Source organism: Staphylococcus sp. HMSC14D10 (assembly GCF_001808125.1).
Lineage (GTDB): Bacteria > Bacillota > Bacilli > Staphylococcales > Staphylococcaceae > Staphylococcus > Staphylococcus haemolyticus.
Genome location: NZ_KV792224.1, coordinates 1 through 57,671, shown reverse-complemented (window position 1 = coordinate 57,671; position 57,671 = coordinate 1). Strand labels below are relative to the sequence as shown.

The following is a 57,671-nucleotide window of genomic DNA, read 5'->3' as shown; positions in this document are numbered from 1 at the left end:
CTGCATGTTGACAGCAGTACCAGTCATGAAATTTTTCAAGTACTTTTATTCTAACCGAGGACCTGTAATTGATTATGATAATAGAGAGCTTGTTCACTTTTTCTTTAATGAGTTAACAAAGTATTTAAAACAGCATAATTGTCTTTATGTTCGAGTTGACCCTTATTTACCATACCAATACTTAAATCATGATGGTGAAATTACAGGTAATGCTGGTAATGATTGGTTCTTTGATAAGATGAAGCATCTCGGATTTAAACATGAAGGCTTTAATAAAGGTTTTGATCCGATTAAACAAATCCGATATCATTCTGTTTTAGATTTAAAAAATAAAACATCTAAAGATATATTAAATGGAATGGATAGTCTACGTAAACGTAATACTAAAAAAGTTCAAAAAAATGGTGTGAAAGTTAAGTTCTTATCAGAAGAAGAACTTCCAATCTTCCGTTCATTTATGGAAGATACAACCGAAACGAAAGAATTCCAAGATAGAGATGATAGTTTCTATTATAACCGTTATAGACATTTCAAAGATCGCGTGCTTGTACCGCTAGCTTATATTAAGTTTGATGAGTACATCGAAGAATTACAAAATGAACGTGAAACTTTAAATAAAGATGTTAATAAAGCTTTAAAAGATATTAAAAAACGACCAGACAATAAAAAGGCATTTAATAAAAAAGAAAATCTTGAAAAACAATTAGATGCCAATCAACAAAAATTAGACGAGGCTAAAAAATTACAAGCCAAACATGGTAATGAATTACCAATTTCAGCAGGTTTCTTCTTTATTAATCCATTTGAAGTTGTTTATTATGCAGGTGGAACTTCTAATAAATATAGACATTTTGCAGGCAGTTATGCTGTTCAATGGACAATGATTAACTATGCAATTGATCATGGTATTGATAGATACAATTTCTATGGTATTAGCGGTGATTTCAGTGAAGACGCTGAAGATGTTGGAGTCATTAAATTTAAAAAAGGTTTCAATGCAGACGTAATTGAGTATGTTGGAGACTTTGTGAAACCTATTAACAAACCTATGTATTCAGTGTATAAGACACTCAAAAAGATTAAAAAATAGATTTAATTAAGAGGGGAATAGACGAATATGAAATTTACAGAGTTAACAGTTAAAGAATTCGAAAACTTTGTACAAAACCCATCATTAGAAAGCCATTACTTCCAAATGAAAGAGAATATTCAAACACGTGAAAATGATGGCTTTGAAGTAGTGTTACTAGGTGTAAAAGATGAAAGCAATAAAGTACTAGCTGCTAGTCTTTTCTCTAAAATTCCGACCATGGGAAGCTATGTATATTACTCAAATCGAGGCCCAGTAATGGATTATTCTGATTTAGGCTTAGTTGATTTTTATTTACGTGAATTAGAAAAGTATTTACATCAACACCAATGCTTATACGTTAAAATTGATCCATATTGGATTTATCAAATTTATGATAAAGATATTAATCCACTTGAAGATAGAGAGAAAAATGATGCTGTAGTTAATTTATTTAAATCACATGGATATGAACACCATGGATTCACTACTAAATATGACACATCAAGTCAAGCAAGATGGATGGGTGTTAGCTTTCTAAAAGGTGAAACACCTGCATCATTAAGAAAACAATTTGATAGCCAACGTAAAAGAAATATTAATAAAGCGATAAACTACGGGGTGAAAGTAAGATTCCTTGGTAGAGATGAGTTTCATATATTCTTAGATTTATACCGTGAAACAGAAGCAAGAACAGGTTTCGTATCAAAAACAGACGAATATTTCTATAACTTCTTTGATACTTATGGAGATAAAGTGCTTGTTCCACTCGCATATATTGATTTAGATGAATACATAAAATCATTGCAAGACGCTTTAAATGATAAAGAAAACCGTCGTGATCAAATGATGGCAAAAGAAAATAAAAATGATAAACAACTTAGAAAAATTGCAGAATTAGATAAGCAAATTGAACACGATAAAAAAGAACTCTTACAAGCAAGCGAATTACGTCAGACAGATGGCCAAATCTTGAATTTGGCATCAGGAATTTTCTTTGCAAATTCATATGAAGTGAATTACTTCTCTGGAGGTTCATCTGAAAAATATAATAATTATATGGGACCATATATGATGCATTGGCATATGATGAACTATTGCTTCGAACATGGATATGATCGATATAATTTTTATGGTTTATCTGGTGATTTTACAGAGAACAGTGAAGATTATGGTGTTTATCGCTTTAAAAGAGGATTTAATGTTTACATTGAAGAGCTAATCGGGGACTTCTATAAACCTATAAACAAGGTTAAATATTGGTTGTTTAATACACTTAATACAATTCGCAAAAAAGTAAAAAAATAAATTGATGTTATTAAAGGCTGTGACATGGTGGATGTCACAGCCTTTTTTTATCGTAACTCGTGATAGAGACAAGTTACAATACAGTGTAGGTAAATTCTAAGTTGATTTTCATGTTGCCCCCTACAATTTAATATTACCACACGTCTGATTTTTAGCAATAATATTACAAAACAAATTTATTTTGCTAAATTTAAAATATTTACATTATTATTCTTTAGCAAATTTAGTTAAGACTAACAATTTATATAAATAGATACCAAGATTAATACGAAAAAGTTACGATTCATTCAAATGTAATAACTAAACCTAATATCTAAAATTGAGATTATTACATTTACTTAAGTCTATATAATAAGAGTTCTCGATGACTCGCTTTATGTAGATGATATTAATAACTGTTGTAGTACTTAATTAGTTAACAATTAGCTTTGACAAAGATTAAACACATTTATATAACCATGTGTATTTTTAAGTATTAAATTAATTAGCTTAGAATGAACAAATTATTTAAGCTAAATATTGTAAGATAACAATCAATCATACGTAACAATAATAAAACATGTTCAAAAATCGTCCTGACAACGTATTAATTTAAAGGTTTTATGTAGATAATTATTTGTGCTCCATTTTAGTTTACATAATATATATTATAGGAAGTTATAAATAGTAACTCAGGGGACCTATCTTACTACCTACTATGTCTGATTTTATATATACATTTAATATCTATTCAGCAACAATTCATTTAAATATCTGGTTATATATAGTTATTTATGCTTAACTCTAAATATACTAATATATAAAGGAAATAAATATGAATATCGTGTTGGATATTGATGGAACAATTTGCTTTGATGGTCGTCAAATTGACTGTAAAATTACCGACCAACTTTTTAGTTTACATAATATAGGACATAAAATTATTTTTGCTTCAGCTAGACCAATTCGTGATTTATTACCTGTACTACCTAATAAATTTCATAAATTTGCACTTATTGGTGGTAATGGTTCCATTATCTCTATTAATGGTCGTATAAAGACACTTGCAACTAATCAGTTTGAAACATTTAATGTGATAAAACATGTCATTAATCAATATAACTTGAATTACATTGTTGATGATGAATGGAATTATGCAGCACGTGTTGATGCTACAAATACAATTTATCAACGCCTAGATCCTCAACTATTAACACAAAAATTAACTATTAATGAGATTACTTCACCTATTAAGACGATTTTATTGAACATAGATGAAAAAGACTTTGACGAAGTTGTAACATATATAGCTACCAATGCACCTAGTCTTTCACTAATTAATCATTCAAATGAACTTAATATTTGATATTACAGCTAAATATATTAATAAATTTACTGCTATTGAGCATATACTCGGTAAATATCCTACGTATGTTGCATTCGGTAACGATCATAATGATATTGAAATGTTGCAACATGCTAAAGTTGGTTATTTTGTAAATAATGAATCAATGGATGCATCTATTTTAAAAAATAATAAAAATATCCGTTGTATTTATGCAAATACGGAAGCGCTATGTGTATCTTTAGATGAATTAAGCAAACATTACTAAAATAGCTACATTTATAATGAAATATAAACAACTTCTTATCGAAAATGATTATCAATTGCAAATATAATAATTTCATAGGAGGTTAATTATGAAAAATTCATTTAAATTTATAGCTATACTTTTCACAATAGTTTTATTATTATCTGCGTGCGGTAAGGATTCAACTTCTAAATCGTCGTCATCTTTAAAGGATACGATTACAGTTGAGAATACATATGAGTTTAAAGATAAGAATAATACACATACTAAAGGAAAAATGAAAACTGAGAAAGTTAAGGTACCAGTAAATCCAGATAGAGTGGCTGTAATAGATTATAGTGCATTAGAAATTATGAAACAGATGGGATTGGAAGATAGGATTGTGGCAATTGCGAAAGGTAAAGGTGCTACTTTCTTACCTTCTTCCTTTTCAGAATTTTAAAATGATAAGTATACTAATTTAGGTAACCCTGGACAACCTAATTATGATAATTTAGCTAAAGCTAAACCCGAAGTTATCTTCACATCATTTAGACAAGCACATACTAAAACGCTAGATAAAATAAAAAAAGCTGACCCTAACGCTAAAATGTTATTTGTAAGTCTTGATAATGATCGTTATATTGATTCCATTAAAGATAATAAGACGTTGTTTGGGAAAATATTCAAACAACAAAACAAGGCTAAAATGCTTAATGAGAAACTAAGTAAAAAGTTGCTGAAACTAAAAAAGTTATTAATGACGATACGGTCTTGTTTTTAAATGTGGATGATAAATGGGTTAAAGCATTTGGACCTACTGGTCGTTTCGGAGCATTCTTAAATAAAGATTTAGTAATAAAACATGCTGACACAGCCATGAAAGCCAATTCTGCTGGGAATTCTATTACTTATGAGTATTTAAACAAAGTAAACCCAGATAAACTATTTGTAATTGATTGTACTCAAAAAGGAAATGATAAGTCGTTACCTTCTCATTAAATAACGACCTTATAAAAAATTTAAAAGCTATTAAGAACAAACAAGTATATCAATTTGAATCTAACGCATGGTATTTTTCTGAGGGTGGAATTGAAACTACCATGCGTTAGATTCAAATTGAAAAAGCTTTTAAAAATAATTAGTGAAATGCTTTTAATCCCCTTACTTTAGAAAAAAGCGTTTGAAACATTTTAATATGCAAGTATGCATATATGTTTCAAACGCTTTTTTTATTATCTTCTACGATGACGGATTGTTTCGTCATCATCTTCATATTTACGAATTTCTTTTTCTAGTTGTTTCTTTTTACGTTCACGACGCCAATTTCTAGTGAAATACCATAATAAAAAGCTGATAATTAAACTGATAATGGCTAGAAAAGCAGCATATCCTAGTAATGGTTGAAATGAGATATCATAAAAATTAGGAATAAAAAATGCTAAGATAGCTAACGCAACAAATGTAATTACTGCGGATACAAACCATTTCTTAAGTACTAAAGCACAGAAGACAGTTAAAATTATCGTTGCAACTATTGTAATCCATAAATAGTTGGGCATATCAAAAATAGTCATGTATATCTCCTATCATAATAAAAATCTTTCTTTTAAATACTATACAATAATATGAAATTAAATTATACCCCTTTGCCTATAAGCATAACTCGGTCTTGAGGCTTAATAATGAGTTTGAAAATAATATTGTGTATAATGATTGTGAAATGATTTTTAAGGGAGTGGAATTTATGACGTCAGGTTTACCATTTAGAAAAGATGTTCCAGAACTAGAAAAATGGAATTTAAATGATTTGTTTGATAGTGATGAACAATTTTATGACGCTTTAGATAATGTACTAAATCAATCGAAGTCATTTAATCAACAATATAAAGGGAAAATTTCAGATGCTAAGATGATAAAAAAAGTATTATCAGAATTTGAAAATATTCTTATTCAACTTGATCGTCTTGGTAATTATGCGGAACTAAGACTAAGCGTTGATACTGCTAATACTGATGCACAAACATTAAGCGCAAAGTTATCGACTAATTATGGTAAGATTTCAAGTCAGTTATCCTTTGTAGAATCTGAAATATTAATGTTACCTGAAGAGATTATTAAAGAAGCAATAGAAGAATCTGATGTGCCTCACTACTTAGAGAAATTAATTGAAAGTAAGCCATATCAATTGTCACCTGAAGTGGAACAAGTAATGGCGAGTTTATCGCCTACTTTTCAAAGTGCATATGAATTATACGGCACAACGAAAATGCTTGATATTGCCTTCGAATCATTTGAACATAACAATGTGACATACCCTATGGATTACGCAACATTTGAAAATGAATACGAGGATAATGCTGATCCAGAATTTAGACAAAAAAGTTTTAAAAGCTTTAGTGATGCTCTGAAAAAATATCAACATACTACTGCTGCGACTTACAATCAACATGTGCAACAAGAAAAAATTGAAGCTGACTTAAGAGGATATGATTCTGTCATAGACTATTTATTACACGATCAAGAAGTTACACGAGAAATGTATGACAGACAAATCGACGTAATTATGAGTAATTTAGCACCTGTAATGCAAAAATACGCTAAATTATTACAACATATACACGGTTTAGATAAAATGCGCTTTGAGGATTTAAAGGTTTCTGTTGATCCAAGCTATGAACCTGAAATATCAATCGAAGATTCTAAACAATATATTCATGGTGCTTTAAATGTACTGGGCGAAGATTATATACAAATGGTTGAGCAAGCATATAGTGATCGTTGGATAGATTTTGCACAAAATAAAGGAAAAGACACAGGTGCTTACTGTGCTAGCCCTTATTATACACATTCATATGTATTTATTTCATGGACTGGAAAGATGACTGAAACGTTTGTACTAGCACACGAATTGGGACATGCAGGTCATTTTACATTGGCACAACAACATCAAAATTTATTAGATTCTGAAGCTTCAATGTACTTTGTAGAAGCACCATCTACCATGAATGAAATGTTAATGGCAAATTATCTATTCAGTAACAGTGAAGATCCTAAATTTAAACGTTGGGTAATTGGATCTATTTTATCACGCACATATTATCATAATATGGTAACACACTTGTTAGAAGCTGCTTACCAACGTGAAGTATATCGCAAAGTTGATAATGGTGAGTCACTCACAGCACCTGTGCTTAATAAGATTATGAGAGACGTTTATGAACAATTCTTTGGTGATGCTGTTGAATTAACAGATGGAACTGAATTAACTTGGATGCGTCAACCCCACTACTATATGGGATTATACTCATACACTTACTCTGCTGGATTAACAATTGGTACGGTTGTTTCACAAAAAATTAAACAAGAAGGCCAACCAGCTGTAGATGCATGGCTTGAGACATTAAAAGCGGGTGGAAGTCTATCTCCTATTGAATTAGCAAAAATTGCAGGTGTTGATATCACTACAGATGCACCACTTAAAGCTACTATTAAATATATCTCTGATTTAGTTAATGAAGCTGAACAATTAACAAATGAAATTGACAACAAGGCTAATTAAATTATATATATTTTGATTAATAGTAAAACCCTGATAATAACTGATTTAATCAGTCTTATCAGGGTTTAATTGTTGGATTTTGGGTTATTTAGGATTTGATACTATATTATTTTTCATAATGTTCACCAGTATAGAAATAATAAACGCTCTCTGCAATATTTCTAACATGGTCTCCGACTCTTTCAAGATTTCGTGCAGCTAAATGTGCTTGGCCAGCAACAAAAGGGTCATTATCTATTAAATATGTTGTGTTAACTATATTTGCATAAAGATCATCAATATCTTTATCACGCTCAATAATTTCTTTGATTAACGTTATATCTTCTTGTTTCGTAGCTGTATTAAGATCTTGCAACATTAGCATTGCTAATTTCCCCATCGTTTTTAATCGAGTCAATACATAATGATCTGTAATCTTTACTCGAAGACGAATATGCGCTATATGTGCTGCGTTATCTCCCATGCGTTCAAAGTCTGTGGAAATTTTTAAAGCTGCCATCATCATTCTTAAATCCGTAGCAATTGGCTGTTGCTTTGTAATTAACATAATAACTTTTTCATTAATATCATAATCTAAGTTATTGATTATTTTATCATTCTCAATGACTTGTCTTGCAAAATTTTTATCCTCTTCACTTAACGACACTAATGCATGTTCGAGATTAAAATAAACACGAAGACCAAGGTGACGAATATCCTTAATTAATTCACCTAATTGACCTTCGTATTTATGTCTAATAATGGTCATCATTATAGAATATTAACCAAAACGTCCTGAGATGTAGTCTTCTGTTTGTTTATCAGAAGGATTAGAGAAGATTTTATCAGTGTCGTCGTATTCGTTAACATAACCATTAAGGAAGAATGCTGTTTTATCAGATACACGTGCAGCTTGTTGCATGTTGTGTGTAACCATAATAATAGAGTAATTTTCTTTTAATTCTTGAACAAGTTCTTCAACTCTTAATGTAGAGATTGGGTCTAAAGCTGATGTAGGCTCGTCCATTAAAATAACATCTGGTTCAATAGCTAAACATCTAGCAATACAAACACGTTGTTGTTGCCCACCAGATAAACCGTAAGCGTTTGTGTGTAATCTATCTTTTAATTCATCCCAAATTGCCGCGCCACGTAATGATTTTTCTACGATTTCATCTAATAATTTTTTATCTTTAATACCGTGAGTTTTAGGACCATAAGTGATATTATCGTAAATTGATTTTGGGAATGGGTTTGGTTGTTGGAATACCATACCTACATTTGTTCTTAATTTTTCTTTAGAATAGTTTTCATCAAAAATATTTTGGTCACGGTATAGAATTTTACCAGCAGTTTTTACTGAAGGTACTAATTCTACCATACGATTTAATGTTTTAATATAAGTTGATTTACCACAACCAGATGGTCCAATAATAGCAGTTACATTATTTTCTAAAATATCTAAATTAATGTTTTGTAGCGCATGTGTATCTCCGTACCATAAATCTAAGTTTTGTGTTGAATAAACTACTTTTTTATTGCTATCTGATTCTTTATTGTGTTTAACTTCATTAGATGAAACTACTGTTGAAATTGATTCTTGAGATTGATCAGTATGTTTTGCTAACTCTTTATCTTTAACATTTGTATTTGCCATAATTAAAACTCCTTTATATCTGTAAGATTGAAACGATAGTTATGCTCTATTAAAAACATGATATTATCGATTCAACCTTCACTCCCTAAATTATGTTGTATTTGATTGGATTAATATTTTCTAGAGAACTTGTTACGTAAGAAAATGGCTACTGCGTTCATTAGTAATAAGATTACAAGTAATATAATAATTGCTGCTGATGCAACATTTTGGAATTCAGCTTGAGGCATTTTAGCCCAAGTGTAAATTTGAGTTGGTAATGCTGTGAACATAGACATAATGCTTGTTGGTGTTGCTAATAGAATAGTTGGTATACCAATTAAGATTAATGGTGCTGTTTCTCCTAATGCGCGTGATAGTGATAAGATGAATCCAGTCAAAATACCAGGTAAAGCAGCCGGTAATACGACACGACGAATAGTTTGCCATTTATTTGCACCTAAGCCATAAGAAGCTTCGCGAACAGAATTAGGAACTGCTCTGATTGCCTCCTGACTTGATACGATAATAATCGGTAGAATTAACAATGACATTGTTAAAGCGGCAGCAATAACGCTATTTCCTAATGCTAATGCTTGAATACCGCCACCACGAACGAATAATGTTAATCCAAGTAAACCGAATACGATAGAAGGTACACCAGCTAAGTTAGAAATACTAATTTTAACGAAACTAGTAAAGAAATTGTCTTTAGCGTATTCTTCTAAATAAATCGCTGTACCTACACCAAGAACGATAGAGATTGGAATAATACTTATCATTAACCAAATTGTCCCTGCTAACGCACCTTTAATACCTGCTTGTGAAGGTGTAGAAGAAGAGAAATTTGTAAAGAAATCTGGTGTAAGATAGCCAACACCTTTAACAAATGTTTGTATCAATAATGCTGCAAGTACTAATAAAGCTATTACAATACATGTAAAGAATAACCATTTATTTAATTTATTTGTTTTATCACGACTTGAGATATTTTTTTCTACTTTATTTTGGTCAATTAGTGTTTTAGCTTTAGGATTTGTAGTAGCTGTCATATTAATACTCCTCTCTGAAGCGTTTCGAAATCCAATAAGAAATTAAGTTCATTATCAATGTGAAAATAAATAATGTGAAACCTACTGCATAAATACTGTAGTACATATCAGAACCGAATGTAGCATCTCCAGTTGCAACTTCAACAATATAACCAGTCATAGTTTGAATTGAATTCGTTAAGTTTAATGAAGCTGTTGGTGAACTACCTGCAGCTAATGAAACAATCATAGTTTCACCGATCGCTCTTGAAATACCTAATACGATTGAAGCTACAACACCTGAAGCTGCGGCTGGTAATACTACTTTAGTAGCAACTTCAAATTTTGTTGAACCTAAACCATAAGCACCCTCACGAATTTTGTTTGGAACAGATGCCATTGCATCTTCACTCATACTTGTAATTACTGGAACAATCATGATACCTACTACAATTCCTGGACTGACAGAGTTGAAACTATCAAGTGCTGGAATTATTGTTCTTAATACAGGTGTTACAAAAGTTAAAGCAAAGAAACCAAATACAATTGTTGGAATACCTGCTAAAATTTCAAGAATTGGTTTAATAATACGTCTTGCTTTGTCACTTGCGTATTCACTTAAGTAAATTGCAGCACCTAATCCAATTGGAACTGCGACGATAGTTGCAATTACTGTAATTTTCAACGTACCAATAACTAAAGCCCAAATACCATATTTAGGATCAGAACCAGTTGGGTTCCAGTCTTTAGTGAATAAAAATTCTACAATAGATACGCGTGTGAAGAATGTTATTGTCTCAGTTATCAAAGTGAAAAGAATACCAATTGTAGTTAAAATTGAGATTGCAGCTATAATTCCTAAAATAATAGGTACGATTTTATCACTGAAACCGCCCTTTTTAGCGTTATTTTTAGCTATCAAGTCTCTAACATTAGTTTCCGATGCCATATATAACCCTCTCTTTTTCTCCCAATAAATTTAAAAAAGCGCTAGAAATTATCAGGTAAACAATGAGTTCAAATTAACCTAAAACATTTTAACAATCACCCATATATTCGAGAACAAGGTAGCAGAGTTGCTACCTTGTAATACCCCTTGAATAATTCCCAGCCCTTTGATATTAATAATGATTATTATTTATCTGATTTTTTATCGTATTTTTTTAATTCTTTAAGTTCATCTTTGTAAGTTTTTTCTGGAGAAGCTACATAACCAGCATCTTCTGCAGATTTACCTTTGTCTTCTAATGTGAATTTGATGAATTCTTTCATAACATCATTATCTTTTAATGATTTTTCTTTAACATATAAGAATAATGGTCTACTTAAAGCATATGAACCGTCTTTGATTGTTTTCTTAGTTGGTTCAGTTGTTTTACCTTTATCGTCTTTGATTTTAACTTCTTTTAATTTATCTTTGTTTTGTTCGTAGAAGTTATAACCGAAGTAACCGATACCCTCTTTGTTTTTCTCTACTGATTGAACAATTACGTTAGTGTCTCCGTTTTTCTCTGCTTTGATATCTTCTTTATTCATTACTTCTTCTTCAAAGAAATCATAAGTACCGTGACTTGAGTTTGGAGAGAAAGCTTTGATTTTTTTGTCAGGCCAGCTAGAGTTTACATCTTTCCAAGTTTTAGCTTCGCCGTTGTAGATTTTTTTCAATTGATCTTTAGATAATTCTTTAACAAAGTCGTTGTCTTTGTTAACTGCAACAGTTACACCATCTTGTGCAATTTTTAATTCTTTATATTTAATGTCTTTGTCTGCTAATTTTTGTTTTTCTTCATCTTTAATAGGTCTAGAAGCTTGTGAGAAATCAGTTTCGCCAGCGATGAATTTTTCAAAACCAGCACCAGTACCTGCTTGACCAGATGAAATAGTAGCGTTTGGATGATCTTTAGCCCATTTTTCGTTTAATTTCTCAACGATAGGAGCTACTGTTGATGAACCTTCACCTTTTGCTTCACCTTTAAGGTCTTTGCCATCTCCAGAACCACTTCCACTGCTATCTCCACCGCCACATGCGCCTAATAATACTGAAGCGCCTAAAACAGTTGTACCAACTAATTGCCATTTTTTCATTAAAATATCCTCCTAATAGATAACCCAAAATGTTATATGTATTTCTTACAATGCTTATGATACATACCTTTTATTAATATAAAATAGTTTTAATGTAAAGGTTTTGTTAAGATTGCAGAAAAATCAATATTTTCCATAAAAATTATCTATAAAAAAGACGGGAGTGATACAGAATTCATAATGAAATGCTGTATCACTCCCGTAAAGGTGACTGAAAGCGTAAAATATATTGTTAGTGTTGTATTTTACTTTGAATAAGTAATATGACTTAATATTATTTAATTTTTAACGTTATTATTTTGTACTATTAAAACAACTATTTAAATAGAAGGAAAATGTTTATATTTATGATTATTTATCTTCTACTCGACTCCAACCCTTTTTGGTTAAAGAGATCTTGCCTGTTTCAATATTAATAATTTTATGTTTGTATAAATGACCTATTGCGCGTTTAAAAGAGCCTTTACTCATATTGAACACCTCTTTAATTGCTTCTGGGCTTGATTTATCCCAAAAAGGTAATTCACCTTCATATTCTACTAATAAATCAAATATTACTTGACCATCATCATCAAGACGTTCATGAGCTAAAGGTAAAAATGAACCATTGAGTTCCCCTTTGTCATTATGACCAATAACACGTACTTCTACTTCTTCACCTAATCGGGGTTCTTCTTTACGCTCTGATTCATGCACAAAGATTTTATGGCCTTCCTTCGATAATAAGAAACTACCAATTCTTAATAGTCGATATGGTCTAGCTTTAATCAGTTCATTCTGTTTTTCATCATCATATACAGGTGTAAACATTTTTTCTACAATTGTTTCACTAGCAAGACGAGCAAACATTTGATTTTCTCTATCTATACGTAATGTTACTAATACATAATCTCCAGTTTGTGGCCATAGTGATTTTACTTTTGGTAAATCTTCCCATGGGATTAGCACTTCTCTTGGTAAACCTACATCTACACGTGCACCATCTCGGTCTGTTTTTAACACTTTTGCAAAATCATATTTATCTTTTGTAATGTCAGGCATGTTTTGAGTAGCAAATAATTCGCCTGAGCGATTTGGATATATGAAGAAACTATATTCTTCACCTGTTTCTAATTCATCTTCATCATTGATTTCTGATTGATTTAATTTTACTTGTTCACCATTAGGACCTTTTAAAAGGTATGTAGAACCTTCTAAGCCAATGACTTCTAAAAATTCAATTGAACCAACAATATCTTTATCTAATGCCATAATATTCTCCTTCGAGGGTTTGTATTCTTCATTATTATAACATGCATACTAAAAACTATCATTCACGTGTTTAGATTTGCATTAGGTCGAAACTATATAAAGAATATGATATAATTTTTCCGTTAGATAAACGATAAATAAAGGAGTAAAAGCATGCTACAAGTAACTGATGTAAGTTTACGTTTTGGCGATCGTAAACTATTTGAAGATGTAAATATTAAGTTTACTGAAGGAAATTGTTATGGGCTTATCGGGGCTAATGGTGCTGGTAAATCAACGTTTTTAAAAATTTTATCAGGAGAAATTGATTCTCAAACAGGACATGTTTCAATGGGTAAAGATGAACGTTTAGCTGTTTTGAAACAAGATCACTTCGCCTATGAAGAAGAACGAGTATTAGATGTTGTTATCAAAGGACACGAACGCTTATATGAAGTCATGAAAGAAAAAGATGAAATTTATATGAAACCTGATTTCAGTGATGAGGATGGTATACGTGCCGCTGAACTAGAAGGTGAATTCGCCGAAATGAATGGTTGGAACGCAGAGGCTGACGCTGCTTCTTTACTCTCAGGTTTAGGCATATCTGCTGATTTACATGATAAGCAAATGTCAGAATTGGAAAATAATCAAAAAGTGAAAGTCTTATTAGCTCAAAGTTTATTTGGTGAGCCTGATGTACTTTTACTCGATGAGCCTACCAATGGTTTAGATATTCCTGCCATTAGTTGGTTAGAGGATTTCTTAATTAACTTCGATAATACTGTCATCGTGGTATCTCATGACCGTCACTTTTTAAACAATGTATGTACACATATTGCTGATTTAGATTTCGGTAAGATTAAATTATATGTAGGTAACTATGATTTCTGGTATCAATCTAGTCAATTAGCTCAAAAAATGGCTCAAGAACAAAATAAGAAAAAAGAAGAAAAAATTAAAGAGTTACAAGACTTTATTGCACGTTTCTCAGCTAATGCCTCTAAATCTAAACAGGCAACAAGTCGTAAGAAACAATTAGAAAAAATTGAATTAGATGATATACAACCATCTTCAAGACGTTATCCATATGTTAAATTCACACCAGAACGTGAAATCGGTAATGATTTATTGACTGTTCAAGGACTTTCTAAAACAATTGATGGTGAAAAAGTACTTGATAACATTTCATTCACTATGAATCCTAATGATAAAGCAATTTTGATTGGAGATAGTGAAATTGCAAAAACTACATTATTGAAAATTTTATCTGGTGAAATGGAGCCTGATGAAGGTACATTTAAATGGGGTGTAACGACTTCATTAAGTTACTTCCCTAAAGATAACTCAGAGTTCTTTGAAGGCGTAGACATGAATTTAGTAGATTGGTTACGTCAATATGCACCTGAAGATGAACAAACAGAAACTTTCTTACGTGGTTTCTTAGGACGAATGTTATTTAGTGGTGAAGAAGTTAAAAAGAAAGCTAGTGTACTTTCTGGTGGTGAAAAAGTTCGCTGTATGTTAAGTAAAATGATGCTATCAAGTGCCAATGTTTTACTATTAGACGAACCTACTAACCATCTTGACTTAGAAAGTATTACAGCAGTAAATGATGGATTAGCTTCTTTCAAAGGATCAATCATCTTTACATCTTATGACTTTGAATTTATCAATACTATTGCAAATCGTGTGATTGATCTAAATCAATCAGGTGGTTTATCTAAAGAAGTTCCTTATGAAGAATATTTACAAGAGATTGGCGTATTACAAAAATAATCTATAAATACATACGCACTTCCCTATTACTAAATTGGGGAGTGCGTATTTTACTATCTTATTACCCATTTCATAAACCTTTACTTACATATGGTAAAAGTACTTTCTGATTTTTCAGTCTATTTCAAAAAATCACAATTATCGGTTTACAGACACAATTGCCATATGTATAATATAAAACATAGCAATTGAATAAGAAATTGATGAGGCGCATCAATCATCAGTATATATTAGATAATCTGTCTGCAACAGCTAATATAGAAAGGGTGCGATGCCGAAATGAATCATAATCGCAGCTATGATTTGTTGGACTTTGTGGTTAAGAGCTGAAAGTTTGTCATTATTATTTAATAATGGAGTGCATCACTTGTATATAAATCACGAACAAGTTCGCACTTCCGAACTTGTTCTTTTTTATAGCGTGTGCCTCCCTATATTTTAGGAGGTAAAGTTTTGAAGCGAAGTGTTTTGAAGTTCGGTGGTTCATCCGTCGCTGATTTTATAAAGATAAAAAATATTGCAGAAATGCTTAAGAACCGTGTGGATGACGGTGAACAATTAATTGTAGTTGTTAGTGCTATGGGTAAAACAACAGATCAATTAATGGATAATGTATCAAATCTTACTGCTACACCTAAAGATGAGGAACTCGCCCTACTTTTAACGACCGGTGAACAACAGACGGTATCATATTTATCCATGGTGTTAAATGATATCGGTGTTAATGCTAGAGCAATGACTGGTTATCAAGCAGGTATTAAAACGATTGGCCATCATTTAAAAAGCAGAATTGCTGAAATCAATCCAGAAACATTTGATAAAGCATTCACCGACAAAGATGTGTTAGTCGTTGCTGGTTTCCAAGGTATTAATGATGCATTTGAACTTACAACGTTAGGACGTGGAGGATCAGATACAACGGCAGTTGCAATTGCTGCAAGTAATCAAATTCCATGTGAAATATATACTGACGTTGATGGCGTTTATGCCACTGACCCTCGAATATTAAGTAAGGCAAAACGTTTAGATTATGTTTCTTATGAAGAAATGATGGAAATGAGTGCATTAGGTGCAGGCGTTCTTGAAACTCGAAGCGTAGAACTTGCTAAGAACTATGATATCCCATTGTATCTCGGTAGAACTTTATCAAATGAGAAAGGAACTTGGATTATGTCAAGAACAGACTTATTAGAGAAAAAAGCTGTAACAGGTGTAGCATTAGATAAGCATATGATGCACGTTACAATTAGTTATCCCCTACCTGATAATCGTCTTTTAACGCAATTGTTCACAGCATTAGAAGAAGGTTCAGTAAATGTGGATATGATATCCCAAATAGTTAACGTTGAAGGATTGCAGCTATCATTCTCTATTAAAGATAGTGATGTACAACAAATTTCAACTATTTTGAGTAACCTTTCTTCTTCATTTAACGCATTGGATTATAAAATTAATGAAGAATACGTTAAAATTTCGCTTATTGGTTCGGGTATGAGAGATATATCGGGCGTTGCATCAAAGGCTTTCATTACTTTAATTAATGCAAATATCCCATTCTATCAAACTACAACATCTGAAATTAGTATTTCTTATGTGATAGATGCTGATAATGGGGAAAAAGCGGTTGAAGTATTATACAATGCATTTGATATTTAAATATCAACATGCTACTTATAAATAATTTTTTTAAAATTCAAACAAATGATATTGGAGTGACTTTTATGACAAGATTAGCAGTAGTCGGAGCAACAGGTTTAGTTGGAACAAAAATGTTAGAAACAATTGATCGCAAAAACATCAAGTTCGATGAGTTAGTATTATTCTCATCAGCTAGATCAGCAGGAAAAGAAGTTCAATTTCAAGGCCAAACGTATGTTGTACAAGAATTAACAGAAGAAGCAGCAAGTGAAAAATTTGACTATGTTCTAATGAGTGCCGGTGGTGGCACAAGTGCACAATTCGCCCCAATCTTTGAAAAGGCAGGTGCAATTGTCATCGATAACTCTAGTCAATGGCGCATGACTGAAGATATTGACTTAATTGTACCTGAAGTAAATCAACCTGAATTTAAGCGCGGCATTATTGCTAACCCTAACTGTTCTACAATTCAATCAGTAGTACCATTAAAAATATTACAAGATCAATTTGGTTTAAAACGTGTTGCATATACAACTTATCAAGCTGTTTCAGGTTCAGGTATTAAAGGTAAAAGAGATTTAGCTGAAGGTGCAAATGGTAAAGAACCAGAAGCGTATCCTCACCCTATTTATAATAATGTATTACCACATATTGATGTATTCTTAGAGGATGGATATACAAAAGAAGAACAAAAAATGATTGATGAAACACGCAAGATTTTACATGAGCCTGAATTAAAAGTAACTGCAACATGTGCACGTGTTCCAGTACAAGATAGTCATAGTGTTGAAATTGACGTTACTTTAGATAAGGAAGCAACTGTACAGGAAATTAAAGATTTATTTGATAAAGACGAACGTGTTGTATTAGTTGATAATCCTGAAAAAAATGAATATCCTCAGGCACTTAACTCTACTGGTAGAGATGAAGTATTTGTAGGCCGTATCCGTAGAGATGACTCATTAGATAATACATTCCACGTTTGGTGCACATCTGACAATTTATTGAAAGGTGCAGCATTGAATGCAGTACAAGTATTAGAGCAAGTAATCAATTTAAAAGGAGCTAGATAATATGCCACATTTATTCGAAGGTGTGGGAGTAGCACTTGCTACCCCATTCACAAATAATGAAGTTGATTATAATGCATTAGAGAGACATGTAGATTTCCTATTAAACAATGGTGTAAAAGCAATTATTGTTAATGGAACTACAGCTGAGAGCCCTACTTTAACTGAAGAAGAAAAAGAACAAGTATTGGAGTCAGTTATAAAGCAAGTTAATCATCGTGTGACTATTATTGCAGGTACAGGTACGAATAATACTGCCAAATCAATTCAAGCATCTCAACGCGCTAAAGCACTTGGTGCAGATGCAATTATGTTAATTACCCCCTACTACAATAAAACAAATCAACGTGGCTTAGTTAAACACTTCGAAACGATTGCGAATGAAGTTGAATTGCCAGTTGTACTATATAATGTACCTTCTCGTACAAATATGACAATTGAACCAGAGACAGTTGAAACATTAAGTCATAACCAATATATTGTTGCAATCAAAGATGCCACAAATGACTTTGAATATTATGAAGACGTTAAAAGTCGTATCAATCAAGAAGAATTCGCTTTATATAGTGGTAATGATGATAATGTTGTCGAATTTTATCAAAGAGGTGGCAATGGTGTTATCTCAGTTATTGCAAATGCAATTCCTAAAGAATTCCAAGCTTTATATGATGCTAAACAAAGTGGACAAGATATTTCAAACGATTTCGAACCAATTAGTAAATTATTAGATGCCCTTTCTGTAGATGTTAATCCTATTCCAATTAAAGCGTTAACAAGTCATTTAGGTTTTGGTAATTATGAATTGCGTTTACCACTTCTTCCGTTAGAAGATGCAGATGCCAAAGTCTTAATCAATGCATTTGAACAGTTTAAAGCAGGTGAACTTTAATGAAAATTTTACTTATTGGTTACGGTGCAATGAATCAAAGAGTAGCTCGCTTAGCAGAGGAAAAAGGTCATGAAATTATAGGTGTTATTGAACCTCAAAAAAATGAGACAACACCATATACACACTATGATCACATTGCTGATGCACAAAATGAAGCGGATGTAGCGATTGATTTTTCAAATCCTAATCTATTGTTACCACTTCTTGAAGAAGAGTTTCAATTACCTTTAGTTATAGCTACTACAGGTGAAAAGGAAAAATTAGTTGAAAAGTTAAATGAATTAAGCCATAACATGCCCATATTCTTTAGTGCAAATATGAGTTATGGTGTACATGCTTTAACTAAAATATTAGAAGCAGCTGTACCACTTCTTCAAGATTATGATATCGAGTTGACTGAAGCACATCATAATAAAAAAGTAGATGCTCCTAGTGGTACATTAGTAAAAATATATGATGTTATTAAAGACTTACGCCAAAATATCACACCAGTTTATGATCGACATGAACATACAGAACAACGCACTAAAGATGAAGTTGGCATTCACTCTATTCGTGGTGGGACTATTGTAGGTGAACATGATGTATTATTTGCAGGAACAGATGAAACCATTACAATCTCACATAAAGCACAGTCTAAAGATATTTTTGCAAATGGAGCAATCACTGCTGCTGAAAAATTAATAAACCAATCTAGCGGTTATTACACGTTTGACAACTTATAAGATATAAAATCTAGAAAATATTAAGGAGAGACTTAAATTATGGTACAACATTTATCAGCTGAGGAAATTATTCAATATATTAGTGACGCCAAAAAATCTACACCATTAAAAGTATATGTTAATGGTAATTTTGATGGTGTTACCTTCCCTGATTCTTTTAAAGTATTTGGTTCCGACAATTCTAAAGTAATCTTTTGTGAAGCCGATGATTGGAAACCATTCTATGAATCAAATCAAAATACAATTACTGAGTTAGAAATTGAAATGGATCGTCGTAATTCAGCAATTCCACTTAAAGACTTAACAAACACAAATGCGCGTATTGAACCAGGTGCATTTATACGTGAACAAGCTATTATTGAAGACGGTGCTGTCGTTATGATGGGCGCAACAATCAACATTGGTGCTGTAGTTGGTGAAGGAACTATGATTGATATGAATGCTACATTAGGCGGTCGTGCGACAACTGGTAAGAATGTGCATGTAGGTGCTGGCGCAGTTCTAGCTGGCGTAATTGAGCCTCCTAGTGCTTCACCAGTAGTCATAGATGATAATGTATTAATTGGTGCTAATGCAGTCATTTTAGAAGGTGTTCATGTTGGCGAAGGCGCGATTGTCGCTGCAGGTGCTATTGTTACTCAAGATGTTCCAGCTGGTGCAGTCGTAGCTGGTACCCCTGCTAAAGTGATTAAACAAACTTCGGAAGTAGAAGACTCTAAACGTGAAATTGTTTCAGCATTAAGAAAATTAAATGACTAATGATATGAGTATTTGATGAGTGGTAATAACAAAAGACTATTTTATAGCTGTATTGCATAATCACAATGGCCTTATTGAACTGAGAAGGCGCTTAACTGAGCCCTTCTCAGTTTTAGTTATTCTTATGAAGAGTGGATTTGGCATAATAAAGCGTATTTATTTAGAATTTTTACCAATAGACCCAAGCAGTGGACAAATAATCCATGCGACTCTATTTCAAAATTAAGACTATTTTAAATTAATATCACCTCATACATAAAAAGATGAAATAAGTTACAATATTAATAAGACAAATTAAGTTAATAAAGGAATGATATGATGAGTGAATTAGAGTTTGTAACTAAACATAGAAGACATTTACATCAACATCCAGAATTAAGTTTACATGAATTCGAGACGACAAAATACATCACACAGTTTTTAGACGAATTAGGAGTGTCATATGAGCGCCCTCTTGAAACTGGTGCAATAGCATACTTAAACGGTAATAGTGATCATACCATTGCATTTCGTGCGGATATCGATGCGTTACCAATTTTTGAAGAAAATGATGTCGATTATCGAAGTCAAACGGATAATGTAATGCATGCATGTGGTCACGACGGACATACAACGGCATTAATGTTATTTGTTAAACGCTGCAAAGAAATGTTCGATAAAGGAACACTTCCACACAACGTTGTATTCATCTTCCAACCTGCCGAAGAAACTGGTGGCGGAGCGAATCGTCTAATTAAAGCAGGTGCGTTTAATAACTATCCAATAGAAGCTGTTTTTGGCATCCATGTTAATCCATTTGCCGATGAAGGACAAGTTGTTATCCGTGATGAAGAAATTACAGCAAGTGCAACTGAATATCGCTTCTTCTTAAAAGGATTATCAAGTCATGTTGCAGATAAAGAGCAAGGTCATTCCTGTGGTGAAGCCCTTCTACACGTTCTAAATCAAGTAGGACAAATACAACAGTATCATCTTAATGGCTTAAAACGAAATATTGTTCATATGGGTCATTTTGAAGCTGGAGAAGCTATTAACACTGTAGCTAGCCATGGATATTTAGAAGGAACGATTCGAACTTATGATCCAAATGATTTAAATGTAGTAAAAACACAAATGCATAAAATTGCTGAGAGTGTAAGCTTATTATTTAATGTGGATTGTGAAGTGAAATTTGAAGAAGGCTACCCACCTACTATGAACAGTCCTAAATTGCGTGCGAGTGTAGAACAAGCAATTAATGCTGCAAATCTAGAAGTTATAGATAAACCCCTACCATTTTTATTTGGTGAAGACTTTAGCTTCTATGGTCAACAGTTAGCCCCTGCCTACTTTGCATTCGTTGGTACGCGTAATGAAGACAAAGGTTATGTGACTGGACTTCATACGTCTCATCTTAATTTTGATGAGAAAGTATTAATCTATGTAGCAAATTATTATGAACAATTATTAATGCATTATGGAGAGGAGTAATTCACATTGACAGCAATATGGTCCGTCGATAAAGAAGCGTTTTTACAAAATGCTATTAAAGTTAAAAATGATAATTCAATTATGGCTGTGGTGAAGAACAACGCTTATCATTATGGTTTGGAGTTTGCTGTTACTACTTTTTTAAAAGCTAGAATTAATACATTCAGCACTACCTCTTTAAAAGAAGCCATTAAAGTACGAGAAATAGCACCTGATGCCACTATATTCTTAATGAACGCTGTTTATGATTTTGAAAAAGTAAGAAAATATCAAATACAAATGACTTTACCGTCATTAGCCTATTATTACAAATATAAGAATGATTTGAATGGTATCAAAGTGCACTTAGAATTTGAAAATTTACTTCATCGTTCAGGATTTAAAACATTAGAAGAAATTAGAGAAGTACTCAATGATCATTATATTAACTCAAATGAAGACAAAATGATTATTAGTGGATTGTGGACGCACTTTGGTTATGCAGATGAATTTGATGTGCCTGAGTATAGTATAGAACGTGAAGCATGGTTAAATATAGTCGATACCTTATTAGATGAGGGTTATCAATTTGATTTAATTCATGCGCAAAATAGTGCAAGTTACTATCGTGAAGGTCAGAAACTTTTACCCTATCATACACATGCGCGTGTAGGCATTGCATTGTATGGTTCTCGACCATATAGTGATTTAGATGAGTATAGTATTAAACAATCTCTTACTGTAAAAGGTAATGTGATACAAGTGCGTGAAGTGAATGCTGGAGATAATTGTGGGTATAGTTTTGCATTTGAAGCTACAAGAGATCATACGCGATTAGCAGTTGTAGATGTAGGCTATGGAGATGGTATTCTTAAATCGAGAGCTAAACATGAAGCTTTAATTAAAGGTAAACGCTACCCTATTCGCGCATTAATGATGAGTCACATGTTTGTAGAAGTTGATGATGAAGTCCATGCACAAGATGAAGTGATATTATATAATAACGATATACGCATTGATGAATATACATTCAAAGGTGTAGGCGCTAACTCAGAACAACTTAGTGCGATGAATCATGATTCTCTCATAAAGGAGTATAGATAAAAATGGCATTAAAATATAATGAATATGGTGAATTAACTATGGCAGGTACAAGTTTAAAAACACTTGCTCAAAGTTTTGGTACCCCTACTATTGTTTATGACGAAGATGAAATTCGCAATCAAATGCGTAGATACCATAAAGCTTTTCAAAAAAGCGGTTTGAAATATAATATTTCTTACGCTTCTAAAGCGTTTACTTGTATTCAAATGGTAAAACTTGTACAAGAAGAGGATGTACAATTAGATGTTGTATCTGAGGGAGAATTATATACAGCATTAGAGGCAAAATTTGATCCTAGTAAAATTCACTTCCATGGTAATAATAAAACAAAACATGAAATTCAATATGCTTTAGAAAATGGCGTTGGGTATTTCGTCATCGATTCTCTTGAAGAAATTGAGTTAATCGATAAATATGCGAGTGATACGGTGAATGTGGTCATACGCGTTAATCCTGGTGTTGAAGCACATACGCATGAGTTTATTCAAACAGGACAAGAAGATAGTAAATTCGGTTTATCTATCCGTCATGGTTTGGCTATTGAAGCTGTAAATAAAGTGAGCGACTCTAAACGTTTACATCTAAAAGGTATTCACTTCCATATTGGTTCTCAAATCGAAGGAACTGAAGCGATGATTGAAACTGCTAAGATTGTGCTTAACTGGCTTTCTGAAAAGGATATCAAAATTGAATTACTTAATCTAGGTGGAGGTTTCGGTATCAAATACGTTGAAGGAGACGTAAGCTTCCCTATTGAAGAAGGTATTGAAGAAATTACAGATGCAATCAAAGCTGAAACTGAACGTCTAAATTATGAAGTACCGGAAATTGGTATTGAACCAGGCCGTTCTATTGTTGGAGAAGCTGGAATTACTTTATACGAAGTAGGCACAATTAAAGAAATTCCTGAAGTAAACAAATATGTTTCAATTGATGGTGGCATGAGCGATCACATTAGAACTGCATTATATGGTGCCAAATATCAAGCATTATTAGTAAACCGTCATGAAGAAGCTGATGAAACAGTAACAATTGCTGGTAAATTATGTGAATCAGGTGACATCATTATTCGTGATGCGAAACTCCCTTCTTCTGTTCAACGTGGTGATTACCTAGCGATTCTTTCTACAGGAGCATATCATTACTCAATGGCTTCTAATTACAACCAAATGCAGAAACCACCTGTATTTTTCTTAAAAGATGGTAAAGCACGTGAAGTTATTAAACGCCAATCATTACGTCAATTGATTATTAACGACACTAAATAAAAATTAACAATAAAAAAATAATTCTTAAGAATGTTAAAAGAGAAGTTTAAACTTAAAACCTACGTAGACTTTATAAATTTTGCTACGTAGGTTTTTAATATCTTAATAATTAATTTTATTATTAAGATATATGATTACTAATATTGTAATTTTTTAAAAATAAGTTTTGATACAAGATATATAACTACTATGTATAATAAAGTAATAACACTCATTATTAATAAATTTTTTGGAAAGCTAATATTACTATCTAATTTGATAAAATTAGATAGTAAAAGCTTAATTTTATCAATACTGTCTGTAACTTTTATGAGAATATATTCTGTAATTAAAGTAATAATAGTTACTCCAGTATTGAAACGTATAGATGCAATAAGTGAAAAAAATATTAAAATAGCATCGGTAAAAAATAAGACTATCAAATTTGTCATTAAATAATGAGTATATTTAGTATCTTTTAATAATTTCGTTTGTCAAAATAAACTAGACAATTTCTCATCTTCGATAAAACTCATAAATACTTCCAATGGTGTTTTATAGCCCAGCGATTTTCTGGGACGATGATTAATATTTTGAGCAACACTAATGATAAGATCATCAGTGACTGAATTAAAGTCTAATTCTTTATCTAATCCATTGTGTCTAAGTATCCCGTTAGAATGTTCATTCAATCCACATTGCGACGGAGTGTCGGGGTCAGCAAAGAATATCGAGATATCGTGTCGGTTACAGATTGTTTTCCAGTTGGAGAGCTCCTTACCACAATCGAAAGTAATCGATTTAAATATATGAGGAGGTAAAGCTGAAAACATAGAGTGAAGAGCATCTTCAATATCATCTGCTTTGCGGCTTTGAGGTCGTATAGTGATAATCATCTTAGAGATTCTTTCTACTAAGGTTATGATAGCACTCCCATGATTACGGCCAATGATAGTGTCACCTTCAAGATGACCAAATTCTTGCATAATCACTTCTCCTTTCTCCTACTTATCAGTATAATAATATATATAATAAAAATGATATTGTATTTTGTATTATTGAATTAAAAACAAACTTTCTTTATAAAAAATGAGATTAATGAAACAAATTGATAGTTTCATTAATCTCATTTTTCGTAGAACTTTTTTCTTAAGCAATTTTAACTTAAAAATAAAAAAACACCCTACATCTTGGTAAGGTGTTACTAAAGTCAATATTTTACAATCTATTTATTATAGTTTAACAACGTTTGCAGCTTGAGGACCGCGATCGCCTTCAACTACTTCAAATTCAACTGATTGACCTTCTTCTAATGATTTGTAACCATCTTGGTTAATTGCTGAAAAGTGTACGAATACGTCGTTTTCACCTTCAACTTCGATAAAACCAAAACCTTTTTCAGCGTTAAACCATTTAACTGTACCTTGTTTCATAATTCTGAAACCTCCAAGACTAAATTCTTTCAATATGCATTATTCGCATATTACAAAAAATACATGTGACAATTATGTATTAATAACAAAACGCTATAAATAACTCTTACAGATATTCTTTGCAATATGGAATAAAACCATTGCTTAATAATAATTATATGTTAGTTCTTACCAAATTGCAATACAATTATAGAAAATTATCTTTTAATTAATTTTTGGTAGATTATAATATACTTCTTTATTATTTAATACAATAAAACTATAAAATATTTGTAAATCTTCTTCACAATCTTCACAAAAATTTAAATCGCAATTGTTATAAAACGCATGAATATTGTATTTTCCAACAACATAATTATCGTAATAATCTTTACTTTTTGAAATTATGTTAATGTAGTAGTTTAGCATTTCATCATATGAAGTAAATTGATATTGCTCTATAATTTTATCTGTCCAGTCACTAAATAACCACCATCCCTCATAGTCAGCTCTAATTTTGGCAACTGTCCACATATATATTTCCCCTTTCAATTAGCCTATAATAATTATTTTAACTATTTTATATCTGAATTAAAAATATAATGTCTCATACTTTTGTCCGATAGCCTATTTATTCCATAGTAATTATTAGTTTTTTAGTATAAAACTTCGTATAATAAATATAAGGAGTGATACTATGAAGCAAAAGCATTTACAAGTGTTTGGGACGGTTCAAGGTGTAGGCTTTCGATATTATACACAAAGATTAGCGAATAAGTATCATATTCTAGGCACTGTCCAGAATGTAGATGATTATGTTGAAATATATGCAATAGGTAATGACGATGACATCCAACAGTTTATTAATGCTGTAACTGAGGGTGCATCACCTGCTTCACATGTTACACACTATGAGCTTGAAGATATTAATGTGAGTGAAGATTTTTCTGATTTTAAATCGATTTAAATATAAAAAGGAAGATGTAATTTGAGATATAATATTTCTCGACTTTTAGGCGTAATTGTAGGAATTCCAGTAGCTATGGGGTCTTGGATGGTCAGCGTATTTGGCTTTGATTTTTCATTTATTATTGACGCTTTGGTTGGTATTGGGATGTTTTTTGTGTCCTACTTCCCTACTCAACGACTCACGTCTAGGAAGTATTTAACAGAAATTGGTCTTTCACGAAGAGACTATCATTACGTAAGCAACCATTTAAAGCAAACACAAGATAAGATACGAACAATATTAAAATCATTTGTTAATGTAAGATCTATTCAAGATTTCAGACAAATCAATGATATATATAGGATTTCAAAATCAATTCATTTTGCTGTTAAACAAAGGCCAGCAATGTTTTTTAAAGTAGAGAGTTTCTTTTATTCGCATATAGATAATGCGCTAAATTTAATAGAGTCATATACTCGATTAGCAAAAATGCCGAAAAAAACTATTGAAGAAAAACAAAAATTAGAACATACTCGTATAACTTTAGATGAAGTTAAACGTACGTTGATTGCTGATCTGAAGAGAATCAATGAAGATGATTACGAGCGTCTAGATGTTGAAATGGAAATTAACAAATTAGAACAAAAACGTCATAAAGATAACTAGAATAAAGAAATGGAGCGATTTTTTAAATGCCTCGAAATGATCAATTTAACAACTCACATCCATTAGATGATTATATAGTACAACAACAACTAAAAAACCTAGATAATAATAGCAATGTCAGTCTAGCGAATCAAAATACAGTTTTAGATGATTTTCAGCAACAATTCAGTGATAAAGAAATGCAAAAAATTGAAAGTATTAGTCAACAAATTAAACCTTTAGACAATGATGGTCTATTATCATATGGCTCACATTTGCAAGAAAATATGTCTCAATTCTCACATAAAATGCTGGATGAAGTGCAGACTAAAGATATTGGACCTGTTGGAGATTCACTTAATCAATTAATGACTAAGTTAAAAGCTATAAATCCTGATGCGTTAAATCCAGAGAAACAATCCAAACTTAAGCGCTTTTTTAAACGTACCAAAGCTTCAATTAATGAAGTGTTTTCTAGGATGCAATCAGTAAGTTCCCAAATTGATAGAATTACAATTCAGCTTGATAAACACAAAAATAATCTATCAAAAGATATCAAATTATTAGACGGATTATATCAACAAAATAAAGATTACTTTGATGATGTTAATTTATATATCGCCGCCGCTAAAAGAAAAAAATATAAAATACAAACGAACGACATTCCGAAACTACAAGAACATGCCAATCAAACTGGTAATCAAATGGATATACAAGCCGTAGCGGATATGGAGCAATTTGTTGATCGCTTAGATAAGCGTATTTATGATTTACAATTATCTCGTCAAATTGCAATACAAACTGCACCACAAATTCGCATGATTCAAAACGTTAATCAAGCATTGGCTGAGAAAATTCAAAGTTCTATTCTTACAAGTATTCCACTTTGGAAAAATCAAATGGCAATTGCCCTTACGTTAATGAGACAGCGTAATGCAGTGTCTGCCCAACGTGCCGTAACAGATACAACCAATGATTTACTTACTCAGAATGCGGCTATGTTAAAACAAAATGCCATTGAAACTGCTACGGAAAATGAGCGTGGCATTGTAGACATTGAAACACTTAAAACAACGCAAAGTGATATTATTGAAACAATTGAACAAACACTTCAAATCCAACAAAATGGTCGTCAAAAGCGTAAAGAAGCTGAGAAAGAACTTGTTGGCTTAGAAGATGAATTAAAACAACACTTACTTTCGATGAAGAAGGAATAGCTAAAATGATTAAAGCACATCACAACTCAAAATGAGTATGATGTGCTTTTTTATTATAATTAATTCGTTTAGATAGCTATTCTTTTTGATAAACAATATGGTCTTGGTTTACGAATTTAGCAACGACATATCCAATAATAGTTGCGACTACTGCTATTGGAAACCATTCTAAAGAATATTGCTTTAATGGTAAAGCATCTATAAATGACATCTTCACCCAACCATTAGTACTTATAACACTTAATATTGAAACAATACTAATAACTGCAATTGGTACTTGCTGTGCAACTGGTTTAGTTGGAATGAATCGTGCAAGTAAAATTAGTAATACAACAGTTATTGCTATAGGATAAATAACGCTCAATACTGGTACTGACATAGAAATTACAGCATTTAAACCTAAATTTGCCAGTATGAAACTAATCAAAGTAAAGAATATTGTATAAGCTTTGTATGAAACTTTAGGGAATATTCTATTAAAATATTGACTTACAGATACAATTAAGCCACAAGCAGTTGTTAAACAAGCGAGTGCAACGATAATACCCAATAAATATTTACCGAAGACACCAAAACCATTCGCCGCCATTGTTGTTAATAAATAAGCACCAACATTTTGATCTTTAGCTGTCAGATTTTTAAGTGTCGCGCTGTCAACGTTCATATGATTGCCTATAAATCCTAATGAAACATATATAAATACAAGCGCTATGGCTGCAATTAAGCCTGACATAACTGTTTGTTTAAATATTTGATTTGCATGTTTAACCCCTGTAGCTTTTATCGCGTTAACTACTATCATTGAAAAAGCAATTGCTGCGATTGCATCCATAGTTAAATACCCTTCTGTAAAGCCTTTTGAGAAACTTCCAATAGCTGAATTGTAATCAACCTTGTTTCCATGAGATGGTGCATTACCATTATAATCAACAAATCCTTTAATAATCATTGCTAAAATTGTTATTAATAATAATGGTGTTAATAAAGATCCTATACGATCTACAATTTTACCTGGATTTATACATAGGTAAAGAACGACTAGGAAATAGATAAGAGTGAATATAAATAACACTAAATTACTATTCGTATGAGCAATTGGTGTCACAGTCATCTCAAATGAAGTCGAAGCTGTACGCGGAATTGCAAACAGAGGCCCTATTGTTAAATATATAATAATTAAAAATATTACAGAAAATTTAGGTGATATTTTATTTAATGAACCAACATAGCCTTGCTTATCTAATGCGCCAACGATAACGCCTAACAATGGTAAGCCGATTCCTGTTAAACAAAATGCGATAACTGCTGGCCAAAAGAAATGACCACTATCTTGGCCTAAATTTGGTGGGAAAATAAGATTACCTGCGCCAAAAAACATAGCGAATAATGTAAATCCTACTATCCAAGTATTCTTATTCATAGAATTGCTCCTTTTTATGTGTATGTTTGCAATATTAAACATTCTAGCATAAAAAGGATTTACAAGTCTATGTGATTTCAGAAAATTTGAAAAGTTGATAAATATTTAAAATAGAAATCATATATCTATTAAAATGATTTTAGAAGTAATTTTTTTAGTAATGGCGATAAATGACTCGGCAAATTTTCTACACCTTCTACAAATAATGCGTATTGACCATAAATGTTATGAATGGTTTGTTCAATATCTTCTGTTATAACATCTTGACTCAAAAACACATTAAATACTTCAATACCATATTTGCGGGCCATTTCTACACCTTCATAAGTGTCTAAAATACCATCTTGTGCATAATTGTAGGCTGAAGGCTCACCATCGGAAAATACTATCAAGAAACGTTGATTATGACTTCTTCTTAGCAAGCGTTCGCTAGCAATACGTATAGCTACGCCATCACGGTTATCATCTTGTGGGTGTAAAGACATGATTCGAGGGCCACTTTTTTCCATGGTTGAATAATCATAATGAACAATTTCATCAATGATGTTAGGCTGTTTACGATCATCAGAATCAAATGCATCTTCATTGAACGCAAGTATTTCATGTTTAACATTTAATGCTTTCAATGTTTCGTGGAAAAGAACAACCCCTTTGATTGTCTCTTCCATCTTATCGAACATACTTGCAGATGCATCAATTAATAAAGTAAAAGTGGCATCAAACGTTTTACTTAAATCTTGTTTTTTATAAAATAATTTATATTGATCATCGATAAACCAATTTGTTAAATCTCTTTGCAAACGACCTTTAGTAAGGTTATGTCGCTCATCAACATGTTCGCGATCAATAGTTTTCTTGATAATTTGAATTAAATCCTTAGTTTCAAATTGAACATCGTTTTTAACATTTTGATACTCTAATAAGTAATCCGGTTCGATATCGGGAACATTCCATTTAACTTCTACATTTTCATTAATCCCTTTAAGTGCGAATGATGCATTCTCTCCTATAGAGCCACCTTCATCATTATTTAATGTATTGTCAGAACCACGACCCTTTTTGGTCATCATGTCTGTCATATCGTCTGTAGAATCACCTTCACGAGCAGTATCATTATCACTTATTACCTCACTATTCTCGCCCTCATGAAGTTCCATTTCAAGGTAAGCACCGCCTTCTGATTTACTATCTTGAGCATTCGTTTCAGCTTCAGCAGTCTCAGAGTCAGTATCCTCAGAGGTATTGTCTTTTCCATCTACATTACTCGCATCTGTACGTTTTAACTCATCAAACGTCATTTCATGGATTGCCTCATATACACGACGAGGGAGATGATAATATTCATTTAACATATCTTTGGTTAACATATCATCAATTTGGAACATGATACGTTGAGCTAAGTACATATTATCTTCGGATGTTTCATTTTGGAAAAAGTTAGGCAGATATTGAAACATAGAATTCAAAATATCGTCTAATTGTGAATGCATCATTGGAATATCAAAGAAATTCTGACTAAGAAATGCTTTTTCTAAATATAAAAATAGTAAATCAGTATACACAGTTTTAGTTTTATAGAATTTAATTTGAGATTCAGTATAAGACAATCTCGTTTGTAAACGTAAATCTATTAATTTAGAAGTACTTGGGCGTTCATTACGAATATGATTAAACACGCGCATATCTTCTAGTAATCTAAAAATTTGCTGATAAAACTTAGGGTGTTCAAACTCGTTATCATGTAATACTTCATTCACAATAGATTCATCCATCATTTGATACCCATAGGCTGCGAGCATCACGTCAGTTTTAAGTCCGGCTTTCTCTATATGCTCGGGACGGTGCGACCAGAACCAACTTGTGATCAATATGTTATTAATTGGATCATAGTAAGGGAATTTTTGAATTTTAACTTGTGTTTGCTCATTTTTAAGAAGTAAGCGCGCTAAGTCCTGTAGCATCATAACTTGCTTAGCATCTAATTGCTCATCATTAAATTTGATAAAACGATCGCTCATAATAATCCCTCTCTAAAAGTTTAATTCAATCGCATTTTTTATTGCTTGTTGTTCACGCTCATCTTCTAATTTATCGATAATTGTGCGTTGAATAGCACGCTCAATTGGCATTACAGTAATTAAGTCACTTAAATCTATTAATGCTCTGATATTAGCTGCTTCTTCAGAAATTTGTCCTTGTTTAGACATTGTACGTAAATCTTCATTGAATTTGATAATTTGTTCAATAATAGCATCATCTTGAAGTTGACTTTGTTGCTTAATAACGTCTTTTAATATTTCACCGTCTATATAATCTACTTGAATAACAACAAAACGGTTTTTCAAAGCTTCGTTCATAGGAAGTGTACCTACATAGCCTTCATTAATTGCGGCAATAACGTTGAATCCTGGCGCCGCTTTTATCACTTCTCCAGTGAATGGGTTTGTAAGTTGACGACGATAATCTAGAACACCATTTAGTATTGGTAAGGTTTCAGGTTTGGCCATATTTATTTCATCAATATAAAGGGTATGTCCTTCACGCATTGCTTTAATTACAGGACCATCTATAAAAACAATTTCTTGTTGACCTTGTTCGTTTGTTTTAATTGTCTTAAAACCAAGTAGACTTTCAGCGTCTAAATCTACTGAACAGTTAACTTGATGCATTGGTGTATTAACAGCTGCACTAAGTGTTTCCGCTAATTTGGTTTTACCAGAACCTGTTGGCCCTTTAAGTAATATATTTTTATTTAAATTAAATAATGCTTTAGCATCGTTAAATACGGATTCATCTGAATTAATATATTGATTCTTAATCATTTTTGTAGTTTACTCTCCTTCTTTAAAATGAAAAATAGACTAAGAAGTTGCATTGAAAAAGTAATGTTGAGTATATTTCAACGGTTACATCACTTTTTCAAAATAACCCCTAAGTCTTGATTAAATCATGAACATGCTTAATTATTGATACTAAACTTCTTTAAAGTACGTTTTATAATAACCACCGACTAAACCAGAATTATCAATAATTTGATAGTATTCCTCAGTTTCATTAATAACATCATATTGCTTTCCAACAGTTAACATATCAGAAACTGTAAATTTCTTAGCATCTGTATTAATTACTTCAACTTTTTTAATAGGTGTACGTGTTTTCCATGTTTCATGTAACATTGCCATAAATTTCATGCCTCCATATAATTATTGTTTTACTTTTCTAATGTATAAATAAATGAGATGCCACTATTCTCAGTAATACGTAGTGATTGAGCATCGCCTTGATTTAATGTCTGATAAGGAATGCCAATGTCATCTAATTCCTTTTGTGCATTGTTGAATGCTTCAACTGAATTTGCACTAAATTCAATTTGCTCAACGATGCCTTCTTCTTTTAATTCAATAGGTTCATTAGGCTGATATAAATGAAGTTCACCACCTAAACCACCTTCGCCAATTTGAAATACTTGTATCAATTGGTCAGGAAACTCTGTTGATTCGTACTCAGCATAATGAGTTAAGTTAAATACATTCTTTAGGATAGATGCTGTAACTGGCAATTCATTAACTTTAATAATGATAGGACCAATTCCCTGAATTTGGTGTAGCGGATTTACTGTACTATCAAAAGTGGGTGTGCCTAGTCCGACGCCCGTATTATGTTCATTCGAATAAATATCAAAAATTTGATGGTTGCTATCTTCGAAATTAAAATGCTTATTACCGTTTAACTCAGTAATTTCACTTGCTTGAATTTGATTATCTTTAAAAATCGTTTGATACTCATCCAATCCTGAATCTGTCGGCGTTCTTAAACCAACACTAGTGATATGTTGATTTTCATATTCAGAATTTGGCACTTCAACAAAATGTATTCGTGTACCTGGACTTAAATCTGCATCACCAAAACGTAAAGCTTGATTTTTAGATGCTACATTTAGTCCTAAAATATCTTTAAATAGTTTATTTGTTTTAGAAAGATCACTTGTCCCTAATGTGACACTTCTAAGTCCACTCATGCATGACACCCCTAATATTTGTCTTTTCTTAATTATTATAACGCATTTTAAATATGATTTATATCATGAACTATATAATGGACCGTTAATTTAATGAGTTCAAAAAATACATACGAAGATATATATAAATTTGATAAAATTCGTATAATGAATATAAATACAAATTTATAATAAATATCAACAAGCCCTCCCCTACCCTTATTCTATAAGGTAGGGGGGTGATTTGAAATATGTCTTTTAACTAATGATTTAATTTTATATAATTAAAAATAGTTCGTTTTTTAGTCAATTAGTAATGACTATACTTATAATATAATAGTTGGATTATTTAAGAGATGTAATAATTATTATAAGAATTATCTATTCCATAATTAGTCAATAATATAAACGCTAATTACTTAAATACTTTATTTGCTGTTCTCTAAAAATCACAATCTGAATTTTCTATACAAATGTCTTATGAACTTTTATAAATGAGTGTTATTTATTTTCGGCCAAGTAATATATCTTCTAACTTTTCATCAGAGACTTATATGGCAATTTTAGATAACTCAGCTTCTTTTGTGATTGATTTATATATTCCAAGTAACTTATCCATTTCTTGTTTCTCTTTTCCATTTTTCCTTAATTATTCGTGCACTTGGCATTTTGTGAACTATAACTCTTAATTTTATTTGTTCTTCATTATAACACCTCGATTTATTTTAAGGGCATTGAATATAGTCTTAGCACTGCTTATATAATATTAATTGAATATCATCTTTGGTTTTTTTATGTATTTAATATAACTTACACATAGGCGCATTACCTTTCTTTTTTATTTTGTTTGGTAGCTAATAATTATAGAGGTAATTGCGCCATTTTTGTATTCAAACATAAAAATTGGACTGATGATTTTTAGTCATCAGTCCAATTTATTATAGAGTCAAAAAATACAACGACGATGTGACGCCGTTGTATCAATATTAGTTTGAGGTTATATTCCTTTGAGCTTAGCTTTCTAAAAGTAAATCTTCAGGGCTTTCGATTAATTCTTTAATCGTTTTTAAGAATCCTACTGCTTCTTTACCATCAATAATTCTATGGTCATAACTTAAAGCAATATACATCATTGGTCTATTCTCAATTGTATCTTTATCAATTGCAATTGGACGAGTAATGATTGAGTGCATACCTAGAATAGCTGCTTGGTTACCATTAATAATTGGTGTACTCATCATTGAACCAAATACGCCACCATTAGTAATTGTAAATGATCCATTAACCATATCATCTAAACCAAGTTTTTTATCTCTTGCTTTAACTGCTAAGTCAGCAATAGCTCTTTCAAGTTCTGCAAAGTTCTTTTTATCACAATCTCGTACGAAAGGAACTAATAAACCGTCATCAGTAGAAACAGCTACACCTATATCATAATATTGTTTAGTAATCATATCATCGCCGTCGATTTCAGCATTGACTTCAGGATATTTTTTCAATGCAGCAACTGCAGCTTTTGTAAAGAATGACATGAAACCTAGTTTAGTACCATCATGATCTTTAATAAATTGTTCTTTTTTACGTTTACGTAATTCCATTACGTTTGTCATATCTACTTCATTGAATGTAGTTAACATTGCTGTATTATTAGAAACTTCTAATAATTTTTTAGCAGCTGTTTTCTTTCTACGAGACATTTTTTCTCTAATTACAGGTTTATTAGGTGAACCTGAAGATTTTTTAGGTTCTTCTTTTTTGCTTGCTTCTTGAGAAGATTGGGATTGAGCTGCTTTTTGGCTATTTTCAACATCATCTTTACGTACAACATCGTTTCCTTTTCCAGAAACAGTGCTTAAATCTACACCGTTTTCACGTGCATGGCGACGAGCTGATGGCGTTGCATTAACACGTTGATTGTTAGGATTAGATTGTGTTTCTTCATTATTTGATTGAGATTCTTTTGGTTGAGCTGATTCTTTAGTCGCTTCATCATTGTTCGCAGATTGAGATTGGTCTGAAGATTCATCTTTGCTTGAAGAAGCATTACCTCTACCTTCGCCAACAGTTGCGATAACTTGGCCGACTTCCACAGTGTCGCCTTCAGAAGCCAATTGTTCTTGAAGTACACCTTCTTCTTCAGAAACAACTTCAACGTTTACTTTATCTGTCTCTAATTCTAAGATAGCTTCGCCTTTTTCAACGCTATCTCCCACATTTTTTAACCATTCTGCAATGGTACCCTCTGTTATAGATTCTGCTAATTCTGGAACTTTTACCTCTGGCATAATATTTCCCCCTAGTTATTTTTCAATACTACTTTCAATAATTTGATTTTGAACAAGTTTATGAATTTCTCCATCACCTTCAGCTGGCGCTGCACGTTGAATTCTACCGTGATAGCTTAAATTAAATTGGTTACCTACAAGTGATTTTAAATAAGGATAAACGAATAACCAAGCGCCTTGATTTTTAGGTTCTTCTTGAACCCAAGATACTGTTTCAAGATTAGGTAATTCATTTAATACTTCTTTAATTTCCCCTTCAGGGAATGGATATAAACGTTCAACTGCAACTAATAAAATTGAATTATCAGGATTTTTAGCTAAATGTTCTTTTAAATCTATGAACATTTTACCTGATGCTAATACAAGTTTAGTCACTTTCTCTTTATTTCCATCCTCGACAATAATAGGTTTGAAACCACCTGAAGTGAATTGATCTATTGGTTTAGCAACTGTTTTATTTCTTAATAAGCTTTTTGGAGACATTACAATTAATGGTCTCATAGCTTCAGTACCTAAACTCTTAGCTTGTGCTCTTAGTAAATGGAAATAGTTACTTGAACTAGATAAGTTAACAACTGTACTATTATTTTCAGCTGCTAGTTGTAAGAATCTTTCTAAACGTGCTGAAGAGTGTTCAGGTCCTTGCCCCTCAAATGCGTGAGGTAGGAATAGCGTTAAACCACTTCTTTCTCCCCACTTAGCACGTGCTGATGACATGAAATTATCGAACATCATTTGAGCCATATTAGAAAAGTCTCCGTATTGAGCTTCCCAAATATTCATGCTATTTTTATTTTCAACATTATAGCCATATTCAAAGCCAACGACAGCTGCTTCAGATAATGGACTATTGTGAACTTCAAATGTGGCTTTTTGATTAGGAACATGATGTAATGGTGTGAATGTATCACCATTTTCTTCATCGTGTAATACAGCATGTCTATGACTGAACGTACCACGCTCACTATCTTGTCCAGTTAATCGAACAGATATGCCATCTTGAACAATCGTTGCAAATGCAAGTTGCTCAGCTTGAGCCCAGTCTACTAAACCATTCTCATTTTCGAAAGGCTCTCTACGTTTTTCAAGAACTTTGTTTAGCTTTTTAAGTACATGGAAATCTTCAGGATATGAAAGCATAGCATCATTAATTTCTTTAAGATGATCTACTGAGAAATCCTTATCATCACTTTGTAAAGGTTCTTGCAATGACTCAGGTCTTTCCATATCTGGATTATCCATTTTATCTGATTTATCAATCTTGTCTTGAGCAGCACGCATTTCTTTTTGAACTTTATCCATTACGTCTTCCATTTGTTCCTTAGAAATAACGCCGTCTTCAACTAACTTATTACCATAAATAATTTCAACTGAATCATGTTTGCGAATATTATGATATGGAAGTGGATTTGTAATCGAAGGTTCGTCCATTTCATTATGCCCGTAACGACGATAGCCAACTAAATCAATTACAAAATCTTTATGAAATTCTTTTCGGAATTCCATTGCAATATCAATAGCTTCAATTGTTGCTTCAACATCATCTGCATTTACATGTAAAATTGGTACGTCATAACCTTTCGCAATATCAGTTGAATATGTTGTTGAACGTCCATCAACTGGTTCCGTAGTGAATCCAATTCTATTATTTGTGATGATGTGTAAGGCACCACCAGTTGAATAACCATCTAGGTTACTTAAATTCATTGTTTCAAAATTAATACCTTGTCCTGGGTATGCAGCATCCCCATGAATTATAATTGGCATACCTTTATGGAAATCTGTAGATGGTTTACCTGCGTGTTTTGTGTCATCTTGTGATGCACGTGTCTTACCAATTACCACTGGCGCAACAATTTCCAAGTGACTTGGGTTATTAGCTAATGAAATTCGTTGTGCAATACCATATGAAGAAGTTGTCTTCACACCACCTAAGTGATACTTCACATCTCCTGTCCATCCAGCAGTTAGTTCAAGACTGCCATCTTCTGGTAAGAATTTCATAGGGTCTGTGTGCATAAACTCAGAAATCATCATTTCATATGGTTTTTCTAGCACATGAGTTAAAACATTTAAACGACCTCTGTGTGCCATACCAATTTGAATATTGTTAATTTCAACTTCAGCAGCACGTTTTAATGTATGTTGTAACATTGGAACTAATGTATCAACACCCTCAATAGAGAATCGTTTAGCACCAACAAAGTTTTTGTGTAAATACTTTTCAAAGCCTTCTACATGCGCTAAAGTATCAAATAATTTTTTTCTTTCATCATTATTGATATTAGCTCTATATGGTGTTTCAATACGTCGTTTTAACCACGTACGTTCTTTATTATTATTAATATGATTATATTCAAAGGCTATCGGCCCTTTATAACGCTTCTCCATTCTTTCAATTGCCTCGTAAGCATTATCATATATATCTTTGAAATGATCAGATACAATTTCAGCTGAGACATTTTCTAATGTTTCTTTATCTAAGTTAAACTCTTCAATTTCTAACTTAGGAAGATTAGTTCTTTTAGGAGCATTAACAGGGTAAATATCAGCTTTAAGGTGACCGTATTGTCTTATATTGTCGATTAAGCGCATAATACGCTTAATTGTACCATCGCCCGCTGATGAACCACTCCCTTCAGTGGTTGACTTAGCTGCGACATGAGCTTCGCCATTTTTAATAGTGCTGAAAAGAACTTGTAAATCATCAGGCACTGAACTAGGGTCTTGTAGATAGTCATCGTATAAATCTAACATTAAACCTAGGTTAGCACCGAAGTTTACAGGAGCTTCTGTAACATCCTTGTTATCCTTTGCCATAGTATTACCCTCCACAAAATAGTTAAACCGCTTACAAGTCAATAATAGCACTATTTGTGGCTTTGATAAAGTCCATTGACTGAATATTATGGAAAAAACAAAAATACTAAATCTAGTAATTTGAATTTATATGATTTTGTGTGAAAATTGATGGGAAATTTTTCTGAAAATGTGAAATAGAGATAGTTTGAATGAGTATTTTAATTGTAGATGATTATTTGAAAGAAAGTTATGCATTAAAAAACCGGAACAATTTAATTGTCCCAGCTTCGATTTAAACATTTATTTAAATATAATTTTAAACGTTGTATATTGGTTTACTTCGCTGTCAACAGTTATATATCCACCATATTGTTGTACTATCTTCTCAGCAATAGAAAGCCCTAAGCCATTGCCACCCTGACTTCTTGCGCGGGATTTATCAACTCTATAAAAACGATCAAAAATAAACTCCTGATCTTCTTTAGGAATACCAAGACCATGGTCTGTAATTTCAATACTAATTTGTTTGTTTCTTAATTGAGTAGCTATCTCGATTTGCTTATTATCTTTGTCATACTTCATTGCATTATCAATAAAAATAAGTAATAGCTGTTCAAATTGATGGCGATTAATCTGTAATGTTAATGGTTTCTTTGATAGATGAGTTTTAAATTGATAATCAGGATGTAATTGTTTTAAAGATTTAATACGTGAACGAATTTCTTCGTTAATATTTACTTCTTCAAATTCTAATGCCTGAATATTAACTTTGTCTTTAGTCAAAAATAATAATTCTTCAACCAACTTCGTTATTCGATTCATTTCCTCTAATGAAATATTAAGAGACTCTTCAAGTACAGCTGGGTCTTTTTTACCCCAACGTTGAATTAAATTTAAATGACCTTGAATGATTTGTAGCGGCGTGCGTAACTCGTGAGAAGCATCTTCAACAAATTGACGTTGTTGGTTAAATGATTCCTCAATTTGGTACATCATATCATTAAAGGTATCGATTAAATTATCTGTTTCTTCATAGTTCGTCTTGAGTTCAAGTTTATTTTGAAATCCATCTCGTCGTATTTGAATCATCTTGTTCGACATGGTTACGAGTGGCTTAGTTAATTGCGTTGAAAAAATATAACTAATACCCGCCATAATGAAAGTTGCCAACAAACCAAATGCAATGGCTACAAAATATAGAGAACGAACGACATTGTTATATCCTTCAAGGGAGTGAATTAAAACACTATAGCCTTCAAAACGTTCACTATGTATTGGTTCTGTAATAATTAAGTAAGGGATTCCATTATGCTTTGAAATTTGAATCGTTTCAGGATCAACAAAATCAATATCAGGTTTAAAATTAATCATATTTTCATTTGAGGATTGCATTAATTGTTTACCATTTCGATCGTAAATGATGGCTTCTTCAAAATTCTCCAACATAGCAGTCAAATCTAATGTAGTAATATTATTCATAGATCGTGATTCTACTAAATTAACGATATCATTTGAACTGTGTTCAGCCTCATCAATCTCACCGTCTCTTAAGGTATCTTTTAAAAAGAAGATTATAACAAGACAGAAAAGAATAATTGTGCTAAACATGATTAACGTTGTAATCATCATCCACTTATATTTTAAAGTACCCTTTTTAATCATCTAATCACGTACCCAACACCACGAACGGTTTCAATCGTTTTATCTTTACCATAAGGTTTAAGTTTGTTGCGTAAATATCGAATATAAACATCTACGACATTCGTCTCAACTTCACTGTCATAGCCCCAAACATGATCTAAGATTTGTTCTCTTTGTAGTACACGGTTTCTGTTGGTTGCTAATAAATAAAGTAAGTCATATTCAGTTTTAGTGAAATCTAACTGTTCTCCATTAATTGTGACATTAAAAGCATCGACGTCTATTTTAATGCCATTGATATCAATGATATCCTTTTGAGGTTGACGACGGAGTACTGCACGAATGCGTGCAAATAGTTCTTCAATTTCAAAGGGTTTTACAATATAATCGTCAGCACCGTAATCTAAACCGGTCACTTTGTCATATGTATCGCTTTTAGCCGTAATAATAATGATAGGCGTTGATTGTTCTTGTCTGACACGGCGACATATTTCTAAGCCATTTATATTTGGTAACATTAAATCTAATATAATTAAATCGTAATTATTACTTAATGCTTTATCGAGCCCTGCTTGTCCTTCATATTCTATATCTACACTATAATTATCATGAGTTAGTTCTAGTTCTAAGAAGCGGGCTAAATTTTGTTCATCTTCTACAATAAGTATATTAGTCATTATTATTTTTACCTCTTTTATTATGTATTAATCATATTTTAAATAACTAGAATGAGTTAAATCAATGATGCGTTTTCGAATGCATATTCTTATAATATAAGCTATATTTTATCACAGTAAAGACTGAAATTAGAGAATGTATTTAAATTGTAATGATATAATCAAATTTAAATGAGAATTTTTCGCAATTATAATTGACAATGATTATCAATGATGTATAATAGTATTTGAAAATGATTATCAATACCGAATAAGACAATTCCCCCCACATATATTTCGTTCTTAAAGGATTGGTCATTTTCAAGTTATTCCCCTTTTATATGCCCGTAAAAGACTAACGTTAAAGTTTCAAACTTACTTTAAACGTTTTAATAAAAAGCAGTGAATCTAATGCCGAGGTTCACTGCTTTTTTATTTAGTTTATTTAGTTATTCTGATTTGATTAAATCTTTTGAGTATCTACCAATTCAAATAGCTTATATTTAATCCTTAAAAATATTGAGATACATTCTCGCGTTTTAAGAATGTATCTCGATATATTTTACGTAGTTGTTGGATATAAATGATTTTTAAGTATTAATGTTGATAGAACAATACAGAAAGCACCGCCAATTATACCAGCAATGACATCTGTAGGATAATGCACACCTAAATATACTCTTGAAATAGAAATCAGAAGAATAAATAATGCGCATAATCCTATAATAATTCCTTTATTATTACCTGATGCTTTTCTATTTACTATGAACATCGCACTACCAAAGAATGATGTTGACCCCATAGCATGGCCACTAGGAAAGCTAAATCCAGATATATCAATTAACCGTAATAATGTTGGACGCTCTCGGTCAAAAATATTCTTCAGTAATGGATTTAATATACTTGAAAGAGACATAACAATCACAAAGAATAGCGCTTCGATTTTAAAGCGTTTTAACATTAAATATGCGACTAACATTAAAGATAGACAGACCATTGCCCATACTTCTCCTAGTTTAGTGGCACCCAAGAGGATAGAAGTAGTGATGAAACTTTCAGATGAATAAATAAATTCATATACTTCAGTATCAATCCATTTACCCAGTCTAGACTCATGGAAGGATGCAATGATACCAAATATTAAGGTAAAAACGATTAGCAAAGTAATACGTTTCGTACGATTCATTGTCTGCACCTCCTGAGTTTATAGAGCGTCCTTTAAAATTTTATTAAATAGATCTTCTTTCGTATAACTTTCTGTGTAAGTCTGCATTTGTTTAATGATTGACTCTCGATCATTTTCAATTTCTTTAAGTTGTTCTAATAATTTAACCTGTGTAAGTTGATCTTCAGGGATGGTTCTACCGTACCCTTTAGATTCAAAATTCTCAGCATTATCAATTTGATCACCACGTGATTGGTCAAGTCCTAAAGGTATTAATAACATAGGAATACGCAATGTTAAAAATTCATAAATAGCATTAGATCCTGCACGGCTAACTACAGTATCTGTAACAGCTAATAAATCTGTTAACTCTTCTTTAACAAATTCATACTGAACATAGCCTTTAGCATCAATACTAGAATCAACTAGTCCATGACCTGTTAAATGAATAATTTGATAGTCTTGAAGTAATGCTTTTAAATTTTCACGTATAGCTTGATTAAGCTTTTTACTACCTAAGCTACCACCCATGACGAGTAATACTTTTTTTGAGGCATCGAAACCTGTTAACTGGTAACCACGTGATTGATTACCTTCTTTTAAGTCTTGTCGAATGGTAGCGCCAACGAAGTCTGCTTTATCTTTAGGTAAATATTTTAATGTATCTTCAAAAGTTGTATAGATTTTTTTAGCAAATTTCAGTGAAATTTTATTAGCTAAGCCTGGTGTTAAATCCGATTCATGTATAATTGTTGGAATGTTTAGTGAGCGTGCAGCTATTACTACGGGAACTGAAACAAATCCTCCCTTAGAAAATAATAGGTCTGGTTTCTCTCTTTTTAATACTTTGCGTGCATCAATAACACCTTTTAAAACTTTAAATACGTCTTTCGCATTATCAACTGATAGATATCGACGTAATTTACCGCTAGATATTGGATAATATTTAATGTTAGGTAATTGTGATTCAATCATTTCACGTTCTATACCTGTTTTAGAACCAATATAAAATGCGTCGTGCCCTTTATCAGTAGCTGTTGGAATTAAACTTAAATTGACCGATACATGTCCAACAGTACCGCCACCGGTAAATGCTATTTTAGACATAGTAATTAACCTCTATTCTTAAATGTTTTTATAATATGCGTAGAATGGTGCGCCTCTATCAAATGGATGATAGTCAATTTCTGCTTCACCGACTTTTATGAAACCAAATTTTTCAAAGAGTCCTTGTGCTGGCTTATTTAGAGCAAAAGTATCAGTTAAAAGAACATGGATATTATGTTCTTCAGCTAACTTAACTGCGAAATCAAATAACTCAGTAGCTGCTCCTTTATACTGTTGTGATCCAGCAAGTCTATGAATGACATAGGCACCTTCACGATCGATTGGCCATTCTAACTCATCATACCATTCTGATTGTTGTTGGTCGACCACGATAAAGCCATAAATTGTGTCATTTTCTTCCAACACATATAGTGTTTCGGTATTGATGTCTTCTTCAAAGTGTTCTGTAACTGGATATTTATCATCCCATTGATTATTATTAAATTCTTTCATTAATTTTTTGGCTTCTTCAACTAAAGTTTCTATTTGTGAAATATCTTGTATATTACCTAGTCTTATCATTTTTTTTGACACACCTCTTTATTTTAGTTTATTAATTAATTCATCTAAAACTTTATCTTCTTTATTAGCTTTTTCAACTAATAACTGTGTAAATTTCTCATTAGTTTTTTTATCGAATTTACCATTTAATGATAATTCATGTTCTGATTGGAATTTTTTAATAGCTGATTCCAACTTTGTATCAAATTGTTTAGAATCATTGTTAACGTCGTAGCCTAATGCATCTAAACCGATTTTGATAGATTTCACGTATTTTGTATTGTCACCAACAGAATAAGATTTATCAGTTGGAATGACACTGATAGATTGATATTTAGGTGAAGCTATTTTTGTATCAGGTTGTATACCTTTCCCATGAATATAATGACCATCAGGTGTTAACCATTTCATTTGTGTATATTTCAATAATGAGCCATCTTTAAATTCACGAGTTGTCTGTACTATTCCCTTACCAAAAGTTTTTGAACCGTAAACTTTAGCTTTTTTGTGGTCTCTCATTGCACCAGTAAATACTTCTGATGCACTGGCAGAACCTTCATTTACTAAGATACTAACTTTCATGTCTTTAGCTTCTTTAGAAGCGTCATTTGAGGTTTTGATTGATTCTGTGTCATCGCCTTTTTCAAGTTTTACAACTGTCTGATCTTTATCTATAAAGATATTAGCCATTTTTACGGCTTCATCAAGTAGACCACCAGGATTATTTCTTAAATCTAATACTATATTACGAACACCGTCTTTATGAGCTTTAATAATAGCAGATTTAAGTTCGCCTGCAGTATTATCTTGGAATTTGTTTATAGTAAATACTCCAATGTTGTCTTTCTTCTTATATTCCACGCTTTTTACATGGATTTTACCACGTTTAATTTTAATATCTTTTTCTTGAGAACCACGTTTTATTGTTAGTTTGACCATTGTTCCCTCTTTACCACGTACTAATTTTACTACTTGCTCTAAAGGTTTGCCTACTACGGATTTTCCATCCACTTTAGTAACAACATCTTTTGGTTGGATACCGGCTTTTTCAGCAGGGGAATCTTTCATTGGACTTGTAATCATAATTTGTTTATCTTTTTTTTGCATTTCTGCACCAATACCTACAAAGTCGCCTGAAACATCTTCATTAAAGCTTTTCGTTTCATCTTTAGTCATATAATCTGAATAAGGATCTTTAAGTTCTTTAACCATGCCATCTATAGCAGACTCAGATAATTTACTAGCATTTTGTTTTTTGTAGTAATCATTATTCAGTGTCTTATAAGCATATTCAATTTTTTTAATTTCTTGACGTTCATCTTTAGTTAATCCACTTATTTTGTGACTGATACCAATTGTAGCAGCAACTGTAATACCAGCTGTAATAATGATAACTCCTAATAAAAGTACTATAAATTGCCAAGTTTTAAAATTGATTCTTTTATTAGAAGATGTTTTATTTTTATGTTTGGAGTCTATACTACTTTGTCTTTCCTCAGAATGTTGACTCATAAAACCACTTCCTCATATAACATCTTATGGATTTATAATTTCATCTAAAAAGATAATATAAGTATGTCGTTATTTAGACACAAACGCAACTTTTAAGAATTAAGTTGAATAAAAAGCACAAAAGGAGTGGGACAGAATTCATAATGAATTCGTTCCACCCCCGAAAAGATGACTAGAATTGAGAAAGGCTTGATATACTTCTCATTTAGCTAGCTGTTATGAAATTTTTAATGCAATTTTAATATGATACATGTGCTAATCACATTACTGAGTAAGTCAGAATTTTAACCATTCTGTATACTCTTCATATAAATCATCAAACACTGACATGGGTACTGATATGTCGCTTTGCATTTCAATATAGTCAGACAATTGATTGAAATCTTTTTCATGTTTTGGAAAAGACAAATCATTAAATATTTCTTCAGCTAATTCTCCCTTGCTATCTTTACGCCCTCTAACCGTTAGAGCAAATTGATAGAATGAATGTTCTTTCATTAGCTCATTGTCACATCAACAATTTTAGTTTCACCTTTAATGACTGCTTTAACATCATTAACGTGAATTGATTCAGTTTGATCTGAATTTGTAATAATAATTGGTGAAATAACATCTTTCGCATTATTTCTAATATATTTTAGATCAAATTTAAGTAATGGATCACCAACTTGAACAGTGTCGCCACTACTTACTAAGATTTCGAAACCTTGACCATCTAATTGAACAGTGTCTAAACCAATATGAACTAATATTTCTAAACCATTATCTGCTTTAAGTCCTATTGCGTGTTTAGTTGGAAATACATTGTCAACTTTACCTTCAATTGGAGAAACAACTTCTCCTTCAGTTGGGTTAATACCAAAGCCTTCGCCCATCATTTTTTGTGCAAATACTGGATCTGGAATATCCTCAATATTAATATATTCGCCAGTTAGTGGTGCATAGATTTCAATTTCTTTATTAACTTCTTTACCTTTACCAAATAATTTTTTAAACATAATTAGTCACTCCTATTTTTCAAAATGCGGAATTAAATCTCCATATCCAAGTTCTTCTAACTTATCATAAGGGATAAATTGAATCGCTGCGGAATTAATACAATAACGTAGTCCACCACTTTCTTTCGGACCATCGTTGAATACATGACCTAAATGACTGTTAGCATCTTCCGATCTAACTTCTGTTCTAATCATACCAAATGTTTTGTCTACGAGTTCAATGATTTCATTATCATCAATTGATTTAGAGAAACTTGGCCAACCACAATTAGATTCAAACTTTTCCTCAGAAGTAAACAATGGTTTGCCCGAAATTTTATCTACATAAATACCTTTATCAAAATGATTCCAATATTCATTTTGAAATGGAGGTTCAGTACCATTTTCTTGAGTAACTAAATATTCCATTTCATTTAATTCATTTTTAGATTTTTTAATCATTTTGAGACCCCCAATGTGTTTCGATAAATGATTTTCTTCCTGATCCACGTTGATATTGCTCATAATGAGCAGGGTTTTTCTTGTAATAATCTTGATGATAGTCTTCAGCAGGATAAAAGTTTTTGTATGGAAGAATTGGCGTTATAACAGGTTTTTTAAAAATACCTTCTTCATTTAATTGTTGTATTTTAAGTTCGGCTGCTTTCTTTTGCTCTTCATCATGATAAAAGATAGCCGGTTCATAGCTTTCTCCTCTATCAAAGAATTGACCACCGCCGTCTGTAGGGTCAAAAGTTTTAAAATATACATCTAAGATATTTTCAAAGGACGTAATGTCTGAGTTGAACTGAATTTGAACAGCTTCCCTATGTCCAGTTTGATTAGTACAAACTTGTTCATACGTTGGATTTTCAACATGACCTCCACTATATCCAGATACTACCTCTTCAATACCGGGATATGATGTAAAAGGCTTAACCATACACCAGAAACATCCTCCAGCTAAAGTTGCATATGCCATATTACTACCTCCTCTGTCATTATTTAAATTTACGATATAAATACTATTATTTAAAGTAATCTACTCACATTGATGAATTTTATTAAAAGAACAATAGGAAGTAAACAATGAGATTAATTTGATTCACGAACAACAACCAAGCCGATTGCTCCTTGACCAGTATGAGTTGAAATAACTGGTGTCGTTACATTAACATCATATTTCTGTTGGCCGAATACCTCATCAAATTGCAACTTGAGCTTGTTAACAAAGTCAAGAACGTTTGCGTGAGCAACACCAATCGATTTAATTTTATTTTTATCGATAAATTCTGAAATTTCTTTTTTTAGATATTGAATACTAGAATTTTGTGTACGTGCATTATGTACGATTTCTAAATATCCATCTTCTAAAGTGCCGACGGGTTTAATTTTCATTATATTACCAATAAAACCTTTTGTCTTACTTATGCGCCCACCTTTAATTAATTGATTTAATTGTCCAATTACAACAAAGAGTTTAGTGTTCTTTTGTAATTCTTTGAGTTTGTCTACGATTTGATTAGACGAAAGATTCGTATTAATTAATTCAACAAGTCGTTGGATTTGGTAGCCGAGTCCGAATGAAATAGATTTGGAATCAATTACGGTTACTTTAGTGTCAACCATATCACTGGCTTGCAAAGCAGTTTGGTATGTACCGCTTAGACCTGATGACATATGGATACTAAAGATTTCAACATCCTCTTTACCAAGTTCTTCGTATAGTTCAATAAATTTCCCGATTGGTGGTTGGCTTGTTTTTACGTCGGCATCTTCCTCAATTCGTTGAATATAAGCCTCAGATGTAATATCTATTTGATCAACAAATGATTTTCCGTCAATCGTTAAGCTTAAAGGTACTACGTGTATATTATTTTGTTTTAGATATTCATGTGATAAATCTGATGTAGAATCCGTCACGATAATTTGTTTAGTCATAAGTGCCTCCGGTATATCAATTTAATTTAATGTTTACGTACTAAATGTAAAAACGTATGTGGAATTGTATTTTTCTCATCTAACTCTCCGTCTACCGATGACTCTACTTCCCATTCTTCAAAAGTATAAGGTGGGAAAAATGTATCGCCCTGATGTTTACCATCAACAACAGTAATGTACATATCATCTACTTTATCAATCATTTCTTCAAATAATGACTGACCACCAAAGATGAAAGTGTGACCTTCTAATTTGTAAATATCATCTATAGAATGAATCACATCTACACCATCAACGTTAAACGTTGTGTCACTCGTTAACACTACATTTTTTCTGTTAGGAAGCGGTTTACCAATTGACTCAAATGTTCTTCTCCCCATCACTAGTGTATTTCCAGTTGATAATTTTTTAACATGTTTCAAATCATTAGGTAAATGCCACGGTAAATCATTATTATATCCAATAACGCGTTGTTCATCATGTGCTACTAAAATTGATAAAGTCATATTTCCCCTCCGTATGAAAAAATTGTTTATATTAATAACCGCAAAATTTCAGCCTATTATACTGCAATAGGTGCCTTAATTGCAGGGTGTGAGTTATATCCAATTAATTCTAAATCTTCGTAATTGATATCGAAAATGGATGCATTTGAATTAATTTTTAAAGTTGGCGGATCAAAACTGTTTCTAGACAATTGTGTTTTTATTGCTTCAATATGATTAGAGTAAATATGTGCGTCACCAAAAGTATGCACAAATTCTCCAACTTCAAGATCACATTCTTTTGCTATTAAATGTGTTAATAATGCATAGCTAGCAATATTAAATGGTACACCTAAGAAAATATCTGCACTTCGTTGATACAATTGACAACTTAATCTGCCATCTTGAACATAAAATTGGAACATAGTATGACATGGTGGCAAAGCCATGCTATCTATTTCTGTTGGATTCCATGCTGAGACAATATGTCGGCGAGAATTTGGACTACTTTTAATTTGTTCAATAACTGTTTTAAGTTGATCAAAGTGGTTACCTTCTTTATCTACCCAATCTCTCCATTGTTTACCATATACATTACCTAAATCTCCGTATTTTTTTGCAAATGAGTTATCATTTAAAATGTGTTGTTTGAATTTAGACATTTCTTCTTTATACAGTTCATTAAAATTATCATCTTGTAGTGCTCTATGACCAAAATTGGTCATATCAGGACCATGATAATCATTAGATTGCACATATTTTTCGAAGGCCCACTCATTCCAAATATTATTATTATATTTTAGTAAGTATTGTATATTTGTATCGCCTTTAATAAACCATAATAATTCTGTAGCGATAAGTTTGAAAGATACTTTTTTTGTTGTAAGTAATGGGAAACCCTTAGATAAATCAAATCGTAACTGATGACCAAATTTAGAAATAGTACCGGTATGAGTACGATCATCCCGTTGATTACCAATTTCTAATATTTCTTCGCATAAAGCATGATAAGCTGAATCAAAGGAATTTAACATTTTGCTCATCTCCTAGAATTGTTTATATTACTGAATATTATACTAGATAATGCGTATTTATAAAATTAAAATAAAAAAATCCCAAATATAAAATTAGTTTTTAATTTTATATTTGGGATTGAAAAGTGAGTCCTTATTTATTCAATTCAAGTTTATACCCTTAATTTAGGATTGCAATAGTAACTCTGAGTGTATTCTTTAATAAGAATGACTCAAATTATTTAAATTTATACTGCTTAACAGTTTTCGTCAAATGCATCTTTAATATCCATACAGATATCTTGAATGTCACGACCTTCGATATGTTCCCTAGGGATAAAATGTTTTAATTCTGTTCCTTTAAATAAAGCATAGGATGGACTTGATGGAACTTGTTGGATGTACTCTCGCATCGCTTGAGTTGCTTCTTTATCCTGTCCAGCAAATACAGTGATTTTATTTGTTGGTTTTTTGTCATTTTGCTCTGCTACGGCAACAGCTGCAGGTCTGGCTAAGCCAGCAGCACAACCACATGTAGAGTTAATTACTACAAATGTTGTATCTTCTTCGTTAACATTTTTCATATAATTTGATACATCTTCACTTGTTTCTAAACTTTCAAAACCATTTTCAGTGAGTTCAGCTCTCATTTGTTGTGCTAATTCTTGCATATATTGTTCATAAGGATTCATAATTTTCACTCCTAATTTAATTTTACTTTAACATAATTATTTATTTCGATTAGCTATTTGTTTCCATACAGAACCTAGTGCCTCATTACCATTTTCAATTCTAGAAATTGCCATCTCAATTTGAAGTTTGACCTCATAAGCAGGATCATTAGCGTGTGACTTTAGGCTAGGTAATTGTTCAGGTCCGCCTTCATCAAATAGAAACATAGCAGCTCTCCAGCGTACAATTTTTTGCGGATCATTTAAGGCTTTTTCCATTTCAGGCAGAGCCTCTTTAAAACCTAAATCACTTAAGCAATCTCCAGCAGTGCGTCTAACAGCTGGACTCTTATCATGCAAGCCTTTATATAAGTATGGAAGAATTTCTTTATCTTCAATCATGCCTATTAATACTATAGCTTGTCGTCTTAGGGGTGCTTTATCTTCTTGTAAAGCTTCATCTAATAAGTCAATATTTTGAAATGTAGGTGTTGGAAATTCTTTTAACATTCTTAATTTATCTTTCCAATCAGTAGCCTCTTTATATTCATTTAAAGTTACATGATGATATTGTTGTTGCGGAATAACAATATCAGTTTCTAATGCAGTTTGAACTAGAGATGCTAACTTTTCAGATGGATATAAAGCAATGATTTCTTCGTACACTTCATTCATAACTTCTTCTAAATCACCGTATCTAACTCCCAAATCTAGCCATTTACGTAAAAACACAACATTGTCTCCATCTTTTTGAGCTTTTAACATACTCTCAACAAAATAGTCCGGTAACTGCTTACGATTTTCATCTGAAGTCGTAGTGAGTTTAATTTGATATGGAATACCTTTAAACATAAGTGCTTCAGCTTTAATCTCTCCATAGTGTTCATCAGGCTTTTGTGATGAATCTATAAATGACTCACTATTTAAAGTTGAAGTGATTTGAGGTAAGACCACTTCCCAATCGGATTTAGGCTCTTTATCAATAGCTAAGAAGTCCATCACATAAAATATAGATTTGACACCGTCAATTGCTAATAAATCATTAATAAATTGTGGTTGTTGTTCTTCTATGTATGTGAATGTATTAGATTTATTATCTTCCCTTTTGTTAGATAATACGATTTTCATAGTATTAGGGCTTGGTGTCGGCTCTACTCTTAATATTTCCATAAGTGCATGTCCCCTTGTAAATATTTATTCAAAAGTATATTGAATTTGAGGAAGAATATTATTCCAATCTGCATTATCTTCTTTATCGACAGAAATAAAATCCATAACATAGAATATTGATTTTACACCCTCAATCTCGAACAGTTTATTTATGAAATCAGGTTGTCCTTCTTGTGCAGAAGTAAATGTATTAGATTTGTTATCTTCTCTTTTTTCACTTAGGTTAATTTTCATAGTGTTATGATTTGGTGTTTCTTCAATTGAAACAATTTGCATAGTCCTTACCTCCTATTGAAGTTCATTACCTAATTGTTTGATTTGTTTACCTATTGAACACTCAGATATACAAAAATGGTGTGCTTGTGTCTTACCTTCCGTCTTTCTGATATGTGTTTTTAGTAAACATTTTTCACAATAAGTGTTCATTAATTCATCAATTTTATCAATTGCTTCTTGTTCGGAATGTGTAAGTATAACAGTCACTCCTTAAATACAGTATTGTCTTAATATAAGCATGGAATAAGTATAACTTAATTTGTATTTATTTTGAAATAATCGATTTAATAAATAATAAGTGTTGATGAAAACGGTAAGTCTTATTGCATTTATGTAGTAATTACTATAAAATAATTAAGTTGTTTTTTGCGGTTTCTAAACACCCGCATCATCAAAATTTAGGAGGATATTTATGTATAATGAAATTTTTGGTGTAACAACATTTCTTGTTACATTTATATTAATGGTTATAATGTTTCGATGTTTTGGCAAACAAGGCTTAATTGCTTGGGTAGCAATTGGTACAATTATTGCTAATATTCAAGTAATCAAAACAGTTCATATTTTTGGTATTTCTGCTACTTTGGGTAATGTCATGTTTGCGTCTATTTATTTAGCTACAGATATACTTAATGACATTTATGGTCGCAAAGTTGCGAAAAGAGCTGTATGGTTAGGATTTTCTTCTACATTGGTTATGATTATTGTTATGCAAATGTCACTACATTTTATACCTGCACCAGAGGATATGGCTCAAAAATCTTTATCAACAATATTTGATTTAGTGCCAAGAATTGCATTAGGTTCAATTATTGCGTATATTATTGGACAACACGTTGATGTATTTATTTTCTCCGCAATTAAAAAAGTATTTAGCTCAGATAAAACATTTATCATTCGTGCTTATGGTAGTACCATGTTAAGTTCAATTATTGACACAGCACTGTTTGTCACAATTGCGTTTGCAGGAACTTTAGCAAATATGGTTGTATTCGAAATATTCATTACAACTTATTTATTAAAACTTATTTCTACTATATTTAATGTACCATTCGGTTATATAGCTAAATCTATGTATCGTAAAGGTCAAATTCATAAACTAGATAAGGGATATTAAAGAATATTATGGGAATGGAAATGATTTCTTAATGAAATCTATGCCATTCCCTATTTTCTTATTTTGTAATACGATAAGAATAGTGAAATTATAAAAATTAAAAAGGTGTTAAATTTATATGGCAAAAATTTACTTTGATGCAGCTACCAGAGGTAATCCTGGGCGAAGTGCATGCGGAATAGTTATCAAAGAGAATGATGAAAAGTATGTATATACGCACGACTTAGGGGAACTAGATAATCACAGCGCGGAATGGGCTGCCCTTATTCATGCACTTGAACATGCTCGTGAACTGAATGTTGTTAATGCTTTATTATATACTGATTCAAAATTAATTGAAGATAGTGTTAATCAAGGATTTGTAAAAAACGCACGATTTAAACCATATTATGAGAATTTGGAAATACTTGAAAAAAGTTTTGAATTGGTGTTTGTAAAATGGGTACCTAGAGAACAAAATAAAGAAGCAAATCATATGGCGCAACAAGCATTGTTTAAACTAACTAAAAAGAAAAATTAACATTAGTTTAATACATTACACCCCTCTATTTAATTTCAAATTAAATAGAGGGGGTGTTTTTTAGTTAATTAAAAAAGCCATTACTTCTCTTCTTTTTTAAATCTTCTTAATAATAATGCGATCCCACTTAATAGTGAAGTCATTAAGAATGCAGTTGATGATTCACTATTGTTGTAACCAGTGTTAGGTAAAGAGCCTACAGTATTTTGATTTCTATCATTTTGATTATGATTGTAATTGTTGTGATAATTTTGATTATTATCATTTTGATTATAGCCATTCAAATTATCACCTTGATCACCTGTATTTCCACTATTGTGTTTTGAATCTTTTTGAATTGTATTGTGAGTACGACGACCATTTTTATGTGCTCTATCATTGTCTGCTAATGTGGCTTTAACTGGTTTAGATAAAGAACTATTTGGTTGTGCTGCATTGTCAGTTGCTTTTACATAAACATTGCCTTCAGGAATTAGCTTTGTTGGTGTAATAATCGCATTACCTTTTTCATCAGTAACGCCAGAGCCAATAACATGGAAATCTTTGTCTAATAATTCCACTTTAGTGTTAGGGTCAGTTGATACTGAAACCGGTGTATAAGTATTTGCTTTTCCGTTAAGACCTGTATTCACTTTAGGTACAGAAGGTGGCGTTGTGTCTGTAGCTTCGATTGGATCAGATGTTGAGCTATTTGGATGTTCAGCATGATCTGTAGCTTTAATCGTTACATTACCTTCAGGAATTGGTTTTGTAGGTGTAATAAAAGCATGACCATTTAGGTCCGTGTCACCTGTACCAATGAGTTGTCCATCTTTATCGAATATTTCTATATGCCTATTTGGATCTGTTACAACTTCAATAGAATCCTGTGTATTGGCTTTACCTGCTAATCCGCCAGGAACTGTTGGTTTTATTGGCGGTGTTATATCGATAACGTTAACAGGTTTAGAAACCGAACTATTTGGTTGTGCTGCATTGTCAGTCGCTTTTACGTAAATATTTCCTTCAGGGATTGGAACATTTGGCGTTATTGTTACGTGCCCTTGACCGTCTGTAATGCCAGAACCAATGATATTACCATCCTTATCAATAATATCAACATGAGTATTGGGGTCAGTCGTAATTGAAATTGGTGTTAGAGTTCCACCTTTATCAGAAACGTCCGTATTAAATGTTGGTATATTCGGTGGCGTCGTATCAGTCGCTTTTACTGGATCCGAAATTGAACTGTTAGGTACTTCCGCATTATCTGTTGCCTTGGCAGTGACATTACCTTCAGGAATAGGTTTAGTTGGTGTAATAAACGCACGTCCAGTACTATCAGTCATGCCAGAACCAATCACATTACCATCTTTATCTAAAAGTTCAACTTTAGTATTTGGATCAGTAGTTACTTCCACAGGATCAATACTACCGGCTTTACCACCCAAGTTACCCACAACAGATGGTTTTGTAGGTGGTGTTGTATCAGTCGCTTTTACTGGTTCAGAGGTAGAACTATTAGGATGTTCTGCATTGTCAGTCGCCTTAGCAGTGATATTGCCTTCAGGAATTGCTTTATTCGGTATGATTGTCACTTGTCCAGAACCATTTGTTTCACCAGAACCTAAACTATTACCATCTTTATCAAACAATTCAACAGTTGTGTTAGGATCAGTCGTAACAGTGATTGGCGTTTGAGTACCAGCTTTGCCACCTATCTCTGTATTAAAAATTGGAATGATTGGTGGTGTTGTGTCCGTTGCTTTTTTAGGCTGAGAAGTAGAACTATTTGGATGTTCTGCGTTATCAGTTGCTTTAGCGGTTACATCACCTTCCGGAATCGGACGATTAGGTTTAATTGTTACGTGTCCAGTAGAATCAGTTGTTCCAAATCCCAGACTATTACCATCTTTATCAAACAATTCAACAACTGTGTCAGGATCTGTTGTAACTGTAATCGGTGTTTGAGTACCAGCTTTACTAGTTAGGTCAGTTTCTAGATTAGGTGAAGTTGGTGGTGTTAAATCTGTTACATTTACTGGGTCTGAATAACTGCTATTTGGTGTTTCCGCATCATCTGTTGCTTTTGCCGTTAATGGTCCTTCAACCAATGGTCTATTTGGAGTAATTGTAATATGTCCAGTATGATCAGTCATTCCACTACCTAATAAATTATTATCTTTATCAAATAATTCAACTTTAGTATCAGGGTCAGTAGTAATTTCAATTGGTGTTACTGTACCTACTTTATCCACTAAATTTGTATGAATAATTGGTTTATCAGGCGGTGTAGTGTCGGTAGCTTTCTTAGGGTCTGAAGTAGATGAGTTTCCACTATCGTCAGTAGCTACAGCTGTTACATTACCTTCAGGAATAGGTCTAGTTGGTACAATGTAAGCATGACCTTTATCATTTGTTCTTGAAGCCCCTAAAGGTTTATTGTATTTATCCCTTAATTCAATTCTTGTAAAAGGATCAGTTGTAACTTCGATTACAAATGGTCTATGTTGAGGGTCTGTATTCAACGCTTCCACAGGATCTGATGTAACACTTTCTGTACCACGAGTGGCTCTTGCCGAAACATTACCTTTGGGAATCCACTGCTGTGGAGTAATAGTGACATGACCCGTTTCATTTGTTCTACCAGTACCCATTGTTGCACCATCTTTATCCAATAGTGCTACCTCGGTATTAGGTGAAGTCAATATTTCAATTGGTCTTTTCGTATTAGCTGCATCGCCCACACTTGTAACAAAAGTTGGTTTAATAAGCGGTGCTTGCTGATCATTTGTCGTTGGTGATGAAGGGTTTGTTGCTGGATTAGAAGAATCTTCAACTGTTCCTGTAACTACTCTAGTGAAATTAGTTTCATCTGAATTAGAAGCTCTTTTTTTTCTAATGTGAATGTTTTGTGGATGATTTGATACACTCGAATCATTATTAGTTTGTTTAATTAATTTAACTTTATTATTAGTGTTATTGACTTGATTTGATTGTACTTGACCTGTGTTATTATTGGCTAAATGTTGAATTGACGTATTTGTACTTTCGTTAATTGTACTTTCTTGATTGTTATTCGTAAGTTGTTGAGTGAGATTTAAATGCTCGCTAGCTTGTGCATCGTTGTTTACCCCTAAAAATACGAATGTCGCTACTAATGTTGAAAAAGTACCTATTGCATATTTACGAATGCTAAATTTTTGTAATTGATTATGTTGATTCATGGTGCGATATTCTCCTTTACTATTTTAGTGGAAATTAATAAAAGTTATTGTTTATGACATTTTAATTTAACGCATTTTACATAACTATTAATTTAATATCATACTAGATATAGAAATCAAATTTAATTTATATAATATTATTATATCATTCGTTTTATAATAAATGTTGCGATATTTAAAAATAGTCTTCCTATTTTAATTCATTTCTAAACGGGGTAAAGTTTTTAATAAATGTCTCTGAAATATTTCGTCAAATTATATTGATATGATTATATTTTCAATAGATACTTTAATTTTAAATTAATATAAATATATGAATTTTTGAAAATCAAAAATCCACTGAAATCATTTAAGATCTCAGTGGATTTTCTAATTAGCATATATATTAGAATTACTTATTTCTGTTATTATCTTTTCTTCTACCAATTAGTAAAACAAAGCTACCTAGTAGTGTAACTAAATAAGGTAAAGAATTATCTGTTGTTTCTTTTATACCAGTATTTGGTAAATCTTTTACTTTATTTTTAGAAATACCATCTACATTAGTTTCATTTTTCTTTACACCACGTATTGTATTTTTAGATTTATTTGAATTTTGGTTTCTATACTCTTTTGAATTATGGTTCTTAGATATTTTTGTTTTATAGTGTTTAGCTTTTTTACCTGATTTTACAGTCGGTTTAGTAGCTTTTACTGGCTTAGATACAGAACTATTCGGATGTTCAGCGTTATCTATTGCTTTAGCGTAAACATCACCTTCAGGAATAAGTTTCGTCGGTGTGATTGTGACATGACCTGTATTATCTGTTGTACCTGTACCAATGATATTGCCATCTCTATCAAGTAAATCAACATGAGTATTCGGATCCGTTGTCA

The 57,671-nt window shown here is 32.0% G+C and carries 51 protein-coding genes, 5 pseudogenes and 1 riboswitch (1 of these 57 running past the window's edge); of the genes and pseudogenes, 19 read left to right on the top strand and 37 right to left on the bottom strand.

Annotation, left to right across the window (positions count from 1 at the left end):
• The 4 genes and pseudogenes from HMPREF3134_RS00345 to HMPREF3134_RS00330 all read left to right on the top strand — a co-directional run.
• A protein-coding gene (locus HMPREF3134_RS00345) for an aminoacyltransferase (protein ID WP_070440031.1) crosses the window boundary here: on the top strand, positions 1-1,090 show its 3' portion. The gene continues 164 nt to the left of window position 1, outside the view; 1,090 of the gene's 1,254 nt are visible here — the last part of the coding sequence; its start codon lies off the left edge, out of view; the stop codon is at positions 1,088-1,090.
• 27 nt (positions 1,091-1,117) lie between these two features.
• Positions 1,118-2,377 carry an aminoacyltransferase gene (locus HMPREF3134_RS00340; protein ID WP_070440030.1) on the top strand — a complete coding sequence of 420 codons (1,260 nt, stop codon included), beginning with the start codon at positions 1,118-1,120 and terminating at the stop codon, positions 2,375-2,377.
• Between the two features lie 814 nt (positions 2,378-3,191).
• Positions 3,192-3,969: pseudogene (locus tag HMPREF3134_RS00335) on the top strand (HAD-IIB family hydrolase).
• An 88-nt stretch (positions 3,970-4,057) separates the two neighbouring features.
• Positions 4,058-5,039 (top strand): annotated as a pseudogene (locus HMPREF3134_RS00330) (ABC transporter substrate-binding protein).
• A 123-nt stretch (positions 5,040-5,162) separates the two neighbouring features.
• Here HMPREF3134_RS00330 and HMPREF3134_RS00325 read toward each other — a convergent pair.
• Complete coding sequence (locus tag HMPREF3134_RS00325; protein ID WP_070440028.1) at positions 5,163-5,504, bottom strand: hypothetical protein; 342 nt, start codon at positions 5,502-5,504, stop codon at positions 5,163-5,165.
• Positions 5,505-5,674: 170 nt separating this feature from the next.
• Between HMPREF3134_RS00325 and pepF the strand changes: the two genes are divergently transcribed.
• On the top strand, positions 5,675-7,489 hold the full coding sequence (pepF, locus tag HMPREF3134_RS00320; protein ID WP_070440026.1) for an oligoendopeptidase F: 1,815 nt from the start codon (positions 5,675-5,677) through the stop codon (positions 7,487-7,489).
• Between the two features lie 106 nt (positions 7,490-7,595).
• On the opposite strand, the gene phoU is transcribed toward pepF, so the two are convergent.
• From phoU to cvfB, 6 genes are all read right to left on the bottom strand, one after another.
• A complete protein-coding gene (gene phoU / locus HMPREF3134_RS00315; protein WP_037551427.1) occupies positions 7,596-8,237 on the bottom strand; it encodes a phosphate signaling complex protein PhoU in 642 nt (213 codons plus the stop codon).
• A gap of 12 nt (positions 8,238-8,249) precedes the next feature.
• Positions 8,250-9,125, bottom strand: coding sequence for a phosphate ABC transporter ATP-binding protein PstB (gene pstB / locus HMPREF3134_RS00310; protein ID WP_037551394.1), 876 nt, complete (start codon positions 9,123-9,125; stop codon positions 8,250-8,252).
• Between the two features lie 110 nt (positions 9,126-9,235).
• Positions 9,236-10,156 (bottom strand): phosphate ABC transporter permease PstA, encoded by a 921-nt coding sequence (gene pstA / locus HMPREF3134_RS00305; RefSeq protein WP_053024705.1) that lies wholly within the window; start codon positions 10,154-10,156, stop codon positions 9,236-9,238.
• 1 nt (position 10,157) lies between these two features.
• Positions 10,158-11,084 carry a phosphate ABC transporter permease subunit PstC gene (gene pstC, locus HMPREF3134_RS00300; RefSeq protein ID WP_011275815.1) on the bottom strand — a complete coding sequence of 309 codons (927 nt, stop codon included), beginning with the start codon at positions 11,082-11,084 and terminating at the stop codon, positions 10,158-10,160.
• 185 nt (positions 11,085-11,269) lie between these two features.
• Positions 11,270-12,220, bottom strand: coding sequence for a PstS family phosphate ABC transporter substrate-binding protein (locus tag HMPREF3134_RS00295; RefSeq protein ID WP_070440024.1), 951 nt, complete (start codon positions 12,218-12,220; stop codon positions 11,270-11,272).
• Positions 12,221-12,571: 351 nt separating this feature from the next.
• A complete protein-coding gene (gene cvfB / locus HMPREF3134_RS00290; protein WP_070440022.1) occupies positions 12,572-13,471 on the bottom strand; it encodes an RNA-binding virulence regulatory protein CvfB in 900 nt (299 codons plus the stop codon).
• A 153-nt stretch (positions 13,472-13,624) separates the two neighbouring features.
• On the opposite strand from cvfB, the gene HMPREF3134_RS00285 reads away from it, so the two are divergent.
• The 9 genes from HMPREF3134_RS00285 (at position 13,625) to lysA (ending at position 24,131) form a co-directional block, all read left to right on the top strand.
• On the top strand, positions 13,625-15,229 hold the full coding sequence (locus HMPREF3134_RS00285) for an ABC-F family ATP-binding cassette domain-containing protein (protein ID WP_070440020.1): 1,605 nt from the start codon (positions 13,625-13,627) through the stop codon (positions 15,227-15,229).
• Positions 15,230-15,424: 195 nt separating this feature from the next.
• A riboswitch (Lysine riboswitch) is annotated at positions 15,425-15,601 on the top strand.
• 81 nt (positions 15,602-15,682) lie between these two features.
• Complete coding sequence (locus HMPREF3134_RS00280; RefSeq protein ID WP_070440018.1) at positions 15,683-16,885, top strand: aspartate kinase; 1,203 nt, start codon at positions 15,683-15,685, stop codon at positions 16,883-16,885.
• 65 nt (positions 16,886-16,950) lie between these two features.
• Positions 16,951-17,940 carry an aspartate-semialdehyde dehydrogenase gene (locus HMPREF3134_RS00275; protein ID WP_070440016.1) on the top strand — a complete coding sequence of 330 codons (990 nt, stop codon included), beginning with the start codon at positions 16,951-16,953 and terminating at the stop codon, positions 17,938-17,940.
• Position 17,941: 1 nt separating this feature from the next.
• Positions 17,942-18,826, top strand: a complete 885-nt coding sequence (dapA, locus tag HMPREF3134_RS00270) for a 4-hydroxy-tetrahydrodipicolinate synthase (protein WP_070440014.1) — start codon at positions 17,942-17,944, stop codon at positions 18,824-18,826.
• On the top strand, positions 18,826-19,551 hold the full coding sequence (gene dapB, locus HMPREF3134_RS00265) for a 4-hydroxy-tetrahydrodipicolinate reductase (RefSeq protein ID WP_037551407.1): 726 nt from the start codon (positions 18,826-18,828) through the stop codon (positions 19,549-19,551). The genes dapA and dapB overlap by 1 nt, the downstream gene beginning before the upstream one ends.
• 39 nt (positions 19,552-19,590) lie before the next feature.
• A complete protein-coding gene (gene dapD, locus HMPREF3134_RS00260) occupies positions 19,591-20,310 on the top strand; it encodes a 2,3,4,5-tetrahydropyridine-2,6-dicarboxylate N-acetyltransferase (protein ID WP_070440012.1) in 720 nt (239 codons plus the stop codon).
• 318 nt (positions 20,311-20,628) lie between these two features.
• Entirely contained in the window at positions 20,629-21,780 is a 1,152-nt protein-coding gene (locus HMPREF3134_RS00255) for an amidohydrolase (protein WP_070440010.1), read from the top strand.
• A 6-nt stretch (positions 21,781-21,786) separates the two neighbouring features.
• Positions 21,787-22,863: an alanine racemase gene (locus HMPREF3134_RS00250; RefSeq protein ID WP_053024712.1), complete on the top strand. Its 1,077-nt coding sequence runs from the start codon at positions 21,787-21,789 to the stop codon at positions 22,861-22,863.
• A 2-nt stretch (positions 22,864-22,865) separates the two neighbouring features.
• Positions 22,866-24,131: a diaminopimelate decarboxylase gene (gene lysA / locus HMPREF3134_RS00245; RefSeq protein ID WP_070440008.1), complete on the top strand. Its 1,266-nt coding sequence runs from the start codon at positions 22,866-22,868 to the stop codon at positions 24,129-24,131.
• Positions 24,132-24,604: 473 nt separating this feature from the next.
• On the opposite strand, the pseudogene HMPREF3134_RS00235 reads toward lysA, so the two are convergent.
• The 3 genes and pseudogenes from HMPREF3134_RS00235 to msaA form a co-directional block, all read right to left on the bottom strand.
• Positions 24,605-25,093: pseudogene (locus HMPREF3134_RS00235) on the bottom strand (IS30 family transposase); the annotation flags it as partial.
• 249 nt (positions 25,094-25,342) lie between these two features.
• Entirely contained in the window at positions 25,343-25,543 is a 201-nt protein-coding gene (cspA, locus tag HMPREF3134_RS00230; protein ID WP_002433901.1) for a cold shock protein CspA, read from the bottom strand.
• A 204-nt stretch (positions 25,544-25,747) separates the two neighbouring features.
• Entirely contained in the window at positions 25,748-26,056 is a 309-nt protein-coding gene (gene msaA / locus HMPREF3134_RS00225; RefSeq protein WP_037551417.1) for a regulatory protein MsaA, read from the bottom strand.
• Positions 26,057-26,219: 163 nt separating this feature from the next.
• Here msaA and HMPREF3134_RS00220 point away from each other — a divergent pair, with 163 nt between their 5' ends.
• Genes HMPREF3134_RS00220 through HMPREF3134_RS00210 form a run of 3 tightly spaced genes read left to right on the top strand, consistent with a single transcriptional unit; the run spans position 26,220 to position 28,333 of the window.
• A complete protein-coding gene (locus HMPREF3134_RS00220; RefSeq protein ID WP_070440005.1) occupies positions 26,220-26,489 on the top strand; it encodes an acylphosphatase in 270 nt (89 codons plus the stop codon).
• A gap of 21 nt (positions 26,490-26,510) precedes the next feature.
• Entirely contained in the window at positions 26,511-27,137 is a 627-nt protein-coding gene (locus HMPREF3134_RS00215) for a 5-bromo-4-chloroindolyl phosphate hydrolysis family protein (RefSeq protein ID WP_070440003.1), read from the top strand.
• A gap of 26 nt (positions 27,138-27,163) precedes the next feature.
• On the top strand, positions 27,164-28,333 hold the full coding sequence (locus HMPREF3134_RS00210) for a toxic anion resistance protein (RefSeq protein ID WP_070440001.1): 1,170 nt from the start codon (positions 27,164-27,166) through the stop codon (positions 28,331-28,333).
• 76 nt (positions 28,334-28,409) lie between these two features.
• Here HMPREF3134_RS00210 and brnQ read toward each other — a convergent pair whose 3' ends face one another.
• The 25 genes and pseudogenes from brnQ to HMPREF3134_RS11665 form a co-directional block, all read right to left on the bottom strand.
• Positions 28,410-29,753 carry a branched-chain amino acid-like transporter carrier protein BrnQ3 gene (brnQ, locus tag HMPREF3134_RS00205; RefSeq protein WP_070439999.1) on the bottom strand — a complete coding sequence of 448 codons (1,344 nt, stop codon included), beginning with the start codon at positions 29,751-29,753 and terminating at the stop codon, positions 28,410-28,412.
• Positions 29,754-29,881: 128 nt separating this feature from the next.
• On the bottom strand, positions 29,882-31,771 hold the full coding sequence (locus tag HMPREF3134_RS00200; protein WP_037551424.1) for a vWA domain-containing protein: 1,890 nt from the start codon (positions 31,769-31,771) through the stop codon (positions 29,882-29,884).
• A gap of 12 nt (positions 31,772-31,783) precedes the next feature.
• On the bottom strand, positions 31,784-32,575 hold the full coding sequence (locus HMPREF3134_RS00195) for an ATP-binding protein (RefSeq protein ID WP_070439997.1): 792 nt from the start codon (positions 32,573-32,575) through the stop codon (positions 31,784-31,786).
• A gap of 150 nt (positions 32,576-32,725) precedes the next feature.
• Positions 32,726-32,929 carry a DUF6501 family protein gene (locus HMPREF3134_RS00190; RefSeq protein ID WP_029376685.1) on the bottom strand — a complete coding sequence of 68 codons (204 nt, stop codon included), beginning with the start codon at positions 32,927-32,929 and terminating at the stop codon, positions 32,726-32,728.
• A 35-nt stretch (positions 32,930-32,964) separates the two neighbouring features.
• A complete protein-coding gene (locus tag HMPREF3134_RS00185) occupies positions 32,965-33,771 on the bottom strand; it encodes a VOC family protein (RefSeq protein ID WP_070439995.1) in 807 nt (268 codons plus the stop codon).
• Positions 33,772-34,763: 992 nt separating this feature from the next.
• Entirely contained in the window at positions 34,764-36,035 is a 1,272-nt protein-coding gene (sucB, locus tag HMPREF3134_RS00180; protein ID WP_070439993.1) for a dihydrolipoyllysine-residue succinyltransferase, read from the bottom strand.
• A 15-nt stretch (positions 36,036-36,050) separates the two neighbouring features.
• Positions 36,051-38,855: a 2-oxoglutarate dehydrogenase E1 component gene (locus HMPREF3134_RS00175; RefSeq protein ID WP_070439990.1), complete on the bottom strand. Its 2,805-nt coding sequence runs from the start codon at positions 38,853-38,855 to the stop codon at positions 36,051-36,053.
• Between the two features lie 282 nt (positions 38,856-39,137).
• Positions 39,138-40,499: a HAMP domain-containing sensor histidine kinase gene (locus HMPREF3134_RS00170; protein ID WP_070439988.1), complete on the bottom strand. Its 1,362-nt coding sequence runs from the start codon at positions 40,497-40,499 to the stop codon at positions 39,138-39,140.
• Positions 40,496-41,155 carry a response regulator transcription factor gene (locus tag HMPREF3134_RS00165; protein WP_011275785.1) on the bottom strand — a complete coding sequence of 220 codons (660 nt, stop codon included), beginning with the start codon at positions 41,153-41,155 and terminating at the stop codon, positions 40,496-40,498. The genes HMPREF3134_RS00170 and HMPREF3134_RS00165 overlap by 4 nt, the downstream gene beginning before the upstream one ends.
• A 191-nt stretch (positions 41,156-41,346) precedes the next feature.
• Positions 41,347-41,453, bottom strand: a pseudogene (locus HMPREF3134_RS12295) (hypothetical protein); the annotation flags it as partial.
• A 243-nt stretch (positions 41,454-41,696) separates the two neighbouring features.
• On the bottom strand, positions 41,697-42,320 hold the full coding sequence (locus HMPREF3134_RS00160) for a phosphatase PAP2 family protein (protein WP_070439987.1): 624 nt from the start codon (positions 42,318-42,320) through the stop codon (positions 41,697-41,699).
• An 18-nt stretch (positions 42,321-42,338) separates the two neighbouring features.
• Positions 42,339-43,406, bottom strand: coding sequence for an undecaprenyldiphospho-muramoylpentapeptide beta-N-acetylglucosaminyltransferase (locus tag HMPREF3134_RS00155; RefSeq protein ID WP_070439985.1), 1,068 nt, complete (start codon positions 43,404-43,406; stop codon positions 42,339-42,341).
• Positions 43,407-43,424: 18 nt separating this feature from the next.
• Complete coding sequence (locus HMPREF3134_RS00150; RefSeq protein ID WP_070439983.1) at positions 43,425-43,928, bottom strand: GNAT family N-acetyltransferase; 504 nt, start codon at positions 43,926-43,928, stop codon at positions 43,425-43,427.
• Positions 43,929-43,946: 18 nt separating this feature from the next.
• Positions 43,947-45,419: a S41 family peptidase gene (locus HMPREF3134_RS00145; RefSeq protein ID WP_070439981.1), complete on the bottom strand. Its 1,473-nt coding sequence runs from the start codon at positions 45,417-45,419 to the stop codon at positions 43,947-43,949.
• A 276-nt stretch (positions 45,420-45,695) separates the two neighbouring features.
• Positions 45,696-45,917: a YozE family protein gene (locus HMPREF3134_RS00140; protein ID WP_070439979.1), complete on the bottom strand. Its 222-nt coding sequence runs from the start codon at positions 45,915-45,917 to the stop codon at positions 45,696-45,698.
• Positions 45,917-46,417, bottom strand: a complete 501-nt coding sequence (locus tag HMPREF3134_RS00135) for a PTS sugar transporter subunit IIA (protein ID WP_070439977.1) — start codon at positions 46,415-46,417, stop codon at positions 45,917-45,919. The genes HMPREF3134_RS00140 and HMPREF3134_RS00135 overlap by 1 nt, the downstream gene beginning before the upstream one ends.
• Positions 46,418-46,429: 12 nt before the next feature.
• Positions 46,430-46,858: a peptide-methionine (R)-S-oxide reductase MsrB gene (gene msrB / locus HMPREF3134_RS00130; RefSeq protein WP_070439975.1), complete on the bottom strand. Its 429-nt coding sequence runs from the start codon at positions 46,856-46,858 to the stop codon at positions 46,430-46,432.
• Positions 46,851-47,378 carry a peptide-methionine (S)-S-oxide reductase MsrA gene (gene msrA, locus HMPREF3134_RS00125; protein ID WP_011275777.1) on the bottom strand — a complete coding sequence of 176 codons (528 nt, stop codon included), beginning with the start codon at positions 47,376-47,378 and terminating at the stop codon, positions 46,851-46,853. The genes msrB and msrA overlap by 8 nt, the downstream gene beginning before the upstream one ends.
• Positions 47,379-47,491: 113 nt before the next feature.
• A complete protein-coding gene (locus HMPREF3134_RS00120; protein ID WP_070439972.1) occupies positions 47,492-48,337 on the bottom strand; it encodes a DegV family protein in 846 nt (281 codons plus the stop codon).
• Between the two features lie 26 nt (positions 48,338-48,363).
• The gene (locus HMPREF3134_RS00115) at positions 48,364-48,843 is read right to left on the bottom strand and encodes a dihydrofolate reductase (RefSeq protein WP_070439970.1); all 480 of its coding nucleotides are present in this window, start codon (positions 48,841-48,843) and stop codon (positions 48,364-48,366) included.
• 56 nt (positions 48,844-48,899) lie between these two features.
• Complete coding sequence (locus HMPREF3134_RS00110; protein ID WP_070439968.1) at positions 48,900-49,856, bottom strand: thymidylate synthase; 957 nt, start codon at positions 49,854-49,856, stop codon at positions 48,900-48,902.
• A gap of 236 nt (positions 49,857-50,092) precedes the next feature.
• Positions 50,093-50,527 (bottom strand): bacilliredoxin BrxA, encoded by a 435-nt coding sequence (brxA, locus tag HMPREF3134_RS00105; RefSeq protein ID WP_037551453.1) that lies wholly within the window; start codon positions 50,525-50,527, stop codon positions 50,093-50,095.
• A gap of 36 nt (positions 50,528-50,563) precedes the next feature.
• Positions 50,564-51,676, bottom strand: a complete 1,113-nt coding sequence (locus HMPREF3134_RS00100) for a conserved virulence factor C family protein (protein ID WP_070439966.1) — start codon at positions 51,674-51,676, stop codon at positions 50,564-50,566.
• 24 nt (positions 51,677-51,700) lie between these two features.
• The gene (locus HMPREF3134_RS00095) at positions 51,701-51,952 is read right to left on the bottom strand and encodes a NifU N-terminal domain-containing protein (protein WP_070439964.1); all 252 of its coding nucleotides are present in this window, start codon (positions 51,950-51,952) and stop codon (positions 51,701-51,703) included.
• A gap of 12 nt (positions 51,953-51,964) precedes the next feature.
• Complete coding sequence (locus HMPREF3134_RS11665; RefSeq protein ID WP_075140546.1) at positions 51,965-52,159, bottom strand: zinc-finger domain-containing protein; 195 nt, start codon at positions 52,157-52,159, stop codon at positions 51,965-51,967.
• 205 nt (positions 52,160-52,364) lie between these two features.
• Between HMPREF3134_RS11665 and HMPREF3134_RS00090 the strand changes: the two genes are divergently transcribed.
• Together HMPREF3134_RS00090 and HMPREF3134_RS00085 are read left to right on the top strand one after the other, a co-directional pair.
• On the top strand, positions 52,365-53,069 hold the full coding sequence (locus HMPREF3134_RS00090; RefSeq protein WP_070439961.1) for a queuosine precursor transporter: 705 nt from the start codon (positions 52,365-52,367) through the stop codon (positions 53,067-53,069).
• A 118-nt stretch (positions 53,070-53,187) separates the two neighbouring features.
• Positions 53,188-53,589: a ribonuclease HI family protein gene (locus HMPREF3134_RS00085; RefSeq protein ID WP_037551461.1), complete on the top strand. Its 402-nt coding sequence runs from the start codon at positions 53,188-53,190 to the stop codon at positions 53,587-53,589.
• Between the two features lie 80 nt (positions 53,590-53,669).
• Here HMPREF3134_RS00085 and HMPREF3134_RS00080 read toward each other — a convergent pair whose 3' ends face one another.
• Entirely contained in the window at positions 53,670-56,795 is a 3,126-nt protein-coding gene (locus tag HMPREF3134_RS00080) for a YSIRK-type signal peptide-containing protein (RefSeq protein WP_070439959.1), read from the bottom strand.
• A gap of 391 nt (positions 56,796-57,186) precedes the next feature.
• A pseudogene (locus HMPREF3134_RS12115) lies at positions 57,187-57,671 on the bottom strand (hypothetical protein); the annotation flags it as partial.

Excerpts from the sequence above, each read along its gene's own strand:
- HMPREF3134_RS00340 (WP_070440030.1), top strand. The coding sequence starts at position 1,118 with ATGAAATTTACAGAGTTAACAGTTAAAGAATTCGAAAACTTTGTACAA.
- HMPREF3134_RS00325 (WP_070440028.1), bottom strand. The coding sequence starts at position 5,504 with ATGACTATTTTTGATATGCCCAACTATTTATGGATTACAATAGTTGCA.
- pepF (WP_070440026.1), top strand. The coding sequence starts at position 5,675 with ATGACGTCAGGTTTACCATTTAGAAAAGATGTTCCAGAACTAGAAAAA.
- phoU (WP_037551427.1), bottom strand. The coding sequence starts at position 8,237 with ATGACCATTATTAGACATAAATACGAAGGTCAATTAGGTGAATTAATT.
- pstB (WP_037551394.1), bottom strand. The coding sequence starts at position 9,125 with ATGGCAAATACAAATGTTAAAGATAAAGAGTTAGCAAAACATACTGAT.
- pstA (WP_053024705.1), bottom strand. The coding sequence starts at position 10,156 with ATGACAGCTACTACAAATCCTAAAGCTAAAACACTAATTGACCAAAAT.
- pstC (WP_011275815.1), bottom strand. The coding sequence starts at position 11,084 with ATGGCATCGGAAACTAATGTTAGAGACTTGATAGCTAAAAATAACGCT.
- HMPREF3134_RS00295 (WP_070440024.1), bottom strand. The coding sequence starts at position 12,220 with ATGAAAAAATGGCAATTAGTTGGTACAACTGTTTTAGGCGCTTCAGTA.
- cvfB (WP_070440022.1), bottom strand. The coding sequence starts at position 13,471 with ATGGCATTAGATAAAGATATTGTTGGTTCAATTGAATTTTTAGAAGTC.
- HMPREF3134_RS00285 (WP_070440020.1), top strand. The coding sequence starts at position 13,625 with ATGCTACAAGTAACTGATGTAAGTTTACGTTTTGGCGATCGTAAACTA.
- HMPREF3134_RS00275 (WP_070440016.1), top strand. The coding sequence starts at position 16,951 with ATGACAAGATTAGCAGTAGTCGGAGCAACAGGTTTAGTTGGAACAAAA.
- dapA (WP_070440014.1), top strand. The coding sequence starts at position 17,942 with ATGCCACATTTATTCGAAGGTGTGGGAGTAGCACTTGCTACCCCATTC.
- dapB (WP_037551407.1), top strand. The coding sequence starts at position 18,826 with ATGAAAATTTTACTTATTGGTTACGGTGCAATGAATCAAAGAGTAGCT.
- dapD (WP_070440012.1), top strand. The coding sequence starts at position 19,591 with ATGGTACAACATTTATCAGCTGAGGAAATTATTCAATATATTAGTGAC.
- HMPREF3134_RS00255 (WP_070440010.1), top strand. The coding sequence starts at position 20,629 with ATGAGTGAATTAGAGTTTGTAACTAAACATAGAAGACATTTACATCAA.
- lysA (WP_070440008.1), top strand. The coding sequence starts at position 22,866 with ATGGCATTAAAATATAATGAATATGGTGAATTAACTATGGCAGGTACA.
- cspA (WP_002433901.1), bottom strand. The coding sequence starts at position 25,543 with ATGAAACAAGGTACAGTTAAATGGTTTAACGCTGAAAAAGGTTTTGGT.
- msaA (WP_037551417.1), bottom strand. The coding sequence starts at position 26,056 with ATGTGGACAGTTGCCAAAATTAGAGCTGACTATGAGGGATGGTGGTTA.
- HMPREF3134_RS00220 (WP_070440005.1), top strand. The coding sequence starts at position 26,220 with ATGAAGCAAAAGCATTTACAAGTGTTTGGGACGGTTCAAGGTGTAGGC.
- HMPREF3134_RS00210 (WP_070440001.1), top strand. The coding sequence starts at position 27,164 with ATGCCTCGAAATGATCAATTTAACAACTCACATCCATTAGATGATTAT.
- brnQ (WP_070439999.1), bottom strand. The coding sequence starts at position 29,753 with ATGAATAAGAATACTTGGATAGTAGGATTTACATTATTCGCTATGTTT.
- HMPREF3134_RS00200 (WP_037551424.1), bottom strand. The coding sequence starts at position 31,771 with ATGAGCGATCGTTTTATCAAATTTAATGATGAGCAATTAGATGCTAAG.
- HMPREF3134_RS00195 (WP_070439997.1), bottom strand. The coding sequence starts at position 32,575 with ATGATTAAGAATCAATATATTAATTCAGATGAATCCGTATTTAACGAT.
- HMPREF3134_RS00190 (WP_029376685.1), bottom strand. The coding sequence starts at position 32,929 with ATGTTACATGAAACATGGAAAACACGTACACCTATTAAAAAAGTTGAA.
- HMPREF3134_RS00185 (WP_070439995.1), bottom strand. The coding sequence starts at position 33,771 with ATGAGTGGACTTAGAAGTGTCACATTAGGGACAAGTGATCTTTCTAAA.
- sucB (WP_070439993.1), bottom strand. The coding sequence starts at position 36,035 with ATGCCAGAGGTAAAAGTTCCAGAATTAGCAGAATCTATAACAGAGGGT.
- HMPREF3134_RS00175 (WP_070439990.1), bottom strand. The coding sequence starts at position 38,855 with ATGGCAAAGGATAACAAGGATGTTACAGAAGCTCCTGTAAACTTCGGT.
- HMPREF3134_RS00170 (WP_070439988.1), bottom strand. The coding sequence starts at position 40,499 with ATGATTAAAAAGGGTACTTTAAAATATAAGTGGATGATGATTACAACG.
- HMPREF3134_RS00165 (WP_011275785.1), bottom strand. The coding sequence starts at position 41,155 with ATGACTAATATACTTATTGTAGAAGATGAACAAAATTTAGCCCGCTTC.
- HMPREF3134_RS00160 (WP_070439987.1), bottom strand. The coding sequence starts at position 42,320 with ATGAATCGTACGAAACGTATTACTTTGCTAATCGTTTTTACCTTAATA.
- HMPREF3134_RS00155 (WP_070439985.1), bottom strand. The coding sequence starts at position 43,406 with ATGTCTAAAATAGCATTTACCGGTGGCGGTACTGTTGGACATGTATCG.
- HMPREF3134_RS00150 (WP_070439983.1), bottom strand. The coding sequence starts at position 43,928 with ATGATAAGACTAGGTAATATACAAGATATTTCACAAATAGAAACTTTA.
- HMPREF3134_RS00145 (WP_070439981.1), bottom strand. The coding sequence starts at position 45,419 with ATGAGTCAACATTCTGAGGAAAGACAAAGTAGTATAGACTCCAAACAT.
- HMPREF3134_RS00140 (WP_070439979.1), bottom strand. The coding sequence starts at position 45,917 with ATGAAAGAACATTCATTCTATCAATTTGCTCTAACGGTTAGAGGGCGT.
- HMPREF3134_RS00135 (WP_070439977.1), bottom strand. The coding sequence starts at position 46,417 with ATGTTTAAAAAATTATTTGGTAAAGGTAAAGAAGTTAATAAAGAAATT.
- msrB (WP_070439975.1), bottom strand. The coding sequence starts at position 46,858 with ATGATTAAAAAATCTAAAAATGAATTAAATGAAATGGAATATTTAGTT.
- msrA (WP_011275777.1), bottom strand. The coding sequence starts at position 47,378 with ATGGCATATGCAACTTTAGCTGGAGGATGTTTCTGGTGTATGGTTAAG.
- HMPREF3134_RS00120 (WP_070439972.1), bottom strand. The coding sequence starts at position 48,337 with ATGACTAAACAAATTATCGTGACGGATTCTACATCAGATTTATCACAT.
- HMPREF3134_RS00115 (WP_070439970.1), bottom strand. The coding sequence starts at position 48,843 with ATGACTTTATCAATTTTAGTAGCACATGATGAACAACGCGTTATTGGA.
- HMPREF3134_RS00110 (WP_070439968.1), bottom strand. The coding sequence starts at position 49,856 with ATGTTAAATTCCTTTGATTCAGCTTATCATGCTTTATGCGAAGAAATA.
- brxA (WP_037551453.1), bottom strand. The coding sequence starts at position 50,527 with ATGAATCCTTATGAACAATATATGCAAGAATTAGCACAACAAATGAGA.
- HMPREF3134_RS00100 (WP_070439966.1), bottom strand. The coding sequence starts at position 51,676 with ATGGAAATATTAAGAGTAGAGCCGACACCAAGCCCTAATACTATGAAA.
- HMPREF3134_RS00095 (WP_070439964.1), bottom strand. The coding sequence starts at position 51,952 with ATGCAAATTGTTTCAATTGAAGAAACACCAAATCATAACACTATGAAA.
- HMPREF3134_RS00090 (WP_070439961.1), top strand. The coding sequence starts at position 52,365 with ATGTATAATGAAATTTTTGGTGTAACAACATTTCTTGTTACATTTATA.
- HMPREF3134_RS00085 (WP_037551461.1), top strand. The coding sequence starts at position 53,188 with ATGGCAAAAATTTACTTTGATGCAGCTACCAGAGGTAATCCTGGGCGA.
- HMPREF3134_RS00080 (WP_070439959.1), bottom strand. The coding sequence starts at position 56,795 with ATGAATCAACATAATCAATTACAAAAATTTAGCATTCGTAAATATGCA.